Origin of the sequence: Rhizobacter sp. Root1221, assembly GCF_001425785.1 — a bacterium.
GTDB lineage: Bacteria > Pseudomonadota > Gammaproteobacteria > Burkholderiales > Burkholderiaceae_C > Rhizobacter.
Map to the genome: position 1 here is coordinate 56,336 of NZ_LMDI01000024.1, position 48,935 is coordinate 105,270.

41 protein-coding genes and 1 riboswitch (1 of these 42 cut by a window edge) are annotated in these 48,935 nt (G+C 69.3%); of the genes, 17 read left to right on the forward strand and 24 right to left on the reverse strand.

What is annotated here, in order from left to right; translation table 11 throughout:
- On the forward strand, positions 1–1,179 hold the 3' portion of the coding sequence (locus ASC87_RS18230; protein ID WP_082568732.1) for an ABC transporter ATP-binding protein. 762 nt of this gene lie to the left of the window's left edge; only the last 1,179 of its 1,941 coding nucleotides appear in the window; the start codon falls outside the window, past its left edge; its stop codon occupies positions 1,177–1,179.
- 9 nt (positions 1,180–1,188) lie between these two features.
- Positions 1,189–2,850, forward strand: a complete 1,662-nt coding sequence (locus ASC87_RS18235; protein ID WP_056665232.1) for an NAD(P)/FAD-dependent oxidoreductase — start codon at positions 1,189–1,191, stop codon at positions 2,848–2,850.
- Between the two features lie 3 nt (positions 2,851–2,853).
- Here ASC87_RS18235 and ASC87_RS18240 read toward each other — a convergent pair whose 3' ends face one another.
- From ASC87_RS18240 to ASC87_RS18255, 4 genes are all read right to left on the reverse strand, one after another.
- Complete coding sequence (locus tag ASC87_RS18240) at positions 2,854–4,068, reverse strand: MFS transporter (RefSeq protein ID WP_082568725.1); 1,215 nt, start codon at positions 4,066–4,068, stop codon at positions 2,854–2,856.
- A gap of 133 nt (positions 4,069–4,201) precedes the next feature.
- Positions 4,202–4,624 (reverse strand): Rrf2 family transcriptional regulator, encoded by a 423-nt coding sequence (locus ASC87_RS18245; RefSeq protein ID WP_056665234.1) that lies wholly within the window; start codon positions 4,622–4,624, stop codon positions 4,202–4,204.
- A gap of 77 nt (positions 4,625–4,701) precedes the next feature.
- The gene (locus ASC87_RS18250) at positions 4,702–6,174 is read right to left on the reverse strand and encodes a M20 family metallopeptidase (protein WP_056665236.1); all 1,473 of its coding nucleotides are present in this window, start codon (positions 6,172–6,174) and stop codon (positions 4,702–4,704) included.
- Positions 6,175–6,262: 88 nt separating this feature from the next.
- On the reverse strand, positions 6,263–7,450 hold the full coding sequence (locus ASC87_RS18255; protein WP_056665238.1) for an HD-GYP domain-containing protein: 1,188 nt from the start codon (positions 7,448–7,450) through the stop codon (positions 6,263–6,265).
- Between the two features lie 174 nt (positions 7,451–7,624).
- Here ASC87_RS18255 and ASC87_RS18260 point away from each other — a divergent pair, with 174 nt between their 5' ends.
- Positions 7,625–8,416 carry a hypothetical protein gene (locus tag ASC87_RS18260; RefSeq protein ID WP_056665240.1) on the forward strand — a complete coding sequence of 264 codons (792 nt, stop codon included), beginning with the start codon at positions 7,625–7,627 and terminating at the stop codon, positions 8,414–8,416.
- Positions 8,417–9,020: 604 nt separating this feature from the next.
- Here ASC87_RS18260 and ASC87_RS18265 read toward each other — a convergent pair.
- A complete protein-coding gene (locus ASC87_RS18265; RefSeq protein ID WP_056665242.1) occupies positions 9,021–9,857 on the reverse strand; it encodes an alpha/beta hydrolase in 837 nt (278 codons plus the stop codon).
- A gap of 132 nt (positions 9,858–9,989) precedes the next feature.
- On the opposite strand from ASC87_RS18265, the gene ASC87_RS18270 reads away from it, so the two are divergent.
- Complete coding sequence (locus ASC87_RS18270) at positions 9,990–10,601, forward strand: chalcone isomerase family protein (protein WP_056665244.1); 612 nt, start codon at positions 9,990–9,992, stop codon at positions 10,599–10,601.
- A 3-nt stretch (positions 10,602–10,604) separates the two neighbouring features.
- On the opposite strand, the gene metW is transcribed toward ASC87_RS18270, so the two are convergent.
- Together metW and ASC87_RS18280 are read right to left on the reverse strand one after the other, a co-directional pair.
- Positions 10,605–11,189 (reverse strand): methionine biosynthesis protein MetW, encoded by a 585-nt coding sequence (gene metW / locus ASC87_RS18275; protein WP_056665246.1) that lies wholly within the window; start codon positions 11,187–11,189, stop codon positions 10,605–10,607.
- On the reverse strand, positions 11,186–12,319 hold the full coding sequence (locus tag ASC87_RS18280) for a homoserine O-acetyltransferase (protein WP_056665248.1): 1,134 nt from the start codon (positions 12,317–12,319) through the stop codon (positions 11,186–11,188). Before ASC87_RS18280 ends, metW begins: the two co-directional genes overlap by 4 nt.
- 45 nt (positions 12,320–12,364) lie before the next feature.
- Positions 12,365–12,437, reverse strand: a riboswitch (SAM riboswitch).
- Between the two features lie 50 nt (positions 12,438–12,487).
- Between ASC87_RS18280 and ASC87_RS18285 the strand changes: the two genes are divergently transcribed.
- Genes ASC87_RS18285 through ASC87_RS18295 form a run of 3 tightly spaced genes read left to right on the forward strand, consistent with a single transcriptional unit; the run spans position 12,488 to position 15,506 of the window.
- A complete protein-coding gene (locus tag ASC87_RS18285) occupies positions 12,488–13,435 on the forward strand; it encodes an HlyD family secretion protein (protein ID WP_056665250.1) in 948 nt (315 codons plus the stop codon).
- On the forward strand, positions 13,432–14,373 hold the full coding sequence (locus ASC87_RS18290; protein WP_056665253.1) for an ABC transporter ATP-binding protein: 942 nt from the start codon (positions 13,432–13,434) through the stop codon (positions 14,371–14,373). Before ASC87_RS18285 ends, ASC87_RS18290 begins: the two co-directional genes overlap by 4 nt.
- The gene (locus ASC87_RS18295; RefSeq protein ID WP_056665255.1) at positions 14,370–15,506 is read left to right on the forward strand and encodes an ABC transporter permease; all 1,137 of its coding nucleotides are present in this window, start codon (positions 14,370–14,372) and stop codon (positions 15,504–15,506) included. The genes ASC87_RS18290 and ASC87_RS18295 overlap by 4 nt, the downstream gene beginning before the upstream one ends.
- A 1-nt stretch (position 15,507) precedes the next feature.
- Here the strand turns inward: ASC87_RS18295 and ASC87_RS18300 are convergent, their stop codons facing one another.
- The gene (locus ASC87_RS18300) at positions 15,508–18,729 is read right to left on the reverse strand and encodes a glycoside hydrolase family 3 N-terminal domain-containing protein (RefSeq protein WP_082568726.1); all 3,222 of its coding nucleotides are present in this window, start codon (positions 18,727–18,729) and stop codon (positions 15,508–15,510) included.
- A gap of 292 nt (positions 18,730–19,021) precedes the next feature.
- On the opposite strand from ASC87_RS18300, the gene ASC87_RS18305 reads away from it, so the two are divergent.
- On the forward strand, positions 19,022–19,366 hold the full coding sequence (locus ASC87_RS18305; RefSeq protein ID WP_056665256.1) for a PRC-barrel domain-containing protein: 345 nt from the start codon (positions 19,022–19,024) through the stop codon (positions 19,364–19,366).
- Between the two features lie 39 nt (positions 19,367–19,405).
- Here the strand turns inward: ASC87_RS18305 and ASC87_RS18310 are convergent, their stop codons facing one another.
- From ASC87_RS18310 to ASC87_RS18325, 4 genes are all read right to left on the reverse strand, one after another.
- Positions 19,406–22,300 (reverse strand): glycoside hydrolase family 9 protein, encoded by a 2,895-nt coding sequence (locus ASC87_RS18310; protein WP_082568727.1) that lies wholly within the window; start codon positions 22,298–22,300, stop codon positions 19,406–19,408.
- Between the two features lie 23 nt (positions 22,301–22,323).
- Complete coding sequence (locus ASC87_RS18315; protein WP_056665261.1) at positions 22,324–22,896, reverse strand: LemA family protein; 573 nt, start codon at positions 22,894–22,896, stop codon at positions 22,324–22,326.
- A 69-nt stretch (positions 22,897–22,965) separates the two neighbouring features.
- Positions 22,966–26,025: a glycoside hydrolase family 48 protein gene (locus tag ASC87_RS18320; RefSeq protein ID WP_056665263.1), complete on the reverse strand. Its 3,060-nt coding sequence runs from the start codon at positions 26,023–26,025 to the stop codon at positions 22,966–22,968.
- A 578-nt stretch (positions 26,026–26,603) separates the two neighbouring features.
- The gene (locus ASC87_RS18325) at positions 26,604–27,809 is read right to left on the reverse strand and encodes a multidrug effflux MFS transporter (RefSeq protein WP_056665265.1); all 1,206 of its coding nucleotides are present in this window, start codon (positions 27,807–27,809) and stop codon (positions 26,604–26,606) included.
- A gap of 110 nt (positions 27,810–27,919) precedes the next feature.
- On the opposite strand from ASC87_RS18325, the gene ASC87_RS18330 reads away from it, so the two are divergent.
- Both ASC87_RS18330 and ASC87_RS18335 read left to right on the forward strand, forming a co-directional pair.
- On the forward strand, positions 27,920–28,573 hold the full coding sequence (locus ASC87_RS18330; RefSeq protein WP_056665268.1) for a hypothetical protein: 654 nt from the start codon (positions 27,920–27,922) through the stop codon (positions 28,571–28,573).
- A gap of 54 nt (positions 28,574–28,627) precedes the next feature.
- On the forward strand, positions 28,628–29,044 hold the full coding sequence (locus ASC87_RS18335) for a RidA family protein (RefSeq protein WP_056665270.1): 417 nt from the start codon (positions 28,628–28,630) through the stop codon (positions 29,042–29,044).
- On the opposite strand, the gene ASC87_RS18340 is transcribed toward ASC87_RS18335, so the two are convergent.
- Genes ASC87_RS18340 through ASC87_RS18350 form a run of 3 tightly spaced genes read right to left on the reverse strand, consistent with a single transcriptional unit; the run spans position 29,022 to position 30,577 of the window.
- On the reverse strand, positions 29,022–29,417 hold the full coding sequence (locus tag ASC87_RS18340; protein ID WP_056665271.1) for a YkvA family protein: 396 nt from the start codon (positions 29,415–29,417) through the stop codon (positions 29,022–29,024). The genes ASC87_RS18335 and ASC87_RS18340 overlap by 23 nt on opposite strands.
- 10 nt (positions 29,418–29,427) lie before the next feature.
- Positions 29,428–29,823: a DUF3037 domain-containing protein gene (locus ASC87_RS18345; RefSeq protein ID WP_235582203.1), complete on the reverse strand. Its 396-nt coding sequence runs from the start codon at positions 29,821–29,823 to the stop codon at positions 29,428–29,430.
- On the reverse strand, positions 29,798–30,577 hold the full coding sequence (locus ASC87_RS18350) for a HipA family kinase (RefSeq protein ID WP_056665337.1): 780 nt from the start codon (positions 30,575–30,577) through the stop codon (positions 29,798–29,800). Before ASC87_RS18350 ends, ASC87_RS18345 begins: the two co-directional genes overlap by 26 nt.
- An 89-nt stretch (positions 30,578–30,666) precedes the next feature.
- On the opposite strand from ASC87_RS18350, the gene ASC87_RS18355 reads away from it, so the two are divergent.
- Positions 30,667–31,020 carry a hypothetical protein gene (locus ASC87_RS18355; RefSeq protein ID WP_056665273.1) on the forward strand — a complete coding sequence of 118 codons (354 nt, stop codon included), beginning with the start codon at positions 30,667–30,669 and terminating at the stop codon, positions 31,018–31,020.
- Positions 31,021–31,128: 108 nt separating this feature from the next.
- The gene (locus ASC87_RS18360) at positions 31,129–33,699 is read left to right on the forward strand and encodes an EAL domain-containing protein (RefSeq protein ID WP_157604118.1); all 2,571 of its coding nucleotides are present in this window, start codon (positions 31,129–31,131) and stop codon (positions 33,697–33,699) included.
- Positions 33,700–33,761: 62 nt separating this feature from the next.
- On the opposite strand, the gene ASC87_RS18365 is transcribed toward ASC87_RS18360, so the two are convergent.
- The 9 genes from ASC87_RS18365 to ASC87_RS18405 all read right to left on the reverse strand — a co-directional run bounded on the left by ASC87_RS18365 (position 33,762) and on the right by ASC87_RS18405 (position 42,743).
- Positions 33,762–34,463 (reverse strand): family 16 glycosylhydrolase, encoded by a 702-nt coding sequence (locus tag ASC87_RS18365; RefSeq protein ID WP_056665277.1) that lies wholly within the window; start codon positions 34,461–34,463, stop codon positions 33,762–33,764.
- A 104-nt stretch (positions 34,464–34,567) separates the two neighbouring features.
- Entirely contained in the window at positions 34,568–35,281 is a 714-nt protein-coding gene (locus ASC87_RS18370; RefSeq protein ID WP_056665280.1) for a hypothetical protein, read from the reverse strand.
- 93 nt (positions 35,282–35,374) lie between these two features.
- On the reverse strand, positions 35,375–36,175 hold the full coding sequence (locus ASC87_RS18375; RefSeq protein WP_056665282.1) for a hypothetical protein: 801 nt from the start codon (positions 36,173–36,175) through the stop codon (positions 35,375–35,377).
- Between the two features lie 110 nt (positions 36,176–36,285).
- On the reverse strand, positions 36,286–37,260 hold the full coding sequence (locus tag ASC87_RS18380; protein ID WP_082568729.1) for a GyrI-like domain-containing protein: 975 nt from the start codon (positions 37,258–37,260) through the stop codon (positions 36,286–36,288).
- Between the two features lie 31 nt (positions 37,261–37,291).
- Positions 37,292–38,374 (reverse strand): ABC transporter ATP-binding protein, encoded by a 1,083-nt coding sequence (locus ASC87_RS18385; protein ID WP_056665287.1) that lies wholly within the window; start codon positions 38,372–38,374, stop codon positions 37,292–37,294.
- A 36-nt stretch (positions 38,375–38,410) separates the two neighbouring features.
- Positions 38,411–39,313, reverse strand: a complete 903-nt coding sequence (locus ASC87_RS18390; protein WP_235582204.1) for a carbohydrate ABC transporter permease — start codon at positions 39,311–39,313, stop codon at positions 38,411–38,413.
- Between the two features lie 3 nt (positions 39,314–39,316).
- Positions 39,317–40,333 (reverse strand): carbohydrate ABC transporter permease, encoded by a 1,017-nt coding sequence (locus ASC87_RS18395; RefSeq protein WP_200954408.1) that lies wholly within the window; start codon positions 40,331–40,333, stop codon positions 39,317–39,319.
- A 36-nt stretch (positions 40,334–40,369) separates the two neighbouring features.
- Positions 40,370–41,617, reverse strand: a complete 1,248-nt coding sequence (locus tag ASC87_RS18400; protein ID WP_056665342.1) for an extracellular solute-binding protein — start codon at positions 41,615–41,617, stop codon at positions 40,370–40,372.
- A 118-nt stretch (positions 41,618–41,735) separates the two neighbouring features.
- Positions 41,736–42,743, reverse strand: coding sequence for a LacI family DNA-binding transcriptional regulator (locus ASC87_RS18405; RefSeq protein WP_056665291.1), 1,008 nt, complete (start codon positions 42,741–42,743; stop codon positions 41,736–41,738).
- A gap of 205 nt (positions 42,744–42,948) precedes the next feature.
- On the opposite strand from ASC87_RS18405, the gene ASC87_RS18410 reads away from it, so the two are divergent.
- The 5 genes from ASC87_RS18410 to ASC87_RS18430 all read left to right on the forward strand — a co-directional run bounded on the left by ASC87_RS18410 (position 42,949) and on the right by ASC87_RS18430 (position 48,703).
- Positions 42,949–44,346: a GH1 family beta-glucosidase gene (locus ASC87_RS18410; protein ID WP_056665293.1), complete on the forward strand. Its 1,398-nt coding sequence runs from the start codon at positions 42,949–42,951 to the stop codon at positions 44,344–44,346.
- A 1-nt stretch (position 44,347) separates the two neighbouring features.
- Complete coding sequence (locus tag ASC87_RS18415; RefSeq protein ID WP_056665295.1) at positions 44,348–45,631, forward strand: hypothetical protein; 1,284 nt, start codon at positions 44,348–44,350, stop codon at positions 45,629–45,631.
- On the forward strand, positions 45,628–46,692 hold the full coding sequence (locus ASC87_RS18420) for a glycoside hydrolase family 26 protein (protein WP_056665297.1): 1,065 nt from the start codon (positions 45,628–45,630) through the stop codon (positions 46,690–46,692). The genes ASC87_RS18415 and ASC87_RS18420 overlap by 4 nt, the downstream gene beginning before the upstream one ends.
- Before the next feature lie 38 nt (positions 46,693–46,730).
- Positions 46,731–47,411, forward strand: a complete 681-nt coding sequence (locus tag ASC87_RS18425; protein ID WP_157604119.1) for a hypothetical protein — start codon at positions 46,731–46,733, stop codon at positions 47,409–47,411.
- A 95-nt stretch (positions 47,412–47,506) separates the two neighbouring features.
- Positions 47,507–48,703 carry a carbohydrate porin gene (locus tag ASC87_RS18430; RefSeq protein WP_056665302.1) on the forward strand — a complete coding sequence of 399 codons (1,197 nt, stop codon included), beginning with the start codon at positions 47,507–47,509 and terminating at the stop codon, positions 48,701–48,703.
- Positions 48,704–48,935: the final 232 nt, after the last annotated feature.

Sequence of the window (48,935 nt, forward strand, 5' to 3'; positions counted from 1 at the left end):
GGCGCCATCGCGGCCCACATGCGGCTCATCACCCGGTTCATGGCCACGCTGGCCGCGATGAACGCCCTGCTGCTCGTGAGCACCGCGGCCATCGGCATCAGCCTGTGGGCGCGGGGCGAAGTGTCGGCCGGCATCGTGGCCACGGCACTGCCGCTCGCGTGGCAGATCGCCAACGTGGCGGGCTGGGTGAGCTGGGAAGTGACCGGCATCTTCGAGAACATCGGCGTGGTGCAGGAAGGCATGGAAACCATCGCCGTGCCCCACACGCTGACCGACGCCCCCGGCTCGCCGGAACTGGCCGTGCCGAAGGGTGAGATCCGCTTCGAACACCTGACCTTCACCTACGGGCGCACCGACGGCAAGAAGGTGCTCGACGACTTCGACCTCACCGTGCGGCCCGGCGAACGGGTGGGGCTCGTGGGCCGGTCGGGCGCGGGCAAGTCCACCATCGTCAACCTGCTGCTGAGGTTCCACGAGGTGGAGCACGGCTGCATCCGCATCGACGGCCAGAACATCGCGGACGTGACGCAGGAGAGCCTGCGCGGCGCCATCGGCCTCGTGACGCAGGACACCTCGCTGCTGCACCGTTCCATCGCCGCGAACATCGGCTACGGCCGACCCGGTGCCACCGCGGCCGAGATCGAGGCCGCCGCACGCCGCGCGCAGGCGCACGAATTCATCCTCGACCTGCAGGACTGGAAGGACCGCACAGGCTACGACGCCCACGTGGGCGAACGCGGCGTGAAGCTGAGCGGCGGCCAGCGCCAGCGCATCGCCATCGCCCGCGTGGTGCTGAAGGATGCGCCCATCCTGGTGCTGGACGAGGCCACGTCGGCGCTCGACAGCGAGGTGGAACTCGCCATCCAGAACCAGTTGCTCGACCTGATGGAGGGCAAGACGGTGATCGCGATCGCACACCGCCTCTCCACCATCGCGCGCATGGACCGCCTGGTCGTGCTGGACCAGGGCCGCATCGTCGAACAGGGTTCCCACGACGAACTCCTCGCGCGCGGGGGACACTACGCGCTGTTGTGGAAGCACCAGTCGGGCGGTTTCCTGCCGCAGGAGATCACCTCCGACGACCCGGTGCTGACCGACGACACCCCGTGCGACGAGATGCGCGCCGAGGAACAGCCCGAACCGAGCACCAACGATGAATCCCCGAGGCCGAAGGCCTGACCGAGTCCCATGCTGAGAATCACCGAACTGCGCCTGCCCCTCGACCACGCCGACGACGCCCTGCGCCCGGCCATCGTCGAACGGCTGGGCATTGCCGACGCCGGCCTGACCGCCTTCACCGTCTTCAAGCGGGCGTACGACGCGCGCAAGAAAAGCGCGATCGTGCTCACCTACACGGTCGACTGCGAACTCACCGACGAGGCCGGCGTGCTGCTGGCCCACGAGGGCGACCCGCAGGTGCGCACCACGCCCGACACGCGCTACCGCTTCGCCGGCCACGCGCCGGCCCACTTCTTCGCGGGGGAACGCCCCCGCCCGCTCGTGATCGGTTTCGGCCCGTGTGGCATCTTCGCGGCGCTGATCCTCGCGCAGATGGGGCTGCGCCCCATCGTGCTCGAACGCGGCAAGGAAGTGCGCCAACGCACGAAGGACACCTGGGGCCTGTGGCGCCAGGGGGTGCTGAACCCCGAGTCGAACGTGCAGTTCGGTGAAGGCGGCGCCGGCACGTTCTCGGACGGCAAGCTGTGGAGCCAGATCAGCGACCCGCGCCACCTCACCCGCAAGGTGCTGACCGAGTTCGTGAAGGCCGGCGCGCCGGAGGAGATCCTCTTTGTCAGCAAGCCGCACATCGGCACGTTCCGCCTGGTCAGCATGGTGGAGAAGATGCGCGCGGACATCGAGGCGCTGGGCGGCGAGGTCCGCTTCGAACAGCGGGTGACCGACCTGCACGTCGATGCGGGCCAGGTGCGTGGCGTGACCCTGGCGTCGGGCGAGCAGCTGCGGTCGGACCACGTGGTGCTCGCACTGGGCCACAGCGCGCGCGACACGTTCGCGATGTTGCACGCGCGCGGGGTGTACCTGGAGGCCAAGCCGTTCTCGGTGGGCTTTCGCATCGAACACCCGCAGGGTTTGATCGACCGCGCACGGTTCGGCCCCAACGCGGGCAACGAGATCCTCGGCGCGGCCGACTACAAGCTCGTGCACCACGCAAAAAACGGCCGCTCGGTCTACAGCTTCTGCATGTGCCCGGGGGGCACGGTGGTGGCCGCCACGTCGGAAGAAGGCCGCGTGGTCACGAACGGCATGAGCCAGTACTCCCGCAACGAGCGCAACGCCAACGCCGGCATCGTGGTGGGCATCTCACCGCAGGATTACCGCCAGGACGGCCTGGCCGACGGCCCGGTGAACCCGCTCGACGGCATGGCCTTCCAGCGGGTGCTGGAGTCGCGCGCCTTCGAACTGGGCGGTGGCGGCTACCAGGCGCCGGGGCAGCTCGTCGGTGACTTCATCAAGGGCCGCGCGTCGAAGGCCCTCGGGTCGGTGCAACCGTCGTACAAGCCCGGCGTGTTCCTCACCGACCTGGGCCAGCCCGGCCGCAGCAGCCTGCCCGAGTACGCCATCGCGGCCATCCGCGAGGCGCTGCCGGCGTTCGAGCGGCAGATCAAGGGCTTCTCGATGCCGGACGCGGTGCTGACCGGGGTCGAGACCCGCACGTCCTCCCCGCTGCGCATCACCCGCGGCAAGGACAAGCAGAGCCTGAACGTGCGGGGCCTGTACCCCGCCGGAGAAGGCGCGGGGTACGCGGGCGGCATCATGTCCGCCGGCGTGGATGGCATCGAGGTGGCCGAAGCGCTGGGCGCCCATCTGCTGGGCGTGCCGCAGCCCGGGTGACGGTCAGCGCCGCAGGGCCGCGGCGATCACGGCGGCGGCCACCACCGCGAGCACGCTGCCCAGCACCATGGCGCTCGGGATGCCCAGCCCGTCCACCAGGCGACCGCCGAACAGCGCGCCCGAAGCGATCGCCACCTGGAAGCCGGTGACCAGCAGGGCCTGGCCGGCCTCCGGCGCCTCGGGCAGCGACGTCTGCATCCAGGTGGTCAGCGCCACGGGGATGATGCCGAACGCACTGCCCCAGACGAAGGCCACGACCACACCGGCCACCAGGCCGCCGCTGGTCAACGCCGCGAACAACAGCACGGCGGCGATCAGCACCGCGGCCAGCAGCGCCGCACCCTGGGCACTGCGCGTGGCCACCCGGCCGCCCACGAAGGTGCCGAGGAAACCGGATGCGCCATACACCAGCAACAGGCCGGTGACGACCTCCGCGGACAGCCCGAACGTCTGGCCAAGCAGCGGCGTGAGGTAGGTGTAGGCGGCGAAGTGGCCGGCGATCATGAAGAGTGTCACCAGCAGGGCGTTGCGGGCCCCGCGGCTGGCAAACGGCTTCAGCAGGTCACGGGCCTGCGTGGCACGGGCCGGTGGCATCGGCGGCAACAGCCACACCTGCACGGCCAGGACCACCGCAGACAAGACGGCGGCCACGCCGAACACCGCGCGCCAGCCCGCCAGGTTGCCCAGCAACGACCCCGCCGGGACACCGGCCACGGTGGCCACGGACACCCCGGCCAGCACGTACGAGATGGCGCGGGCCTGTTGGGCCGGCGGCACCAGGAACGCGGTGGCGCCCGGCGCGAACGTCCAGAAGCCCCCGACGGACAGGCCCAGGAACACGCGTGCCACGAGCATCGTCGCGAAGTTCGGCGCCAGCGCCGCCAGCACGTTGGAGACCAGCAGCATCACGGTGAGCGCAATCAGCACCGATCGCCTGTCGAGCCGGCCCGATGCCACGATCAGCGCCGGTCCGGCCAGCGCGGCCACCACGCCGGGCATCGTGACCATCAGGCCCGCCAAGCCCTGCGACACCCCAAGCCCGTCGGCGATGGTGGGCAGCAGCCCGATGGGCAGGAATTCGGTGGTCACCGTGGAGAACGACCCCACGGCGATGGACGCCACCGCGAGCCATGCGGACGCACGGACGGCGGGGCTGGTGTGGGCGGGGGCGGTGCCGGCGAGGCCGGCCCGGTCGGCCGTGGTGTCGGCGCTCACCATGCCGTGGCTCCGGTGAACGAGCGCGTGTGGGTGTGTTGGTTCATGGGGACTCCCTGGTGTCTGTGTGTGGGTCGGTACGACAAAAATGTGACGTTTGATATAACAATTTCGAACGTAAAAAAGCGCGGAGAAGTCAGGAGCCAGCCTGCATGCTGGCCAGCACATCGGCCAGCGTCTGCCGGGCGAGGCCCTGCTCGAAGCCGTGCTGGGCCTCGCGCAAGACGTCGTCCATGCAACGTTTCATGTTGCGGCTGACCTTGCATTCCTCGGCCACCGGGTACCCGTGCATGGCACACGTGGCCGGTGCCGCACTGGCCCGGTAGATGTCGAGCAGCGTGATGCCCTCGGGGGCCTTCGCCAGCGTGCAAGCCCCCGTCTTGCCCCGCGTGGTGTGCACGAGACCGGCCTTGGCCAGCTTCGACAGCACGCGGCGCACGAAACTCGCGTCCGCGTTGACGCTGGCCGCCAGCTCGGCCGAGTGCACCGGCTCGCCACGCGCACCCAGTGCCGCCATCACGTGCGCGGCGACAGAGAACTGGACGTTGGCTTGCGACATTCTGTGACTGTAATCGTCACATTAAAACCTTGCGAGCCGCCATGTCATCGCGGCCCGGGGTGGCGGGAGGGGGTGCGCTACACGCGGCCAATCACCTGCGCGACGGCGGCGGTGAGGCGCTTGCCATAGGGCACATGCAGGAACTCGTTCGGCCCGTGGGCATTGCTCTTGGGGCCGAGCACGCCGCACACCATCATCTGCGCCGACGGGAAACACTGCTGCAGCAGGCTCATCAGCGGGATGGTGCCGCCCTGCCCGATGTACCCGCACGGCGCACCGAACTGGTCCATCGAGGCCCGGTTCAACGCGGTCTCGAGCCACGGCGACAGGCTCGGTGCGTTCCAGCCGGTGGCGCCCACGGCCCCCACGCGGCCATCGGCGGCGAAGGTAACCCGGGCGTTGTACGGGGCGTTGTCCTCCAGCAGGGTCTTCAACTGCGCGGCTGCCACGTTGCCGTCGATCAGCGGCGGCAAGCGCAGGCTGAGCTTGAAGGCGGTGAAGGGGCGCAACACGTTGCCGGCGTCCTTCATCGCGGGGAAACCGTCGGCGCCGGTCACGCTCAGCGTGGGACGCCACGTTCGGTTGAGCAGCGCTTCGAGCGGGTCGGTGGTGGTGGGCAGCGTCGGGCCGCCGTCGGCGCCGCAGGCCCACGGGAAACGCTTCCACACCTCGTCACCCAGGATCTGCGCCGTGGCGCGGGCCTGTTCGATGCGGTCGGCGGGGATGGTGCAGTGGAAACTCTCGGGCAGCAGCTGCCCCGTCTTCGAGTCTTCCAGCCGGTCCAGCACGTGGCGCAGGATGCGAAAGCTCGACGGCACGAGGCCGCTCGAATCGCCCGAGTGCACCCCTTCGCTCAGGATCTCCACCTTCAGCGTGCCACTCACCATGCCCCGCAGGCTGGTGGTGAGCCACAGCTGGTCGTAGTTGCCGGCACCGCTGTCCAGGCACACCACGAGGCTCACGTCGCCCAGGCGTTCCTTCAGTGCGTCCACGTACACGGGCAGGTCGAACGAGCCACTTTCCTCGCAGGCTTCGATGAGGCCCACGCAACGCGGCCGGGGCACCCCCTGCGCGTCGAGCGCGAGGATGGCAGCGATGGATGCGTACACCGCATAGCCGTCGTCGGCCCCCCCGCGGCCGTACAGCAGGCCGTTCTCGTACTTGGGCGTCCAGGGGCCGAGGTCGTTGCGCCAACCGTTGAACTCGGGCTGCTTGTCGAGGTGGCCGTACAGCAGCACGGTGTCGGTGCTGCCCGCTTTCGTGGCCGGCACCTCGAAGAAGATCACCGGCGTGCGGCCCTCGATGCGCACCACCTCGAGCTTCAGGCCGGCCACCTTCTTGCCCTCGACCCAGGTGGCGGCGTCGCGCACCACCTTGTCGATGAAGCCGTTTTTCTGCCAGTCGGCATCGAACATGGGGCTTTTCGCGGGGATGGCAATGTAGTTGGTCAGCGCCGGGACGATCTCGTCGTCCCACATCCGGTCGGTGAATGCGGCGATGGCACCGGGCAGGTCGGGGGTTCGCGGAGCGAGGGGGTCGCGTGCGTTCATGGGGCTCTCCTTGTCACCTGCGCGAAGTGTAGAACCGCATCGGGGCCGCATCCTCCCGCGTGGACTTTGGACGGTGTGCGGGCAGCCGTCACATCATCGCGAGGAGATCGGCCACGTTGACCGAGCTGCGCACGTCGGTCGGCTTGACGGTGCCGGTGATGCGATGGGCCGCCTCCGAGGTGTCGCGCAGCTTCGGGATCTTCAGCTCCGCCCCGGCGGCCACGAGGCTCACGGCCTGCGGCTGGCTCGCATGCACGCCGCGGCGCAGCACCATTGCCAGCTCGCCGCTGGCCAGGCTTACGCAGGTGCCGGGCGGGTAGATGCCCAGCACCTTGATGATGGCCGACCCCACTTCGTCGGGCTCGCCATTGGCGCCGAGACAGGCGGCGCGGGCGGCCAGCGTGGCCGGCATGCCGGGGCGGCTGAGCCGCGGGCTGATCTTCGCGAAGAAAACGTCGAGTCGCCGCAGCACGCGGGCCAGGCGGTCGGGCGCGCCCAGGAAGGCGAGCGGCTGGTCACCCGCGCCGTCCCGATGGTGGCGGGCCACCACCTCGATGCACAGCGGGTCGGTGACCCCGGCGGCCTTCAGCTGCTGCGCACTCAACTCGGGGTGCCGGTCGATGCGGATGCGCTGGTCGAGCGACGGCGTGCGCTCGCGCAGCGCCAGCTCGTCCTGCATGGCCGTCATGCTCCAGTTCATGGTCAGCGCGGCCAGCACCAGCGAGCGGATCTCCGCCGCCGTGAGGCCCAGCTGCCTGGCACATAGCGACGAGGCCATCGCACACAGCAGGGCGTGGCGGCTGCTGTAGTGCTCGTAACGGCGCACCGCCCGCTGCAGCATCAGGAACAGCAGCGCGTCCGCGTGTTCGTCCATCAGGTCACGCAGGCGGCCTTCGACGGCCAGCACCCGCGGCAACCATTTGTCATCCGGTGCGGTGTCGAGCAACAGCACGTTGAGCTGGTTCTGCACCAGGCCCAGCTCGGCGATCAGTTCGAGGCGTGGCGGTGCGGCTTCGTCTACCACCACGGGCCTCGTTCCACCGAAGGCATCGTCGAACGCGTCGGCCAGCTCGCGCTCGCGCCGATGGGTCTCGCGCCATTCGGCGCTCTGGTCCTCGTCGGCCATCAGGTCGTGGGCCGTGAGGCGGTCGAGTTGGGTGCCGTCCTGGATGACCGCGTCGCGCGGCATCATCAGTCGGCCTGCGCCGTCGAACAGGTCGAAGGGCAACGAGGCCCCGACCTGCAGGTGCTCGGCCGCAAAGGGAATCAGCTTCATGAACGTCGTGCAATGGAAAAAAGGGCCCACAGGCCGGTGGGGCCCCTTCGCATTAGACCGCAGAGTTCAAGTGCGCTGGATGGGGTGGACCCCGGGGCCGCGAACCGGCACGTCCGACGCCGGTGCACTTTCAACCTGTCACCAGGGTGCCACGGGGCATGGAAGAATGACCCCATGACGATCGACCTGTTGCGGCGCGTTCAAGCCTGGACCGAAGGCGAGTTGTCGCCCGGCGCGACGGACGTCCTGCTCCCGGACTTCCTGGCCACACCCATCTGGTTCCCGGGTGCCCGCCAGCCGGCGGCCACCGCCACCGGCCACGCCGTGCAGCGCCTGCACCTGTTCCCCGGTGAACCGGGAGAACTCCCCACCCTGGCCGTGTGGCTCACCGACCCGGCCACCCAGGTGCCGCCGGTCACCGCCCCCACGCTGCACCAGACAGCGGCGGCGCTGCTGTCGTTCGCGATGAACCAGCGGTTCAACGCCGTGCTCGACCGGGACGGCGAACGCTGCCTGCTCACGTGCGACGACCTCCTGAGCCTGCGGGCCCTGATGGTGCTGCGCCGCCTCGCCGAGGGCCACGTGGTCGAGCCCACGCCGGTGCCCGACCTGTCACGCCTGGTGCCGGCCCTGCTGGGCCACTGTGCCGCCGAACCGTCGGTGCGGCGGGCCTGGCTGGCGGCCATCCAGTCGGCGGCCAGCAACCAGGCCACCGTCATGCTCGACGCCCCGCGGGCCGAGTGGCACCAGGCCGCCGTGGCCCGGGCGCTTGAACCGCTGCTGCCGCCGGGGGTGTCGCTCACCGTGCTGGACGTGCGTGGCGACGCCAACGCCGACGTGCGCCGCGCCATCGCCGCGTTCGAGCCGGTGCATGACACTTCTTCGAAGGCGGGGTGGATGGAGCGGGTGAAGCAGCGGTTCGTGACGCCTGAGGTGCCGGTGATTCGGGTGGATCTGAGGCGCTGAGGCTGTTGCCCCCTTGTGCCCCGGGGCTCCGGTGGAAAATCCCCGTCACTCCGTCACCCGTCACCGCCCCTCGTCACCCCGTCGAACGACGGGGCCCACTCTTCGCTGCGAGCTGCGTTTTCTCGCTGCGCGAGGCCGCGCCGGGTCTCGGCCCGGCAGCCGAGTCCCTTCTTTTTCTGGTGAAAAAGAAGGAACCAAGAAAACACCTCAACACCAGCTTCCCAGACCTTTGCCCAGGCGCTTCGGCTGAGCGGGACTCGCTCGGTGTACGCCGAGGACTCGATGATGCCAGGACGTCTCTCCACGCCCTGACTCCCGGGGTCTGCCTTCCCAGGCACCGCACCACCCGTGCCACTCGCGTCACCCTGGACGGGTCTCCGGCTTGATCATCGGGACGCCCAGGCGCTGCGCACGGAGGCGATGGAACGCGACATCAACCAGTGGCCNGCCAGGACGTCTCTCCACGCCCTGACTCCCGGGGTCTGCCTTCCCAGGCACCGCACCACCCGTGCCACTCGCGTCACCCTGGACGGGTCTCCGGCTTGGTCATCGATACAGCCGGGCACTGCGCAGGCTTGGCCTCGTCGTTCGACGGGACGGCGCCTCAGCGGCTCGCCAGCCAATCGCCCATCACCTGCAGCACCTGTTGCTGTTCCGGCTCGTTGAAGATCTCGTGGTACAGCGCGGGGAACTCCTGCGACGTGACGAGGTGCGACGGCGCCGACGACGCGAACGCCCGGCTGCCGCGGGGGGCCACGCAGCGGTCGGCGCCGGCGTACACCAGCAGCGTGGGGAGGTTCCAGGCGGAGGCCTGGGTGCGGGCGAACTCGCCGCCATTCAGGATGAACGACACGAGCTTCGGCGTGATGCGGTCGTGCACGAGCGGGTCGGCCACGTAGGCGGCCACGACTTTCGGGTCGCGCGACACCCACTCGGGCTTGAGGCCGTTGCCCACCGCGAGGTTGGGCACGAGCCAGCGCATGAGGCGCAACTGGAAACGCTGGCCGATGGTCAGGTCGGCGTCGAGGGCGGGCGATGACAGCACCATCGCGTCGACCGCGTGGAACCAGCGCTCCGGATCGTCCAGGGTGCCTTCCGCCCCATACCGCGCCACGACCAGGCCGCCCATGCTGTGGCCGAACAGCACGATGGGACCCGAGTGCGCAGAACGGGCGGCAGACACCACGCGGGAAAGGTCGTCGAGCAGCGCATCGGGGTCGTTCAACGCACCGCGCGGCCCTTCGCTGCGGCCGTGTCCGCGGTGGTCGTAGGCCACGGCGTGCCAACCCCAGCCATTGAGCGCCTGCACCACATGCGCGTACCGGCCACAGTGTTCGCCCAGGCCGTGCACGAGCACGACGGTGCCGCGCCCCTCACCCGCCGCGGGGCTGTGGTGGACGTGGAGCTTCAGGCCATCGGCCGTCTCGAGGGTGTTCAGCATGGTGGACGAAGTGTAGACAGTGAATATGCCCGTGTCCGCAGGGCTTTTCCGGTTGCGATCCGCACAAACCCTGGCCGACACTTCTGCTCACGGTACGATCGCCGCAGACCACAACAGTTCCCGGAGGAGGCCATGCCCTCGACATCCCCAGCCCGCCTGCCCCGCCAGCTCGCCCGCCACGCCGCCGCCGCGATGGCGCTGGCCGCCGGCCTCTGGGTGGCCGCGGCCCATGCCTCGCCCACCACCACGAAGTTCGAACCCACGGCCGAGGTGCTGGGAACCAAGCTGCAGATGAATGGCGCCGGCACCCGCCGCCGCGGCATCTTCAACGGCTACGACATGGCGCTGTACACCACGCGCAAGGTCACCACGGCCGAGGAACTGCTCGTGCTGCCGGGCCCGAAGAAGCTCCAATTCGTGGCGCTGCGCGACCTGCCGGGCACCGAACTGGGCCGCCTGTTCATCAAGGGCATGGGTGAAAACTCGCCGAAGGAACTGACCCAGAAGCACAGCCTCTCCAGCCTGCGCCTGATCGAGATCTTCTCGGGCCGGCCCAAGGTGGCGCCCGGCGAGTCGTTCGCCATGGAGTTCATCCCCGGCAAGGGCACGCTGTTCTACATCCTCGGCAAGCCGCAGGGGGAACCGGTGGGTGACGCCGAGTTCTTCCAGATGGTGCTGAAGATCTGGGTGGGCCAGGCGCCCGCCGATTCGCTGCTGAAGGAGTCGCTGCTCGGCCGCGAGTGACGTTCAGCCGCGATCGAACTTGAACACCGCCACGCTGGCGCGCAGGTTGGGAAACCGGCGCACGGTGCGGCCGTCCTGGATGCCGAACGACTCGCGCACGTTGAGCCCGTTCTTGCGGGCCAGCACCTCGAAATCGGCGAACGTGCCCACGCGGATGTTCGGGGTGTCGTACCACTGGTAGGGCAACACGCGGGTCACCGGCATGCGGCCGGCGGCGATCTGCAGCCGGTTGGGCCAGTGTGCGAAGTTGGGGAAACTGACGATGCCCACGCGGCCCACCCGCGCCGTTTCACGCAACATGCGCTCGGTGTGGCGCAAGTGCTGCAGGGTGTCGAGCTGCAGCACCACGTCGAAGCTCTGATCGTCGAAGATGGCCAGGCCGTCTTCCAGGTTCAGCTGGATGACGTCCACGCCACGCTGCGTGCAGGCCAGCACGTTGCTGTCGTCGATCTCGATGCCGTAGCCGCTGCACTGGCGGTGGTCGCGCAGGTGCGCCAGCAGTTCGCCGTTGCCACACCCGAGGTCGAGCACGCGCGAGCCCGGAGGCACCAGCTCGGCGATCAATTCCATGTCCTTGCGGTCGCTCATGCGCGGACCTCGTCGGCGATGTTGGCGAAACGCTGGCGCAGCACACCGTGGTAGCGGCTGTCGTCGAGCAGGAAGGCGTCGTGGCCGTGAGGGGCGTCGATCTCGGCGTAGCTGACGGACAAGCGGTTGTCGAGCAGCGCCTTGACGATCTCGCGCGAGCGGGCCGGCGAGAAGCGCCAGTCGGTGCTGAAGCTCACCAGCTGGAACTTGCAGCGCGCGTGGGCGAACGCGGCCGTCAGGCTGCCGGCGTGCTCGCGCGCCGGGTCGAAGTAGTCGAGGGCGCGTGTGATGAGCAGGTAGGTGTTCGCGTCGAAGTACTCGCTGAACTTGTCGCCCTGGTAGCGCAGGTAACTCTCGATCTCGAACTCGATGTCCTGCGTGCTGTAGCCGAGTGCAGCGCCCTTCATGGTGCGGCCGAACTTGGCCTCCATCGAGTCATCGCTCAGGTACGTGATGTGCCCGATCATGCGGGCCACCCGCAAGCCCCGCTTGGGCACCGTGCCGTAGGCGTAGAAGTGGCCGCCGTGGAACTCGGGGTCGGTGACGATGGCGCGGCGGGCCACCTCGTTGAACGCGATGTTCTGGGCCGACAGGTTGGGCGCGGTGGCCACCGCGATGCAGTGACGCAACCGGTCCGGGTACCGCAGCGACCAGCTCAGCGCCTGCATGCCGCCGAGGCTGCCGCCGAGCACCGCGGCCAGCTGCCGGATGCCCAGGCGATCGAACAGGCGGGCCTGCGCATCCACCCAGTCTTCCACCGTGATCACGGGGAAGTGAGCGCCGTAAGGTTGGTCGGTGGCCGGGTCGATCTGCATGGGCCCGGTGGAGCCGAAACACGAGCCGGGGTTGTTGATCCCGATCACGAAGAAGCGGTTGGTGTCGAGCGGTTTGCCCGGGCCCACCAGGTTGTCCCACCAGCCTTCGCTCTTCGGCTGGCCTTCGTAGGTGCCGGCCACGTGGTGCGACGCATTCAGCGCGTGGCACACGAGCACGGCGTTGTCGCACGCGGCGTTCAGCGTGCCGTAGGTTTCGTAGACGAGGGTGTAGTCGCGCAAGACGGCGCCGCTCTTGAGCGGCAGCGGCTCGGCAAAGTGCATCGATTGCGGTTGGACGTGGCCGACAGATCCCATGGATCACCCAGTTGAGACAATCCGGCGCCGCCAAAAGCGGGACACCGGATCGGGGCCACGTCTTTAGCGGAATTTTTAAAGCGCCCGCAAGCCGGAACAAATCAGCGCTGTGTGTCCAGTATACCGATGGACACTTGCCCCGCCCACCCGCGTGCCCAACAATGCAGCATGCCCCGCGCCCTGCTCCTGCTGGCCTGCGCGCTGGCCGCCTGTTCGCCGCGGCCCGACCCGGCATGGTCGGGGTATGCCGAGGGCGAGTACGTGTACGTCGCGGCCACGGCCGGCGGCACGTTGCAGGCCCTCACCACCCGGCGGGGCGACACGGTCGATGCCGGCACCCCGCTCTTTGCGCTGGAAGACACGGCCGAACGGGCCGCCCGCGACGAAGCCGCCGCACGCGCCGACACGGCCCGCGCCCAGGCCCGCAACACCACGCTCGGCCGGCGGTTCGAAGACACCAGCGCGCTGCGCGCGCAACTCGCCCAGGCCCGGGCCCAGGCCACGCTCGCCACGCGCGAGCTGGCCCGCCAGCAGGCGCTGGTGGAAAAGGGGTTCATCTCGCAATCGCGGCTGGACGACGCCCGCACCGCGGTCGAACAAGGCCGCCAGAAGGTGGCCGAACTCACGGCCACGCTGAAGGTGGCGCAGACCCCCGCCCGCGACGACGAGCGCGCCGCCGCGGCCGCCACGGCCCGCGCGGCCGAGGCGTCGCTCGCGCAGGCGCAGTGGCGCGAAGGCCAGCGGCGAGTGGTGGCCCCGGTGAAGGCGCGTGTCGCTGACACGTTCTTCCGCGTGGGCGAGTGGGTGCAACCCGGCCAGCCCGTGGTGTCGTTGCTGCCCCCCGCCAACATCAAGGCACGGTTCTACGTGCCCGAAGGGGAACTCGCGTCGCTGGCCGTGGGGGATGCGGTGACACTGCATTGCGACGGCTGCGCCACGCCCATTGCCGCCCGGGTCGACCGCATCGCCACGGAGGCCGAGTACACCCCGCCGGTCATCTATTCCAACGCCCAGCGCTCGCGCCTCGTGTTCCTCGTCGAAGCCCGCCCCGACGACCCCGTGCGCGCCGGACTGAAACCCGGGCAGCCGCTCGACGTTCGCCGCACCACGCCATGACCGGCCTGGCCATCGACGTGCGCGGCCTCACGAAGCGCTACGGCCCGCGCACGGTGGTCGACCACGTGGACCTGCAGGTGCGCACCGGCCGCATCTGCGGCTTCCTCGGCCCGAACGGCAGCGGCAAGACCACCACGATCCGCATGCTGTGCGGGCTGCTGACCCCCGACGCGGGCGAAGGCACCTGCCTCGGGCTCGACCTGGTGCGGCAGGCGCACGACATCCGCCGGCAGGTGGGCTACATGACGCAGAAGTTCGGCCTCTACGACGACCTGTCGATCCGCCAGAACCTCGATTTCGTGGGCAGGCTCTTCGAGCTGCCACGGCGGCGCGAGGCGGTGGATGCGGCGCTCGAACGCCTGGGCCTCGCGGCCCGGCGCGACCAGCTCGCCGGGTCGCTGTCGGGCGGATGGAAGCAGCGCCTCGCGCTGGCCGCGTGCCTGCTCCACGAACCGCGCCTGCTGCTGCTCGACGAACCCACGGCCGGGGTCGACCCGAAGGCCCGGCGCGACTTCTGGGACGAGATCCACCGGCTCGCGGCCGATGGCATCACGGTGCTGGTGTCCACGCACTACATGGACGAGGCCGAACGCTGCCACGAGCTCGCCTACATCGCGTACGGCAAGGCGCTCGCCCGAGGCACCGCCGACGAGATCGTCCGCGACGCGAAGCTGTCGGTGTGGTCCGTGGCAGGCGACGGCGCCGCGGCCCTGGTCGAACCGCTGAAGGTGGCGGAGGGGGTGCTGAGCGTGGCCGCGTTCGGCAACACGATCCACGTGGCCGGGCAGGACGACGCGGCGCTGTCCGCGGCCATTGCACCGTACCGGTCACAGGGCGGCCTGTCGTGGTCGCGCGCGGAGGCGAACCTCGAGGACGTGTTCATCAGCCTGATCGCCCGCGCCGACGACAACTTCGGCCCGAAGGCGGCCACGCCATGAGCCGCCGCTTCTCCGCCGCCCGCACGCTGGCCATCTTCATCAAGGAGTTCCAGCAGATGTTGCGCGACCGGCTCACGTTCGCGATGGCCATCGGCGTGCCGATCCTGCAACTCGTGCTGTTCGGCTACGCGATCAACACCGATCCGAAAGGGCTGCCCACGGCCCTCGTGTCGTATGACAGCGGGCCCATGGCCCGCACGCTGACGGCGGCGCTGCAGAACACCGGCTACTTCCGCATCGTGGTGCAGAGCCCCAGTGAACACGCGGCCGAGGCCTTGCTGGAGACGGGCGAGGCGCAGTTCATGGTGGTGATCCCGCCCGACTTCTCGCGGCGGCTCGTGCGCGGCGAACGGCCCGCGCTGCTGGTGGCGGTGGATGCCACCGACCCATCGGCGTCGGGCAACGCCATGGCCGCGCTCGCGCAGCTCGGCGGCCAGGCGCTGCGGCACGACCTCACCGGCCCGCTGCAGCCGCTGCAATCCGGCATGCCGCCGTACGAGGTGCGCGTGCACCGCCGCTACAACCCCGAGGGCCTGTCGCGCTACAACATCGTGCCCGGGCTGATCGGCACCATCCTGACGATGACCATGGTGATGCTGACGAGCCTTGCGATGACCCGCGAGCGCGAACGCGGCACGATGGAAAACCTGCTCGCCACGCCGGTTCGGCCCATGGAGGTGATGGTGGGCAAGATCCTGCCGTACGTGGTGATCGGCTACCTGCAGCTCGGCGTGATCCTGGCCGCAGCGTTCCTGCTGTTCGACGTGCCGATGGCCGGCAGTGTCCCGCTGCTGATGGCGATGATCGGGGTGTTCATGCTCGCGAACCTCGGCGTGGGGTTCACATTCTCGACGCTGGCCGCGAACCAGCTGCAGGCCATGCAGATGACGTTCTTCTTTTTCCTGCCGTCGATGCTGCTGTCGGGCTTCATGTTCCCGTTCCGCGGCATGCCCGTGTGGGCCCAGTGGCTCGGCGAGGTGCTGCCACTCACGCATTTCCTGCGCATCGTGCGCGGCATCATGCTCAAGGGAAACGACATGGGCCAGGTCCTTCCGGAACTCTGGCCCATGCTGGCGTTTCTCGCGGTGGCCGGCACCGTCGCGTTGCGGCGCTACCGGCAGACGCTCGATTGACCTACTGCGCCAGCGTCACGTTCGTCACCTCGAACTGCACCCCCTGCTGGTCGTCCCACACCGGGAAGATGCCGAACGGCACCACCACGTTCTCGAGCGTGAAACACGGCGCGTTTTCGGTGGACACCACGTCGGCCAGGTTCAGCACGATGTGGTGCACCTGGCCGTCGGCCGGCGGCTTCACTGCGTCGGGGAGGATGTAGTCGACGTTGCGGCAGCCGTCGCCCGGGCTCTCCACCTTGATGGCCAGGCCCTTCGTGTTGGCGCCGTAGCTGATCACCTTCAGGTCGAACGCCAGCTTGCCTGACGCGAAGTTCGCCAGGTTCAGTGCGGAGCCCTTCAGCGTGAAGGTGCCGTTGCCACCGTCGGCGAGGAAGTTGACGTTGTACCCGCCGGTCACCGCCGTGGCCACCACGTGGGTGCCGTTCGAGATGTACATGTCGGTCTTCAGGTCGCCGTAGGCGCCGGCCGCGTCGAGCAGCGTCACCGACGGACCCGGCAGCGGTTCCACGGCCGCAGGCGGCGGCGGGGCCACGTCGGCACACGCCAGCGTGTCGGCGTCCGCGGCCTGGCCCACCGCCCAGCGCACCCGCGCCACGGTGGCCGAGAACGCCGAGGCGGTCTTCAGCAGGAACGGCGTGTCGATGGTGGTGAAGTCGGCGCCCGCGGCCATGAAACAGGCCAGCGGGATCTTCACCGTCTTTTTCGTGTCGAGCGGCAGGCTGCGCAGCAGCGCGGTCACGTCGGCCTCGCCGCGGCACGGGTACACGCAGTCCACCCGCACCACGGTCGTGCCCACCGGCGCCTGGTGCACCGCGATGTCGAAGGCAAGCACGGCCTTGGCATCGGGGTGCACGTAGCTCTCCAGGTCAGCCGGGCCGGCCGGGTTGCTGCCCGTGCCCACTTGCGCCTTGAACTCGGCGTCACCACCCGCCCACACCAGCTTCTTGGCGTCCTGCTGCACGTTGAGTTGCGACGTCTCGGCGCTCAGGAAACCGTCACTCGTCACGATCCTGGCGTTCAGGTCGTCGCCGAGCTGCACGTGCCAGTTCGGGCCGGAGCCGATCTCGAGCTTGAACTGCGGGTGTTGGCCCGGGTTGAAGATCTCGATCGGTTCGGTGGCTGCCGGGCCTGTGTTGGCGGTCTGGCCGCAGCCGAGGGCCGGCGAGGTCTCGTCGAGGGTGTTGCCCACGGCAGCGCCGGCGGCAGCGTACGACTTGCCCGCACCGAACGCAAACAGCGGCGCGTAGCCGGTGTCACCGCGGTTGACGGTGGTCTGGCAGCCGGTCTTCGGCCACGAGAACGACAGCTTGCCCTGGAAGTCGACGTTCACGGCGCCGTCGGCCTTGCGGAACAGCACGTCGGCCACCCCCTTGCCTTCGGTGCCGGGGAGGAACGCGGCCACGAACGCATCGCTGCGGTTGAGTTCCTTGTTGACCCACAGCGGACGGCCCGACAGCAGCACGGTCACGACCGGCACGCCCTTGCCCGCCACGAGGTCGAGCACGGCCAGGTCGCCGGGGAACCGCTTGGCGTGTTCCAGCGTGCCGGCGCGGCCGATGTCACCGGCGCCTTCCGCGTACGGGGTCTCGCCGATCACGGCGATCACGGCCTTGAATTGCGTCACGTCGATGCCGGCGCCATCGGCCGAGAACGTCACGTTGTCGCTGCCCGCGGCCTCGCGGATGCCGGCGAGGATCGTGTCGGCCACGGGGAAGTCGGCGTTGACGTTGGTGGTGCCCTGCCACGTGAGCGACCAGCCACCGGTCTGGTTGCCCAGGTTGTCGGCGTTGCGGCCCACGACGAGCACTTTCTCGCCGCGCGCGAGAGGCAGCACGCCCGTGTCGTTCTTCAGCAGCACGAGCGACTTGCGCACGGCCTCGCGGGCCAGGTCGCGGTGCACGAGGGCGGCGAGGTCGCCTACCCCCGGCCGGGCCGACGGTTTCACCGCCACGGTCTGGCCGTTCTCGATCTTCATCAGGCCCGAACGCAACTTCACGCGGAGGATGCGGGTCACGGCGTCGTCGATGCGGGCCATCGGGATGTCACCCGCCTGCACCGCGGCGATCGTGTCGGCGATGAACTGCTTCCAGTCGTTGGGCACCATCACGAGGTCGATGCCGGCGTTGATGGCCGGCGGACACGACGTCTTCGTGCAGGTCTTCGTGGCGCCGCCCGCGTCGGTGTACTGCACCTGCGCGATGCCGTCCCAGTCGGACACGATCAGGCCGTCGAAGCCCATCTTGCCCTTCAACACGTCGGTCATCAGGTACTTGTTGCCGTGCATCTTGACGTTGTTGAAGTCCAGCGCCGTGCCGTCCGGGGCCGTGCCCTTGAACGTCCAGCTGTTGAACGACGCCATCACGGTCTGCGCACCGGCGGCCAGCGCGGGGTAGTAGCCCGCGCCATGGATCGCGATCATCTCGTCGATGCTCGCCTTCGTCTCGCCCTGGTCCTTGCCCTGGTCGGTGCCGCCGTCGCCCATGAAGTGCTTGGCGGTGGCCACCACGGTGGGCCGGCCGGACGTGGCGAACGTGCCCTGCAGGCCCGTGGTGTAGCGCCCACCGTAGGCGGCGACGATCGACGGCTCCTCGGAGAAGCCTTCGTACGTGCGGCCCCAGCGGTCGTCACGCACGACGGCCAGCGTGGGCGCGAACGTCCAGTCGATGCCGGTGGCGTGCACCTGCGCGGCCACGGCCTTGCCGATGCGTTCGATCAACTCGGGGTCGTTGGCGGCACCGAGGCCGATGTTGTGCGGGAACAGCGTGGCGCCGTACACGTTGCCATGGCCGTGCACCGCGTCCGTGCCCCAGATCACCGGGATCTTGACGGCCAGGTCGGTGTCCATCGACGCCTGCCAGTAGGCGTCGGCCAGCGTGATCCAGTCGGCCACCGCTGCGCGCTTGTTGTTGCCGGGCCAGGCGCCGCCGCCGTTGAGCACCGAGCCGATGTAGTACTGCGTGACCTCCGCGGGCGTGATGCTGCGGATGTCGGGCTGGGTCATCTGCCCCACCTTCTGCGCGAGGGTCAGGCCGGCCACGAGGGCCTTGACCTGCGCTTCCTGCCCGGCGTCCTGCGCGATGGCGCTCGCCACCTTGGGCCAATCGGCACGGGCGGGGCCCGGGGTGGCAACGTCGTCGCCACCGCCTCCGCAGGCCGCCACACCAACGCCCAGGGCGAACAGTCCCGCGGCCATGCGCGGGATCCGATGCTTTGTTTTCACGGTCGACTCCTTGAGGGAAAAAGGAACGGCGACGCGCGCTCGAGCAACTGCCTCCGCGCCGCAGAAGTGCCATACAGGTCACGTTGGAACCGGTTTCAACGAGCCGCGACTCTACGCCTGACCGTGATTTCTTAACTTGGGATTAACACTGATGAACGCCGCATTACAGCGCCGCCGATCGTCCTACGCCGAGGACCGGGCCATTCCGATGGCACACATGGCGCCGAGGTCCGATAACTGAAAAACGACGGACCGGCATGTCGCCGGCCCGCATTCCGTGAAGGAGACTTCCATGACCGGCAATCCCTGCATCTCTTCGAACAAGGTCGAAGGCACGCCCGTCTACAACCCGGACGGCGACAAGCTCGGCTCGATCGACGACCTCGTGATCGACAAGCAGTCGGGCCACGTCCGCTACGCTGCGTTGGAGTTCGGCGGCTTCCTCGGCATGGGCACCGACCGGTACCCGCTGCCGTGGGACATGCTCACGTACGACACCCGGCTCGACGGCTACGTGGTGCCGCTCGACAAGGCGCGGCTCGAACAGGCGCCGCACTATGAGAGCGAAGACACCCCCGAGTACACGGACGACTACGGCCGCAAGGTGTACGACTACTACGGCGTGCCCTGGCACTGATCGGCACCCTCCCCGCCGCGATGCGGCGGGGAGGGCCGTTCATTTCGCCGTCACCACCGTGACGGCACACGCCTGGCCGGCCACCACGGCGTTGGTGGGCAGCGGACGGGCGCCGCTGTAGGCGATCTGCATCCCGAGGTCTGTGGACCCGTTCGGCGCGATCGTGGCGTTCCACCCAGCCGGCCGCACCGTCACGACCCGGCCCGACGCGGTGACCGTGCTGCTCCAGCTGTTCTGCAGCGTGAAGTCGTTCGACGCGGTCCACGTGATCTGCCAATCCGAGAGCGGCTGCGTGCCGGTGTTCGCCAGGCGCACCGCCAGCACCTGGCCCGCGCCCCAGTCGTTGGTGGCGTCGATGGTCAGTGCGCAGGCCGTGGGGGTCACCGCTTGCGGCGTGGCCGACACGGGCAACGACACCGCGCTGCCGATGCTGTTGCGCGCGGTGACCTGGTACCAGTACGTGGTGCCGTTCACGAGGCCCGTGTCGGTGAACCCCGTGGTGGTCAAACCGGGGGCAGCCGTGGCGTACGGCCCGTTGCTGGTGGCCGCGCGCGCCACGTCGTACGCCGTCGCATTGGCCGCGGCCGGCCAGCTCAGCGTGACCGCCGCGTTGCCCCCCGTGGCCACGGGCACCGGCGTGGCCGGCAGGGCCGCGCCGGTCTTGGCCGACACCGCGCTGCTCGCGGCGCCCTCCCCGCCAGCGTTCGTGGCCACGACGACGTAGTGGTACGTCGTGTTGGCCGCGAGGCCCGTGTCGGTGTACGTGTTCGACGACGGGTTCGCCACCGCGGTGAAGCTGCCGGCCGCGCCCGTGGCGGAGCGCTTGACCACGTACCCCGTGGCGTTGGCCACCGCGGTCCACGACAGGCTCACGCTCGACGTGCCGCCGGTGGCGGTGAGGCCCTGCGGTGCGGCGGGCGGTTCCACCGGCGTGCCGCCGCAGGCCGCGGGTTCGTTGCCGAACACTTTCTGGCCGTTGCTGTAGACCGGGATCGCCAGCGTCTTGACCGTGCCCGACGCCGACAGGCCCGCGTACGACGGGTCGTTCGCGGGGGACCAGTACGCGGTGCCCGACGGCGCCGAGAACCGGAACTGGATCTCCTTGTGGTGGGCCGACTGGCCGCCGGGGTAGATGTCGGTGCCGGTGAAATCGGCGATCGCGTAGTAGATGTTCGTGGTGCCGCAGCGGAACGGCCCGGTGGCCTGGCCGCCCTGGCTGAAGTTCGTGCTCAACGTGATGGCCGACGCGGGCTGGCCCGCGGCGATCACCTCGGTCAGGTCCACGTAGTAGCGGAACGACAGCTTGTCGCCATGGCGCGCGGGCCAGCCCGAGCGGTTGTTCAGCCACGCCTTGATTTCGGTGTAGTTCGGTCCCGCGCTGTTGACCCCGGCCTCGACGAAGATCTCGTCCTCGGTGGGCACCTCCTTCACCGGGAACCCGTCGAGTGGCACACCGCCCGGGTACAGCTCGTTCATCTTCGCGAGCACACCGGTGATCGAGGCGTTGTAGTCGGTGGCCACCTCGTTGGTCGTGAAATTGCCGATGTCATCCTCGTACGCGTCGTTCGAGCCCGGCCCACCCACCAGCGCGCCGAACAGCGTGTGGCGGTGTTCCACCGGCGTGGCCTGGCTGTCGAGCCACGAGCCGTGTGACGTGCGGTGGTGCGGGTGTTTCGGCGGGTTCGTGCCAAAGCCGATCAGGTAGCTGCTGTTGCGCGGGTTGTCGCCGAGCGCGTAGTGCAACTGGCGCGTGGCGAAGTCGCGGTAGCGCTGCTGTTTCGCGGGGTCGGTGACGATGTCGGCGTACACGAGCGCGAGGAAGGATTCGTTCATGGCGTAACGCAAGGCGCCCCACTGCTGCAGCCACGCGAGGCCGCCCGGTGTGTAGGTCACCCGTTCGCCATTGGTGGTGCCGGTGGTCCAGTAGTCGAGGTTGCGCTCGATGGCCTGCACGTACTGCGCCTTGCCGGTGGCCTCCGCCAGCATCACGTAGACGCCGTAGTGCTTGCTGTCCCAGTCGTGCGTCCACTTGTACGGCAGCAGGCCCGTCTGGCCTTCCGCGCCGAAGCCGCTGGTGGTGTTGACGAAGGATTCGGCCTTCTGCAGGTAGGCCGCGTCGCCGGTGGCCCGGTGCAGCCAAGCGGCACCCCAGGCCAGCTCGTCGACGTAGCCGGACCACGAGTTGTAGTACGCCGCCGCGTCGGTCACGCAGTCGGAGTACTTGCCGCGCACGGTGTCGGCAAACGTGTACAGCTGCTTCGCATGGGCCAGCAGCGTGGCCGCGTAGGCGGGGTCGGTGGGTTTGAACACCATCGACGCCGCGGCCATCGCGGCCGCCGTTTCAGCCGCCACCTCGGAGCCGCCGCAGGTGGCGCTGATCTTGTAGCTGGGGGCGGCCAGCGGGTACACCTCGACGGGGCCCCACCAGCTGTGATCGGTGCCGCCGTTGCCCACCTGCACGTACAGCTCGTTCGGTGCGGTGTGCGCCCGCAGGAAGTAGTCGTTGACGAACCGCAGGTTGTTCAACAGCGCGGCGTGCTGGCCCGCGGCCTTGTAGCCGGCCTCGAACTTCAGCGCGCCCCACGCCAGCTGGGTGGCGGTGAACGCCATCGGGAAGCCGAACTTCACGTGGTCACCCGCGTCGTACCAGCCGCCGGTGAGGTCGTGGCCCACGTCGGCGCCGTCGGTGAGCCGCGAGTCGCCGCGCCAGCTGACACGGTTCCAGCTGGGCAACGGCCCCGACTGCTGCGCCTCGTAGAAGAAGATCGACTTCTGCAACGCTTCCGCGTAGTTGTACTTGGGTGCCAACACGGCGGCGAGGGCCACGCGGGCGGGTGCCGCGGCGGTGTCGGCCGGTGGCGAGTCGCCCCCGCCGCACGCGGTGACCAACGCCACCACGCAGGCGGCCCACCATGAGGTTCGAATCGGTTTCATCGACAGCTCCTTGAAGCATCCGTTCAGAGCTGGGACGGCACGGGACCGAAACCCAGCAGGCGCGCCGTGACGGCGCTCGGGAACGCGGCGGCGGTCGCGTTGTATGCGGCCGCCGCACGCTGGTAACGCGCGCGGGCCGCGGCCAACCGCTCCTCCGCCTGCGTCAACGATTGGCGCAGCGCGCCCACCGCGGCGTCGTCCCGCAGCCCGGGCACGGCCTGCGCGGCCACGACCAGCCGGAACAATGCCCCGGTGAGTTCACCTTGCGCTTGTCTGAACGCATCGACGGCACGCGGGTCGCCGATCAGTTCGGGTACCGCGGCCAGCGTGTCGGCGCGGGCCAGGGCCCCGCGCGCGTCCTCGACGACCTGCGGGTCGACCCCGGGCGAGGCACGCGCCGCGGCGATCGCACCGCCCGCAGGCCCGGACCGGGCGCGGTACAACTGGGCGATCTCGCCCCATGCGGCGGCACTTTCGGTGCGTTGCTGGCCAAGGTCGCGGTAGCCGCAACCGGGGGTGGCCAGCGCCGCGGCCAGCATCGCCGCGAGGGCGATGTAGCGCGCGGGCCGGGCCGTTCTTGTGGTGATGAGGCTCATGCCATGTCTCCTTCCATTCCCGCTCCATCGCGGGCGGCCCGGGCCAGGGAGCCCGGACCGCCCGCCATGTCACTTGACGACCACCGTGCAGTTGAGGCCTTCCCACGTGAGGTTCACGGGGAGCGGTTTCGCGCCGCTGTAGCCGAGCTGCATGCCGAAGTCGATGCTGCTGTTGGGCGGCACCGTGGCATTCCACGCGGCCGGCGTGGCGACGAAGTTCCGGCCGGTGGCGGCCACCGTCGCGCCCCACGAGTTCGACATCGTCACGTCGTTCGACGCGGTCCACGTGAGGCGCCAGCCGTTGATGGCGGTCGCGCTCGTGTTCTGCAACACGATCCGCGGCACCTGGCCCGCGCCCCAGTCGTTGGTGGTGTCGAAGTCCACCGTGCAGCCCGTGGTGACCACGTCGTTGTCCTGCTCGGTGGCCGCCACGGTGACGGCGGTGGCCGTCGCGGCCGACACCGTGAACGTCGCCGCGCCGTTGGTGCTGTCGGCGTCCTCGGCCGCGCCCACCGTCACCGCCTGCGTGGTGTTCCAGTTCGCTGGCGTGAAGGTCAGCGTCGCACCGGCACTGACGGCCAGGTCGGTGTCACCCGACGTGCGGGCCACCGTGACCGTGACGTTCGCCGTGGGCGCCGCACCCAGCCTCACCTGGAAGCTGCGTGTACCGCCCTCGGGCACCGCGAGCGGCGAGCCGGTGACCACGAGCGTGACGGGCACGACCACGTCGTTGTCGACCTCGGTGGCCGTCACGTTCGCGGTGACAAGCCCCGTGCCCGTCAACGCGAACGCGGCGCTGCCATTGACCTGGTCGGCGTCCTCGGCTGCCGCGAAGGTCAGCGCCTGCGGCACGTTGTGGTTGGATGGCGTGAACGTCAGCGTGGTGGCCCCTGCGGTCAGGCTCGTGTCGGCCCCCGCGGCCCGGGCGACGGTGACCGCGACGTTGGCCGTGGGGGCGCTCGACAGCGTCACCTGCACGCTGGCCGAACCGCCTTCCGGCACGCTGACCGCCGGCGCGCTCACCACGATGGCCGGCGTCACCGGGCCCGTGTCGCCGAGCAGGTTCGCGTAGTCGTTGAGGGCCATCGCGACGTCGGCCTGCGCCCAGAAGCGGTGGTACACCCAGTCCGGCGACGCCCCACCCACCAGGTAGGCTTGCAGCTTCGGCCACTGCGGGTCTTGCTGGTACTTGGGCCGCTGGCTCAGGAAGGTGGTGTTGGCGTCGATGGTGGCACCTTGTGCGTTGACGCCCGTCCAGCCCGGTGGCACGTACACGCCGGAGCCGGTGGCCGGATCGAAGGCGTCGTCGAACCGCAGGTAGTCGGCGCGCTTCTCGGCGATGGCCACCCCCTTCGGGGTCTGGAAGTTCGCCCACAGGCGATCGAGCAGCTCCTTCGCCAACGTCTTCGCGGCCGCGTTGTTCGACTTCGCGGCGTAGTGGATCAGCGTGCGGGCGAACGCGGCGGTGGTGCCCACGTCGGTCGTCGAGTCCACCACGGTGACGTGCAGGCCCGTGTTGGCGCCGGGTGACGCGGCGTTCCACGTGTCGGGCTGGCCGCTCCACTTCAGCGTGCTCGGGATCGCATACGTGCCGTCGGCCTTCAGCGTGGTGTTGGCCGAGGCCCATGCCACCCACTTGTCGAGCACCGCCTTGGCCCGGGCGTCCCCGCTCGCGTAGTAGTACTCGGCCACACGGTGCATCGACCACACCTGCATGCCGAACCACTCGGCCGACCCAGGGTCGTGGTAGACCGGGTTGGTCTCGAAGAACATGCCGTAGAACGTGGACGTGCCGGCCGGCGGTGTGCCGTAGCTCCCGCCCCAGCTGTTCGTGGCACCGCCGGCAATGGCGCCTTCGCTCGATTGCAGCCAGCGGTAGAACTCCAGCTGGCGCGTGAGGCTCTTGTCCCAGTCGCCGGCGGCGGTAGGCGAGCCCGGCTTGAACTCGGCCTGGGTGGACAAGGTCCACGCCGCCATCGGGTTCTGGTAGCCGAAGTGGTTGTGGCTGGAACCGATGCGCCAGGCCCAGCCCGCGCTCGCGTCGGTGGCCCCACCCCACGCGTAGTACCAGCTCATCAGGTAGTGCTGGTTGTCGCGGTAGCCGTTCGCATCCGGCGTGCCCGATCCGCCGGGACACGCGGAGAGGCCCACGCAATTGCCCACCTTCTTGAAGTACTTGTCGAACATGGCGTACCGCAGGTAGTCGCCCATCTTCGCGGCCTTGGTCACGAGGCCCGCGACCTCTGCGCCCTTGCCCTGCGCCTTGGCCCACACGGAGGCCCAGTAGATCGCCTGCACGGCGCGGGCATCGGCATCGGGCGCGTTCGTGTAGCGCCACTGGCGGGCATAGCTGCCGTCGTTGATGAACAGGCTCAGGAACCCCTGCGTGCCACCGGTGCGGCCCCACTTGAAGGTTTCGCACGACGGGTGCGGCACCGTCTCCCACACCGATTCCTGCGGGCCACGCTGGAAGGTGTTGATGTACGCGGGCCGCGTGGTGCCGTCACCGCACTTGCCGTAGCCGTACCAGTTGTCCACGTCGATCAGCCAGTGCATGCCGTAGATGTCGCGGGTGCCGTAGGCCGCGAACAGTTCGCCGGCGATCGGGTCCTGCCCCACGGGCACGCCGCTGTCGATGCGTTGCGGGTAGTTCTGCGGCAGCGGCGCCTCGCCGGCGTAGGTGGCGGGTTTGGCGGCGTTGTAGAAGCTGTTGGTCGTCTGGTCGGTGGTGCCCGGGATGATGTACTTCTCCATGTTGGCCCACGCGGCGTTGAGCGGCGCCCAATCCCCGGTGACCCGCCCGTACTGCGCTTCGAGCCAGATCCAGAAGCTGTACGCCTCCGACGTGGTCTCGTGCCCGTAGTCAGGCGCCTCGACCATCAGCGTCTCGACGGAGTGATACGGCACCCCTTCGGCGCTGAAGTAGCCGTTGGCCGGGTCCTTGATCTTGTTGTACTGGGTGAGGAACCGCTGCGTGTAGACCGCATCGGCCGCCGCCGCCGGGGCGCCGGTCAAGGCCACCGCGGCGCCGATGGCCGACAGCGCCAGCAGCCGGCGCACGGTGCGGGCCGCCCATCGGCGGGCGCGGCGCGGCAGACGCCGCAGGGAGGGGGTCGGGAAGGATGTCATGTCGATGTCTCCTCGGTAGGGTCGCGGAAGAAGCGCTCACCGGGTCCGGCAACGCTTCAGGCGCCGTCGGCCGCACCTCGCGGGGATCGAGCCCCGCGGGGATGCGGCAACGGCAGTGGGGCGTGGTCCCGGAGTCGGGCGGTGGAAGCCCGTCGAGTCCACGAGGCGTGCGGATCGGGTCGGTGAAGCCGGCCGCGGTCCGCGCGGCATCAGGGCGGGCCCGGTGGGCCCGCGGTGCGATCAGCCGGGCGGCTGCGCCGACGTGGCCGGCTCGAAACTGAAAACGTTTTCACAACAGGGCAAGACACGATGCCGAGGACTTGCGGTGCGCCGCCCTTCGGCATTCATGGCCGCAGGCAGCGGGTGGGCGATTCGGCGAACGGAAACCGGGGTCGTTCTCATGTCGCGTCTCCTGGTGTGTCGGTGACACCGCTTTGCTTTTGAAAGCGTTTTCAGCGACGCCAGTGTCGTTGTCCGGCGCCGATGCCGGCACTGTCAGACCTTACATCCGGGCAAACACCGCCCCGCTTCGGCGTGTATTGACTGGCAGGCGTTCCCGGCCAGGCGCCCGTGGATGATCAGCCACTGACCTGCGGCACCGGGCTGCGAAAGCCCGCGAGGGTCAGCTGCGTGAAGCCCATCGCGACCATCGCGCAGAACGTGATGCCCGCCACCATCGGGAACGCGGTGCCGTCGAGGAACAGGCCGGTGAAGCCCATCACGATGGCGCCCGTCACGAGTTGCAGCGTGCCCATCAGCGCCGACGCCACACCGGCGATTTCGCCGTGGTCCTCGAGCGCCAGCACCGACGTGGCGGGGATCACGAGGCCGAGGAAGCCGAACCCGGCGAAGAGCAGCGCGGCGAGCACGTCGAGGCGATCCACGCCCGCGGTGAACACCACGAGCAGCAACACCATCGTGGCCGTGAACCCCACCACCGCGCCCCGCACGGTGCGGTGCAGGCCGAACCGCTGCGCGAACCAGCCGGTGAGCTGCGACGCCCCGATGAACGACACCGCGTTGATCGAGAAGGCGACGCTGTACTGGCGCGGCGACAGCCCGTAGTGGTTGATCATCACGAACGACGAGTTCGCGAGGAACACGAAGAAGCTCGCCATGCCGAAGGCCCCGATGAACGTGAGGCCGAGGAAGTGGCGGTCGCGCATCAGGCGGCCGTAGGCGCTCACCGAACCGCGCCACGTGCTGGCCGCGCGGTCGGCAGCCGGGCGGGTTTCATCGAGCACGAACACCAGCAGCGCGAGCCCGGCAACCCCCGCGCCGGTGACCAACCAGAAGATGCCGCGCCAGCCGGCCGCGTCCACCACCAAGCTGCCCACCAGCGGGGCGAGGATGGGCGACACGCTGAACACGAGCATCAGCAGTGACATCAGGCGTGCCGCATCGTTGCCGGTGTGCACGTCGCGCACCACGGCACGCGGGATGGTCATGGCGGCGCCGGCACCGAGACCCTGCACGAAACGAAACACCACGAGCGTGTGGATGTTGGGCGCCAGCGCACAGCCGACGCTGGCGAGCGTGAACAGCACGAGCCCGAAAAGAAGCGGGGCCTTGCGGCCGAACAGGTCGGAGGCGGGGCCGTACGCCAGCTGGCTCACCGACACGGCAGCAAAAAACGCGGTGAGGCTCAGCTGCACGGCGCCGACGTCGGCGCCGAGGCTGTTGCCGATGGCGGGCAGCGCCGGCAGGTACATGTCGATGGCGAACGGACCGATGGCCGACAGCAGGCCGAGCACCAGCGCCAGGCGCAGGAAGGGAGAGATCATGGGGGTGGCATTCAGGACGGGCGGCCAGCATCATGCCGGAGCGGCGCGCGGCCTGCGCGCCCGGGGCTGTTTGCCCGACCGTGACCCCGATTGCATCGACAGGACCCCCCATGACACGCCGTTGCCTCGCCATCGCCTTGCTCGCCAGCGTGCCCGCCATGCCGGCGGCCGCCATCGCCGTCCACGGCGCCTTCACCGGGGTGGCCCATGTGTCGCCCCAGGCCATGGGGCGCAGCGCCGGCGGTGATGTGCCGGTGACAGGCACCTTCGCGCTGGAGATCCCCACCGCGCCCTGGGGCGAGGGGTCGGGCGTGGCGCCCCCGTCCGCCCGCATCGTGTTCGACCTCGGCGGCGAGCGGTTCTCGTTCCTGGCCGGCCCCGACCAGGTGGATGCGCCCGGTGTCGTGTCCATCGCCGACGACCCGCTGCAATCGGTGTCGTTCCTCACGAGCTACCAGCCCCGCTTCGATGGGGCCATCCTGACCTTCGGTTCCCTCGACCACCGGCTGTTCGACCCGTCGGACTTCAGCACCCTCGCGATCGACGGTCGCACGGTGTCGTGGATGAGCGCGTCGTTTGCCTCGTCGCCTGCGGCGCTGGCCGCATCGATCGACGTGCTGTCATTCCAGTTCGGGGCCGTGGCGCCCCCGGTGGACGAACCGGCGTCATGGGCGCTGATGCTGGCCGGCATGGCCGCGCTGGCGGTGCGGCGCACCCGCTCGACGGCCCCGGTGGCCGTGGGGGAATCTGCGCGAACCGGTTGACCTCAACCGGGCTTGAGGTCGCACAGTGGGCTCGTCTCCACTGCCAACCACCCCATGTCTCACCTCACCTTCATCAACCCGCCCGGCCTCTACAACCCCACCGCCAACGGCTACTCGCACGTGGCCGTGGTGCAAGGTTCCCCACGGTGGGTGTTCATCGCGGGCCAGGGCGGCGAACTCGCCGACGGGTCGCTGCCCGCCGAGTTCGCCGACCAGGTGGACCAGGCGCTCGACAACCTCGTCACGGCCCTGGCCGCGGCGGGTGCCACGTTGCACGACGTGATCAAGTTCACCGTGCTCGTGGTGGACCACACCGAAGACCGGCTCGCGGTGCTGAGCCGCGCCCTGCGCGAGCGGTTCGAAGGCCGGCCGGCGCCCGCGTGCACGCTGATCCCTGTGCCGCGGCTGGCGCTTGACGGCATGGCCATCGAGATCGAGGCCACGGCCGTCAGCCGAACCACGGCCGGATGACCCACCACAGGCCCACGCCTGCGGCCAACCACAGCGCCACGACCAGCACCATGCCCACGCGGCTCGTGGGCCGGGCCCCGCGCGCGGCCATCCAGGCCGCCGCACGGGCGCGGCAATCCACGCGCACGGACTCGGGCAACCAGCGGATGGCCAGCCAGATCAGGGCCGGCAGCAGGATCACGTCGTCGAGGTACCCGAGCACCGGGATGAAATCCGGGATCAGGTCGATGGGGCTCAAGGCGTAGGCCACCACCAGCACCGCGAGGGCCTTGGTGTACCAGGGGGTGTCCGGGTGGCGGGCGGCGAACCACAACGTCACCGCGTCGGCCTTGAGCGCCTTCGCCCAGCGTCTCAGTCGCGCCGCGATGGCCATGGCGAGGCGCTCACCCGGCCACGCGCACCATGCGGTCGAACAGCTTGTCGAGCGCCAGGGCCAGGTCAGGGCACCGGCCCGTGTGCACCGGCGACACCTGCAGGCTGCTGCTGCGCGGGGCCACGAGCCAGTCGAACCGCTCGCGCGGCGACAGGTGCCGCAACGGGCCCGCGCCATCGCCCCCTGCGCAGATGGCAGGGATGCTCTCGAGGGCGGCGCGGATGTCGTGCGGATCGACGCCGGGCGCCAGCGCGGCAAACCGCGCGGCGTCGAACTCGACGCGGGCCTGCAGGTAACCCGCCGTCTTGCACGACACGATCACACCGGCGTTGATGAACTCGCCGCGCTCGACCCGTGGCACGACCCGCACGATGGCGTAGTCATACGTGTGCAGCGGCGTGGGCACGGAGGGCCTCCTCGGCAAAGGCGCGCGGCGCGGCAAGCCGGCGCTGGAAATACTGGACGAAGGCCCGGCGGTGGGCCGCCGGATCGGGGAACGGCGAATCGTGGTGCAACCAGGTGTCGGGGATGGTGTCGACGATGGCCTCCAGCGTGGCCGTGGTGAGCAGCGCCGGCGCCTGGGCGTCCACGTCGGACAGGCGCGCGGCAAAGGGCAGCAGCACGTGGTCCTTGATGAGGGCGAAGGGTTTCGCGGCCATCTGAAGCGGGTCGCCCCACTGGTGCTGGAAGTACAGCGACGCGCCGTGGTCGATCAGCCACAGCCGGCGGTGCCACATCAGCAGGTTGGCGTTGCGCGGCGTGCGGTCGAGGTTGGTCACGAACCCGTCGAACCAGACGATGCGCGAGGCCAGGTCGGCATCGGGCCGGTCGGACAGCGGGTCGAACGTGACCGAGCCGGGCAGGTAGTCGAGCGCCAGGTTCAGTCCGCCGCTCGCGCGGATGAGTTCCTGGATCTCGGGGTCGGGTTCGGTGCGGGCCAGTTCGGCATCGAGTTCCATGAACACGATCTCGGGCACCGGCAGGCCCAGCGCCCGGCCGATCTCGCCGGCCAGCAGCTCGGCGATCAACGCCTTGGGGCCCTGCCCCGCGCCGCGGAACTTGAGCACATAGAGGCCATCGTCGTCGGCTTCGACGATGGCGGGCAACGAACCGCCCTCGCGCAGCGGCGTGACGTAGCGGGTGGCGTGGAGGGTGCGCATCGAGCCGTCATTCTCGCCGATGTCCTCGCGGCGGCGCGGGACAATCGTCGTGCCTATCATGGCCGCCCATCGCATTCCTCCGCGCTCACGTGAACAGCAGCACCCAACGCCTCGAACACTGGGAAGCCGACGCCGGCGACACCGGTGTGGCCCACCTCGACATCCCGCCTCACGCCCAACGCGACCGCACGTTCGAGGTGTGGGCCGACTGCGCGGTGCGCGCCGTGCCCGGCCACGACGCCCCCTGGCACGAGATGCGCCTGTTGCTCAACGGTGCGCAGCAGTGGGTGCGCCGCGTGCCCACCCACCCCGAAGGCCCCGATTCGCTCGACTACCGCGTGCGCTGCAAGGTGCCGCTCGGGGAGCCGCTGCGCATCACGGTGACCACCGAGGTCCACGGCGCACGCCGGCTGTCCCTGCGGGTCGTGGCCGACGAGGAGTGAACCCGCCTGGCGGCCATCGGGCCCGTCCGTCAACCCGCGCGCAACATTTGTGACGTTGTGGGCAATGCCCGCGCGCCCGGGCTCCCTGCCAGCCGGGAGAATCCTGCGGTGCCCCAGCCCCCCCTTTTTTCCCTCTCCCCCCCGACCCCACCCGACCCGTCCGTGGCCGGCGCGATGCTCGACGCGCTGCCCGGCCGGGTGTGCCTGATCGATGGCGACGGATTGCTGCGCCACACGAACCGGGCCTGGCGCGCGGCCGCCGGGGTGTCGTGGGGCGTGGAGGGCAGCCGCTTCGCCGACCACTGCCCGGACCCTGCCCTCGCCGCGCGCCTGCAGGCGCTGATGCTGGCGCCGCAGGGCAACGTGTCCACGTGCATCAGCCCGATGCCGGGTGTGCGTGTCATGGCGCGCGCCAGCCGCTTCCGCCACGGGGACATCGACGGGGTGCTGCTGATCCTCGACGACGTGGACGCGCTCGACACCGGCGACGAGGCCCTCGCGCGGTTCCGTGCCGCGATGGAAACCACGTCCGACGCCATCTACCTGGTGGACCGCGCCACCATGCGGTTCATCGACGTCAACGACGCCGCCTGCCGCCTGCGCCAGTGCACGCGTGCGGAGCTGATGGCCATGGGCCCCGCCCGCGCGCTGCTGACCGACCGCAGCGGCCTCGAAGCGGTCTACGACGGTGTGATCGCCGCGGGCGAAGCGGTGGAACCCGTCGAATGGACCCACGGCCGCGACGATGGCGAACGCGTCTACGCCGAGATCCGCCGCCGCGCATTGCGCACGACAGACGGCTGGGTGATCGTGACCATCTCGCGCGACATCACCGCGCGCAAGAACGCTGAAAACGGCGTGCGCCGGGCCGCACGCCAGCAGGGCCTCATCGCGGGCTTCGGGCAGACGGCCCTGGCCACGCCCCGCATCGACACGCTGTTCCAGCGTGCCGCCGCCGTGGCCGCCGAAGGGCTGCACATCGAGTTCGCCGAGGTGAGCCAGCGCCTGCCGGACGGCGGCGCGCTGGTGCTGGCGGCCAGTGCCGGGTTCGACGACGGGTACGTGGGCCACCCGATGGCCGGTGAAGGCCGGCTCACGCAGAGCGCCCAGGTGATGCGTGCCAACGCCCCGGTGGTGGTGACGGATCATCCCGGTGAACTGCCCGGTGCGTGTGCGCTGCTGCAGCGCCACCACGTGCGCAGCGGCATGGGGGTGCCCATCCCGGGCCCGTTGGGGCCACGCGGTGTGCTCGGTGTGTACTCGCCGCGGGCCTGGCGGTTCAACGGCGACAGCGTGCACTTCCTGGAGAGCGTGGCCAACACGCTGGCCACCGCGATCGACCGCATCGAGGCCGAGAGCCGGCTGGTCCAGCTCTCCCAGTTCGACATGTTGACCGGCCTGCCGAACCGCGGCCTCGTGCTCGACCGCCTGTCGCAGGCGCTTGCCCACGCGCAGCGGCACGACTGGCGGGTGGACGTGATGTTCCTGAACCTCGACCGGTTCAAGATGGTCAACGACACGCTCGGGCACGCGATGGGTGACGCGCTGCTCGCGCAGGCCGCGCAACGCCTCAAGGCGTGCGCCCGCGCGAGCGACACGGTAGGCCGCCTGGGCGGTGACGAGTTCGCCATCGTGCTGCCCAAGCCCGACGACGCCGCGACCGTCGCCAAGCGGGTGATGGCCGCCCTGGCCGAGCCGTTCGAGCTCGCCGGCCAAGCCGTGCATGTGTCGGCGAGCATCGGCATTGGCGTGTTCCCGAACGACGGGCATGACGCCGACACGCTGCTCAAGAATGCCGGCACCGCGATGAACCAGGCGAAGCAGCGTGGCCGCAACCACCACGTCTTCTACCTGCCGCAGATGAACGACCAGGCGGGCGAACGGCTGCGCCTGGAAAACCAGCTGCGGTACGCGCTCGAACGCAACGAGTTCCTGCTGCACTACCAGCCCAAGGTCAACGTCGCGAGCGGCGAGATCACCGGTTTCGAGGCGCTGCTGCGCTGGCAGCACCCGGAACGGGGCATGGTGCCGCCGCTCGAGTTCATCGCGACCCTCGAGGACACCGGCATGATCGTGCCGGTGGGCGAATGGGTGCTGCGCACCGTGTGCCGGCAACTCGCCCGCTGGAAGGCCGACGGCCTGGCGTTGAAACCGGTGGCCATCAACCTGTCGGCCCGCCAGTTCCAGGACAAGGGGCTCGACGAGGTGGTGCGCACCATCGTGGCCGAAGAAGGCGGCGACCCGTCGATGCTCGAGTTCGAGCTGACCGAGTCGATGCTGATGGCCGACGCGGACGCCGCCGCGCGCACGCTGTCGGCGCTGAAGACCTACGGCATCCGCCTGTCGGTGGACGACTTCGGCACCGGTTACTCGAGCCTGTCGTACCTGAAGCGTTTCCCGCTCGACGCGTTGAAGATCGACCGCAGTTTCATGCGCGACGTGACCACCGACCACAACGACGCGTCCATCGCGCTCGCCATCATCCGCCTGGCGCACAGCCTGCGGCTCGACGTGGTGGCCGAGGGCGTGGAGACGGCCGACCAGCTGCAGTTCCTGCGGTCGCACGACTGCGACCAGATGCAGGGCTACTTCTTCTCGAAACCGCTGCCGGTGGCCGACTGCACACGGGTGCTGTCCGAGGACAGGCGGCTCCAGGGCGCATCAGCCCTGGCCGCATGAGAGGTCACCGACAGGCCCATGGCCCGTCATGACCCCCTCCACGCCGCAGGCCCACTGACCCGTCAGTCGGTCACCCTCACCCAGTCGTAATAGGCCGGGCCACTGCCGCCGTTGTACGTGCCGACGAACCCCACCGCGTTCGGCGTGTTGTTGCCCACCCAGTGGTTGAGCATCAGCCGCATCGGGGCGGAGATGGACGTGTTCACGCGCCGGAACTCCTGCTCCTGCCCGGCATCGTTCACGTGGAAGAAGCGCACGAACGTGGGCCGCCATTCGAAGCCGATGGTGCGCCAGCCTGTGGCGATGGAGAACTGCTGGAGGTTCTGCCGCCCGCCGGTCCACACGTTGGTGTGCAAGGTGCGGCCGCCGCGGATGAACTCGAGGTCGATCTCGAAGTGGTTGCCGGTGCCCGCCGTGCCGGTGTAGAGGAAAAAGGAGCTGTTGCCCCCTTCGATGGTGCCGGGTTGCAGGCGCGTCACGAACTTGCCGTACTGGAAGCTCTGCCACGTGCGTACTTCGCCGCACTTCACGTTGGACCGGTTCGAACTGTTCACGTTCAGCTGCAGGCCACCCCAGCCGGTGCGCCACACCTCGCTGTACGCGAAGGTGCATCCGAAAATGTCGCCGTTGGCCCAGTTGGCCGTCTCCCAACTGCCGCCGGGCCCGCCGGTGCCGTCGAATCCCTCGAAGAAATTGGCGGCGTGGGCGGCCGCGCCGCAGACCGTGGCAAGCGCCGCGACGGCGCCCAGGATGAGCTTGTTCATCGTGTGTCTTTCCTCATGTGGTGGTGCGAACACACGGCCGCACCGTGCGGCCGCGTGGAGACGAGGGCTGTGTCCGCCCTTTCGCCAGCCCTCCCCGCGGATGATCAGTTGCTGAACGAGACGCGGCCGACGCTCAGGTCGTGGGCGCCTGCCGACACGGCGCTGTTGATCACGTCGACCGAGAACACACCTGCCTTGACGGCAGCGACCGCACTGCCGGCGCCGTTGCAGTACTCGGGCAACGGGAAGCTCGTGCTGTCGAGGTCGATGACCACTTCGGATTGCGTGGAGTTCACCAGCGCCTGCGCGGTGGCCGTGCAGCCGTCGGCCGCCACCGGGTTCGGCTGCAGCTTGATCGTCAGCGTGGCGTCGGTGCTCGACTTGAGCTCGATGCGCAGCTTGCCGAACGAGGAGGCATTGAACGGCGTGATCGGTGCCGTGCCGGTGTTGTTAGGCGCATACAGGCGCAGGGCCGCGCCGGCAAAGGCCTGCGCACCGGTCAGCGACGTCGCGAACGTGACGGCGCCGGCCGCGAACGACACCGCCCCCAGCGTCTGCTCGTTCGATTTCTCGGCGAACGCATACGTTTCGACCTTGCCGACTTCGCTCGTGTCGGTACTGTTCATCGGCGTGGCGAACGGTGTGCTGGTCGCGGGTGCCGGAGCCGGAGCCGGTGGCGTGCCGGCGGGCGGTGCGGACACCGGCGGCGTGGCCGTGGGGGTGGTTTCGTCGTCGCCGCTGCCGCAGGCCGTCAACGCGACGGCAGCGAACAGGGCCAGCAGGCCGGCCTGGGTGGCCTTGTGGATCGGGTGTTTCACGGGAACTCCGGTGCGAGTGAGGGTGTCTCATAGTGGCGATGCCTCACCCGCCCCGCAGTGGCCGGCTTGCTTTCCGGCTAGCGGATCTTGCGATCAGTAGCACATCATCAGGCCGAGCCGGTTGCGCTCGCACACGACGTGGCGCCCCGGCGCTGCCGCGGCCACGGGCTTGGGCGACTCAACCGCCTTCCTGGGTGCCTCCGGGGCCTTCGCGGGGCGCTGCCGGACGGGGGCCGACGCGGCTTGCACCGCCTCGCCGACAGGCGCGGAAGTCGTCCGCTGCGCCACCAGCTCGATGCGGCCCACGCGCAACACGTACGGACGAGCCGACGGTTCGTTGACGGTCACTTCGACGTGGGTCAGCGCCGCCAGCGTCTGCACGACGGAGGCACCCTGCTCGCCGCAGTAGGTCTCCGGCGAAAACGCATCGAGCGGGATCACGTAGTCCTGCGGCTCGGCCGTCACGCGCTGCATCATCACCGGGTAACAACCCGCGGCCTGGATGCGGCGGTCGGGGCCCTTCAGGCGGATGCGCAGCACCTGTGGCGTGGCCGCGGCCAGCCGGATGCGCATCTGGCGCGCCGCGGAGGCATCCACCGGGTGTGCCAACGGGTTGGCGGCCACGTCCATGCCCAGCGTGAGCCAGCGGCTTCCTGACGCGTCACCGAGCCGGCCCGTGACCTGCAGCAGGCCGTCCGACACGGACAGCGATTCGAACCGCGCGTCGCCGGGTTTCTCGGACATCGCGATCGGGTTCACCGGCGCCCCAGCCGACGTGGTGGCAGGGGCCACGAAGTCGGCCCAGCGGAGGTCGGCGCCGAACGCGAAGGAGGCCGACAGGGTCACGAGGCACGAGGCCCCGGCAACGCGCAGCGCGCGGAACAACAAGGGCATGGGGTCGCTCGGCAGTGGGACATGGACGCCGTTTGTACCCACCCCATCGCGCCGTGTCCTGACCGGTCTTGCGAAGCGTCGCTGACCGCCCGCCGTGGCGGGCCGTTCCGTCAACCGGGTCGCACACGGACCGGCATGCGCAACGCGCAGTCGACCCAGTCATCGCCCGGGGTCGAGACCTGGCGGTCGTACCGCTCGAAGAACTGGCCCTCGCCGAGCGCGTAGGGTGACTGAGGCAACCACCCGTTGAGCAGTGCATCCCACCCGCGCCCGATGTGGCGCGCAGGCCCGGTGTAGTGCAACGAGGCATACAGGCCTGCCGGCACGGTGCGGCGCAGCGGTCGCAGGCCCGGGTCGACCCAACCCGGAGGCACCTGGACGCAGGCGTCGAGCCGGCAGTGCGCCGGCGCCGTGATGGCGGGGTCGTCGACCCCCATCGACAACAGCGGTTGGCCGGTGACGTCCAGCGCCTCGGCCCACGCCAGGAACCGGGTCCACAGCGGCTTGGCCGACACCGCGTAGTCGCCCCGCTCCCGCAGGTACAGCACCTCGATCGCCTCGTGGCGCTTGACGTCGATGCGGAACGGCGCGCCGGCCCAGCCATCGTTGGCGGACACCCGCCAGTTCACCCAGCCCCCATGGCGCCATTGCGTGGGTGTCATGCCGAAGTGATCGCGGAACGCCCGGGCGAACGCCTCCGACGACGCGAAGCCGCAGCCGAGCGACACGTCGGTCACCCGCTCGTCGCGGCAGTGGCGCAACCGGCCCGCGGCCGTTTCCAGCCGCCGCCGCCGCACGAACTCCTTGACGGTTTCGCCAGTCCACGCATGGAACAGGCGATGGAAATGAAACGGCGAGATCGCAGCGCGTCCGGCCAGGCAGTCGAGGCTCAGGTCACCCGCCAGGTTCAGGTCGACGAAGTCGAGCACCTGCTCCATTCGGCGGATGTGGTGGGCATGCAGCACCGGGCCGTCAGCACGGCGTGCCGGAGGTCCGATGGGCATGTCCGCGCCGACCAGCGTGGCCAGGCAAGGTACGGCGAGCGCCGCGTGAGGGGCCCCAACCGGTACGGCAATGGGATTCATGGATGTCCTCGGTGACGGGCCCGCCAGGGCCTCAGCGTGTGTTGACCGCGCGGCCCTCGCCGTCGAACAGGTGGCAGTTGTCTGCCTCGGGCCTCAGCCACACGGTGTCACCTGCCGCCAGGGGCCGGCCGCCACTCGCGAGCTTGATGGCAGCGGGTTCGGCGTGCCCTGCGACCCGCGCGTACGCAACGTCGCAATCGCCCAGGTGTTCCACCTGGTCCACCGTGGCACGGATCCCGTTGCCGTGTTCGCCCAGGGAGAAGTGTTCCGGCCGCACCCCGAGCGTCAGCTCGCCGTGCGGCAGGCCGCTGCCCGCCACGCGCACGTAGCCCGCGTCGCCAAAGTTCAGCACCACACCGTCGCTGTCTGCGCGAGCCTGCGCCTTCAGGAAGCTCATCTTCGGCGAGCCCAGGAACCCCGCGACAAAACGGCTGTCCGGGGAACGGTACAGGTCGATGGGACGCCCCACCTGCTCGATGCGGCCGGCGTTGAACACGGCGATGCGGGTGCCGAGTGTCATGGCCTCGACCTGGTCGTGGGTGACGTAGATCATCGTGGTGCCCAGCTCGCGGTGCAGCTTGGCGAGCTCCATGCGCATCTGCACCCGCAACGACGCGTCGAGGTTCGACAGCGGTTCGTCGAAGAGGAACACCTTGGGCTGGCGCACGATGGCGCGGCCGATGGCCACGCGCTGCCGCTGGCCGCCGGACAGCTCCTTGGGCTTGCGCTGCAGCAGCGGCACGATCTGCAGCACCTCGGCGGCCCTCATCACCGCGGCCTCGATCTGCGGCTTGGCGAGCTTGCTGAACTTGAGCGCGAAGCCCATGTTCTCGGCCACCGTCATGTGCGGGTACAGCGCGTAGCTCTGGAACACCATGGCCACGCCGCGCTGCACCGGCGGCAGGTCTTGCGCTTCCTGGCCGCCGATGACGATGCGGCCGTCGGTGAGGTCCTCGAGGCCGGCGATGGCCCGCAGGAGGGTCGTCTTGCCGCAGCCGGACGGGCCCACGAACACCATGAACTCGCCGGACTCGACCTCGAGGTCGATCCCGTGGAGCACGGTGGGTCCGTTGCCATACTGCTTGACAACGTGCTGGAGTGAAACATCGGTCATGGTGGATTTTGGATTCCGTGAAGCGGGAGAAGGCTCTCAGCCCTTGACTGCGCCGGCGGTGAGGCCTTCGATGAGGCGCCGCGAATAGAGGATGAACAGCACGAGCAGCGGCAGCACCGTGATGGCCGAGCCCGCGCTGATGGCGCCCCATGGCGTTTGGCCGGTGCCCTGCAGCGAACGCAGCACGAGCGGTGCGGTGAACATGTCGACGTCGCTCATCACCAGCAGCGCGCCCACGAAGTTGTTGTACGCGCCGATGAACGTGACGAGCCCGAGCGTGCCCATCGCCGGCCCGATCAGCGGCAGCACCACGCGCCAGTAGATGCCGAACTCGCCGCACCCGTCCATGCGCGCGGACTCCACCAGTTCGCGCGGCACGGCCGAGCCGATGTACTGCCGCATGAGGAACACGCCAAACGCGGAACAGGCCCCCGGCACGATCAGCGCGCGCGTGGTGTTGAGCCAGTCGAGTTCCTTCATCAGCAGCACGAACGGGATCATCCCGACGAATGCGGGCAGCAGCATCGTGGCCATCAAGCCGCCGAACAGCATCTGCTTGCCCGGGAACTCGTACATCGCGAACCCGTAGCCGCCCAGCGAGCAGAAGAACAGGTTGAGTGCCGTGGCCGCCCCGGCGATCCACAACGACAGCATCAGGCTGCGCCAGAAATGCGGCCGCTCGGCGACCAGCGCCTTCAGGTTGTCGAGGAAGGCGTCGCCGAACCACAGCGGTGGTGGCACCGAGAGGATGTCGGTGTTCGTGTGCGTGGCGAACACGAACATGAAGTAGAACGGCACCAGCATGATCACGGCGCCGAACAGCACCAAGGCGTAGGGCACCCAGGCCACCGGCCGGCGCAGCACCTTGGCCGCACGGCGCTGGAAGGGCGTCGGCAAGGCGATGGCGGTCGACGCCATCGAGGGGGATGACGAGAGCATGGTTCAGTCCTTCTTGCCGAGGTAGCGGTTGTTGAGCCACGTCAGCGCGGCGATCACCATGAACATGAGCCAGGCCACGGCCGAGGCGGTGCCGAAGTCACCGTCGGTGAGGCCGACCTTGTACATCTGCATGGCCACGGTCTCGGCCACCTGGCCCACGCCACCGGACCCGCCGGTGAGGATGAACGGCTCCTCGAACAGCTGCAGGTTGCCGATGATGGTGAGCGTCACCGCGAACAGGATCATCGGGCGCAACATGGGCAGCGTGATGTAGCGGAACTGCTGCCACAGCCCGGCACCGTCGATGGTGGCGGCTTCGTACAGGTCCTTCGGGATGGTCTGCAGCGCGGAGAGGTACAGCACCGTGTTCCAGCCCACGAAGCGCCACCAGATGATGAAGGCCACGATGGGCCGGGTGTACTCCGGGCGGCCCCAGTCGATGTTCTCCGCCGGGAACAGCCAGGCGAGCAGCTTCACGCCGCCCACCTCGGCATGGGCCAGGCCGGTGAGCACCTGGTTGACCACGCCGAAGTCACGCGAGAACAGCGACGAGAACACGAGCGTGATGGCCACCGTGTTGGTGATGTAGGGCAGGAAGTACATCGCGATGGCCGGGTTGCGCGCCCGGCGGAACTTCATGTGGATGAAGTACGCAAGCGGGATCGCGATCAGGTGCTGCGGCAACCCCGACACCACCCCGAGCCAGAACGTGTTGTAGAGCGCACGCCAGAAGTCGAGGCCGTGCAGCTCCGCCCAGAATGCCCCGCTGAAGAACTGCGGCCACGGCAGCGCATCGAGCTGCAGCACGAACGCGTAGTTGCCCAACCCCTCCCACTTCATGCCCGCGACACCCGCCGACAACTCCCAGCGGAAGAAGGACGCGTAGGCGGAGAACAGCAGCGGGAACAAGCCGAACGACACGAAGAGCACGAAGAACGGCGCCACGAAGACATAAGGCATGTAGTGCCATGGCTTCAGGCCGCGGCGCCGCCGCGCCGCAGGAGAGGAAAGAGCGGGCATGGGAGAACGGGGCATCGGGGAACGAACGGCAGGTCTTTAGCGGCGCACGCGGCGCTCGATGGCTTTCTTCGCATCAGCCAGCGCCTGCGGCACGGCCTTGTCCTGTTCGAGCACCTTGTCGAACTCGGCGGCCACGACCTCGGCGGCGATGGGGTCGTAGCGGTCCACCGCGGTGGCGGGAATCGCCGAAGCGGCGACCTTCCACTGCTTGCGCGCGGCCTGCCCGCCGAGGAACGGCATCGGTTGGTCGACGAACGCATCGTTGGTGGCGTCGATCAACGCCGGGAAGGCGTCGAGTTCACGGAACGCGGCCAGTTGCACTTCCTTGTTCGTGGTCATGAACTTGATGAAGTCCCACGCGGCGGGCTTGTTCTTCGCGCCCTTCGGGATCGCGTAGAACGAACCGCCCCACGAGGCGCTGACCCCGCCCGGCAGGCCGGCCGCGCGCCACTGGCCCGCGGTCTCGGGCGCGATCCAGTTCTTCAGGTGGCCGGCGAGCCAGGCGCCCATCATCTCGGAGGCGACGGTGCCGCGCTTGAACCCTTCGCTCCATTCGTTGCTCCATGCACCGACCTTGGCGTCGATGCCGGCGGCGCGGGCGAGCTTGGCGGTTTCGAACGCGCGCACGAACCGCGGTGAATCGACGAGCACCTTGCCCTTGTCGTCGAAGTAGATGCCCTCGCCGTTCTTGAGGCCGGAGCGCAGGATGATGTCCTTGATGGTGGCGGCGTTCGGTACCAGGTACGCCCCGGTCTTGGCCTTCAGCGTCTTGCCGGCGTCGATGTACGAGTCCCACGACTTGGTCAGCTGGGCTTCGGTGATGCCGGCCTTGTCCATCAGGTCCTTGCGGTAGAACAGGGCGCCGGGGCCGATGTCGGCCGGTACGGCGGCGAAGATGCCGCCGCGGCTCGTGGCCTGGGCGCTTGCGAACGGGAAGAACTTCGGCCTGAGCGCCCCCGCGTCGTACGGCGGCTTCGACAGGTCCTCGACGCCACCACCCTCGGCCATCTTCGCCACGAAGCCGATCTCGATGCCCATCACGTCGGGCAGGTTCGCGCCGGTGGCCAGGGCCGTCGTCATCGCGTTGTGGTGGTCACCGTAGCCGAGCGACACGAGCTTGATCTCCACGTCGGGCCGCACCTTCTTGTAGAGCGGAATGGCCGCCAGCACGGACCGGTCGAGGTCCTTGAACGACGCCACGGTCAACACCGTGGTTTCGGCCTGCGCGCCCACCGCCGCTGATGCCAACAGACCCGCGAAACCCACTTTCGAGATGAAACCCACGTCTTGCTCCTTGAAAGGACTGAACACTGCCTCGCATGACAGAGTTCATGCAAGCGCTTGCAGCAAAGTCTAATCGGGGCGTTCGCGGGGGTGTGTGAGTAGGAACCCTAGACCGGCGTCAGGCCGGCAGCGCGCGTGTGGATTCCCGCACGATCAGCTCCAGCCGGGCCAGTGCGGACCGCGGCGGCTGGCGCCCCTCGATCAGCGCGACGACGGCGTTCGCGGCCTCCCGGCCGAGTTCGCGCAGCGGCTGGCGCACCGACGTGAGCGGCGGGATGCAGTACGACGAGTGCGGCAGGTCGTCGTAGCCCACCAGCGAGATGTCGCGCGGAATGACGATGCCGCGCCGGTGCATGGCGAGCATCGCGCCGTAGGCCGAGTCGTCGTTGGCCGCGAACACCCCGGTGAACGGACGCCCGCGATCGAGCAGGATGTTCATCGCGGTCACCCCGCCCGGCTCGACGTAGTTGCCGGACGCGACCAGCTGGTCGTCGAACGGGATGCCGGCCTGCGCGAGGGTGTCGCAGTAGCCGCGCAGGCGTTCGTCGGCGTCGAGCCGGCTGGGCGGGCCACTGATGAACGCGATGCGCTTGTGGCCGAGCTCGACCAGGTGGCGCACCGCACGGCAGGCGCCGTCGTAGTGGTCGAAGCCGAGCGAGTGCACCTGCTCCAGCGCGCTGTGGCGGCCCATCAGCACCATCGGCACGCCATTGGCGTGGCGTGCCATCACGCTGTCTTCGAGGCCGCCCATGATCAGCACGACCCCGTCGACACCGCGCCCCATCAGTGACGTCAGGCGGCGGGCCTCGTCGGCCGGATCCCAGTGGCCGCTCACGAAGATGGCTTCGTAGTTGTGGCCGATGAGCCCGTCCTCCACGCCGCGCATGGCCTCGTTGAAGAACGAGCTGAGGATTTCCTGCGTCATGACACCGACGGTCATGGTGCGGCCCTTGGCCAGCCCCCGGGCCACCAGGTTCGGGCGGTAGTTCAGCTGATCGATGCTGCTGTCGATGGCCGCCTTCTTGTCGGGCGACACCGGGTGCGTGCCGCTGAGGTAGCGGGAAACCGTGCTGGTCGACACGCCGGCCAGGCGCGCGACCGCTTCCAGGGTGACGTTGGAGGCCATGGGCGGTGAGGATGGGAAAAGGGAAGCGCCAGATGATAGCGCCTGTCATCGCCCCGCCGGAAGAACGCGGCGCCAGCCCCACACGCCGCTCCTCGATAACCCTCGGTTGAGGCGGGATCCGCAAGTTCGGCTAGGCAGCCTCCTTGCAAGCGCTTGCACAGCCCGATAAGGTGACGCCATTCCTTCCAGATCGCAGCCCGTCATCATGAGTTCCTTGCCCATCCGATTCCCCGCCGATTTCCTCTGGGGATCCGCCACGTCCGCCTACCAGATCGAGGGCGCCGCGGCCACCGACGGCCGCACCCCCAGCATCTGGGACACGTTCGCCAGGACGCCGGGCTGCGTGGAAGGCGGCGACACCGGCGACGTCGCCTGCGACTCGTACCACCGCGTCGAGGAGGACGTGGCCCTGCTCAAGCAGATGGGCGCACGCGTGTACCGGTTCTCGATCTCGTGGTCGCGCGTGATGCCCGAAGGGCGGGGCGCCACGAACCCCGCCGGCATCGCCTACTACCGCCGGTTGATCGCGCTGCTGCACGAGGCCGGCATCGCGCCGATGGTGACGCTGTACCACTGGGACCTGCCGCAGTGCCTGCACGACGAGGGCGGCTGGCTCAACCGGCAGACCGCCCACGACTTCGCCGCCTACGCCAACCGGATGTTCGAGGTGTTCGGCGAGACCGTGCCCTACTGGTTCACCATCAACGAACCGTGGTGTGTGTCGTTCCTGTCGCACGCCATGGGCCACCACGCCCCCGGCGCACGCGACCTGCAGCAGGCCCTCACCGTGGCACACCACACGCTGCTCGCCCACGGCCTCGCGGTCAAGGCGTTCCGCCAGCGCCAGCTGGGCGGCAAGATCGGCATCGCCCCGAACGTCGACTGGCGCGAGCCGTTCTCCCAGCACCCGGACGACGTGGCAGCCAGCGAACGCGGGCTCGACTGGTTCAACCGCTGGTTCCTCGACCCGCTGTACCACGGCCGCTACCCGGAAGCGCTGCAGGCGCACTACGCGCGCCTGGGCGCCCACGTGCCGGTGCAGGACGGTGACATGGCACTCATCTCGATGCCCACCGACATGCTGGGCATCAACTTCTACACGGGCAGCTACGCCATGGCCCGGCACACACCGGTCGCGCTCCCCGAGCAGCCCGACGCAATGGCCAAGATCGACGCGGTGCTGGACCTCGCCACGGTCAACGTGCCCGGGTTCGCCAAGACCGACATCGGCTGGGACATCTTCCCCGAGGCCTTCTACAAGGTGCTGCTGTGGCTGCGCGACGAATACGGCAACCCGCCGGTGTTCATCACCGAAAACGGCGCATGTGACAACACCGGCCCGTCCGACGATGGCCAGGTGCATGACGCGGTGCGCGTGGCGTACTACCATCGGCACGTGATCGCGCTGAACCGGGCTCTGCGTTCGGGCTGCGACCTGCGCGGGTACACCGCATGGTCGCTGATCGACAACTTCGAATGGGCCTTCGGCTACGGCAAGCGGTTCGGCCTCGTGCACGTCGATTTCACGACGCTCGCACGCACGCCGAAGGACAGCTTCCGCTGGTTGCAGCGCCTGATCGCCGATGGCGGCTGCGAGGCCTGACATGAAGACATCCCTGGTGATGTGGGCCGCGGCGCTGCTCGCGGCGGCGCTGCCGGCGCAGGCGGACGTCACGGTCCGGGTCGACCCCGCCGCCGTCGGCGCCCCGTTGCCGCGGGCGGTGTTGCGCGGCTTCAACTTTGGCAACTGGATGGCCGTGGCCGACCACGAGGCCGCGCTGGCCGAAGTGCCGGCCGGGGCGTTGCGCTTCCCCGGCGGCAACGTGGGCGACGACCAGGACATGGACGAAGCCACGCTCGACACGTTCGCAAGCCTGCTGACGCTGGTGCGTGGCAAGCCTGAACTGATGATCCAGACGCGGGTGTTCGAAGGCCGTGTGGACCGGCCCGCCGCCAACCAGCCGGAAGATGCCGCCCGTGCGGTGCGCCTCGCCCGTGAGCGGGGCCTGGTGGTGCCCTACTGGGAGATCGGCAACGAGCCCGACCTGTACGCCACCGTGCGCGGTGACCCGCGCTGGAACGCCGACCGCTACTGCGACGTCTTCCGCGCGCAGGCGGCGGCCATCCGCCGCGAGGACCCCAAGGCCCTCGTGGCCGGACCCGGCACGTCGGCCGCCGAACCTGGCGCCACCGCCTTCGTGAAGGCATTCGTCAAACGCTGCGGCGACGTGGTGGACCTGCTCACCTGGCACGTGTACCCGACCGGCGGCGACGGCACCGAGGCCGATGCGCTCGCGTCGGTGTCGCAGGTGGACACGCTGCTGCGCGACTACACCGCGCTGTGGAAGAGCCCGGCGACGAACCCGCTCGGCTACCAGCGGCCCATGCGGTATGGCGTGACCGAATACGGTCTGTCATGGCGCACCGACCGGCCGCGTTTCCTCGCCGACCAGACCAACGCGCTGTGGTCGGTGGAAGCAGCGCTGCGCATGGCGCAGGGTGGCATCACGTTGGCGCACTACTTCGCCTACCAGGGCACCGGGTACCACGGGCTGCTCGATGCCGGCGGTGTGCCCCGCCCGACCCACTACGCCTTCCGCCTGCTCGGCGACCTGAGCGGGCGCTTCGTGCCGGCCCGCTCCGACGACCCCCTGGTGTGGGCGCATGCGGCGCGTGATGGCGGCCGCCTGGGCGTGATCCTCATCAACACCCATGCCGAACCCCGCGCGGTGCGACTCGACGCTGGCGCTGCCCGCGTCACCCAGGTGCGCTGGTTCAACGAGGCCATCGCCGAGGCGGAAGACCCCGTCGCCGAACTCGCGCCCGGATCCCTGCTGACCCTGCCGGCTCGCGCCATGGCCTTCATCTCGTTGGAACTTGCTCCATGACCCCGAACCTCCCCAGCGATCCCACCCGCCGCCAGCTGCTCGCCGGCGGTGCCGCCACCGCACTGGCCCTGGCCCTTCCGCTCGGCGCCTGTGCCGGCGGCGGCTCGGGCGCCCCGAATGCCGAGGACGTCTTGTCCCTGCCCGTTCGCGTCGACACGAACACCAGCGCCCAGCAAGGCGTGTTCTTCGGCCTGTTCAAGGAAGCGGCGCTGACCGAGGTGGTGGCCGACTGCCAGAACGACTACCGCATCAAGCCCGCCTCGGCGATGTGGTTCACGCGCTTCGGTTCGCCCTTCCCCGAGTCCGCGATCCGCTACCTGGCACAACAGGGCATCGCCGCGCAGGTCACGTGGGAACCCTGGGCCGAGCGCAACGAGGCCATCCCGTTGGCAGACATCGTGGCCGGCAAGTGGGACGCCTACCTCGCCGAGTACGGTGCCGCCGCGGCAGCGCTCGACCTGCCGTTCATGCTGCGCTGGGGCCATGAGTTCAACGGCGACTGGTACCCGTGGTGCACCGTGCGCCAGGGCCAGTCCACCGACCTGTACGTGAAGGCCTACCGGCGTGTGGTGGAACGGATGCGCGCGGCCGGCGCCAGGAAGGTGCAGTGGGTCTGGTGTTTCAACAATGAGAGCACTCCTGCCGGCGCCTGGAACGCCCCGAAGCTCGCCTGGCCGGGCGACGACGTGGTCGACTGGGTGGGCATCGACGGCTACAACTTCGGCACGAGCCAGTCGTGGTCGCGGTGGACCCCGTTCCGCGATGTGTTCGGGAATGCGCTGGCCGCCGCTGCCGACATCGCGCCCAGGAAACCCGTGATCCTCGCCGAGATGGCGTCGTCGGAGAACGGCGGGGACAAGGCCGCGTGGATCACGCAGATGTTTGCCGACCTGGCCACGCTGCCCCAGGTGCGCGCCTTCACCTGGTTCGACCTGATGAAGGAAACGAGCTGGGCCATCACCTCGAGCGAGGCCGCCTGGGCGGCGATGGCCAAGGGCCTGCGCGGCGACTACATCCGCGGCAACGGCGCCGCACTGCTTTCCATCGCCAGCCCGCGTTGAGCGGACCGGTGCCCCTCCCCCTCGACCGAAGTCTTCCCATGAACCACCTTCTTCGCCCGATGCGACTCCTCGCCCTGCCCGGGGCCGTTGCCATGTGCCTGGGTGCCTGCGCGCTGGCCCCGACGGCCGTGGCACCAACGCCTGCGGCTGCCACGCCCGCACCTGCTCCGTCGGCGCCCGCGGCCAAGCCATTCGCCACGTTCACCAACGCGGCCACCACCGTCCAGGGTGGGACGTTCGACGGATTCGACTACGCCGAAAAGGCAGGGGACGCCGGCCTGCTTGCCGTCACCCCGGCCGCTGGCGCGGTGCGGGTCACCGGCTTCATCGGCACGGCCAAGGGCAGCACGTGGGCCGGCATCGGCCTGACGGTGCAAGGCGCACCGTCAGGCGCCCAGGACCTCAGCCGATACACGGCCGTGCGGGTCTCGCTCGCATCCGCGTCGGCCAAGACCCTGCGTGTCCGTCTCGTGGGCACCGACGCCGCCACGTTGGCCAGCGGCTGCTACCCGGTGTTCATGCAGGCCGTGACACCGCAGCTGCGTGACTACGACATCCCGATGGCGGCCTTTGCGCCCGAAGGCCACTGCGGCAGCAACGCCCGCACCACCGCGGCCACGCTGCCGGCAGTAGTGGCCATCGAGGTGGCCGATCCCACGGTGGCCGCGCAACGCCGCGACGTCGACTTCCAGGTCGGAGCGATCTCGCTCCCGCGCTGACCCCTCCCGCTTCTTTCCAACCGGACCGGCATCAGGCGAGCCGGCCCGGAGGCCCTTGTTCGCCTGTCGCTTTCCCCGTCCTACAGGATTTCCCCTTGAAACCCACCTCCCTCTCCCTCGCCGCGGCCCTCCTGGTCGCAGGCACCGGCGCCACCGCCGCCACCCTCGAGTACTCCGGCTACATGCGGGCCGGCATCGGCATCAACGCGCGGGGCGGCACGCAGGTCTGCTACGGCCTGCCGGGCGCCGACACCAAATGGCGCCTGGGCAACGAATGCGACTACACCATCGAGCCCACCTTCAACGCCAAGCTCGGATCGTTCGAAGGATCCGACTGGAACGTGCTCGTGATGCCGGGGATCTACCGCGCATGGGGTGACAGTTCGGAACTGGGCACGAGCGAACTGATCGCCCGCTTCGGCCAGGTCTACACCTACGGCAACCGCATCGCCGCGCTGGGTGGTGGCAAGGCGTGGGCAGGCCGCCGCTTCTACAACCGCCTGCAGACCGGCATCAACGACCAGTTCCTCGAAAAGAACGACGGTGACGGCGCCGGGCTCGAGGACATCAACGTCGGCTTCGGCAAGGTCAGCGCAGCTGTCATGCTCAACCCGCAGAACGCGGCCACGAACAACCGCCTGTCGATCCCGCTGCGGCTCACGAACGTCAAGACGTTGCCCAATGGCGAACTGTCGGTGTACGCCACCGCATCCACGCAGGTGAAGTCGCGCAACCGCGTGACGCAGGCGCTGGCCGCCGACGAGTCCGACGGCATGGCGCTGGGCATCTACCAGACGATCGGCGGCACGCTCGGCGGCGAGACGCTGCTGGGGGTCAAGTACGACCGCCAGGGTGAAGTGCGCAACAGCCGGGTGGTCGCGCAACAAAGCGGTTCGATCACCAAGTCGACCCGCTTCGACCTGCTCGGCGAATACCGCGTGGCCACGAACGCCGCCGGCCAGGACAGCACCTGGACCGCCCTCGGCGGCCGCACCGACACCCACATCACCGGCCCCTTCCGCGTGCTGGCCGAGCTGGGCTCCGACCGCGTGAAACCCGACGGGGCCGCGGCCCGTTCGATGACCAAGTTCACGCTGGCCGGCGCCATCTCGGCCGGTGCGGATGCGTGGTCGCGCCCCACCATCCGCCTCTTTGTCACCCATGCCGTGTGGAACGACGCCGCGCGCCAGGTGCTGAACCAGACCTGGGGAAGCGGCGAACGCCTGCAGCAGGTCTATGGCGACAAGCGTTCCGGCACGAGCGTGGGGGTGCAGACCGAAGCGTGGTGGTGATCCCTTGCGCGCGCGGCGCGGAACCGCGGCGCTCGCGCACTGCTGTCCCGGGGTGAATCCCCGTCGCCCCGTCACCCCGTCACCCCGACGGACGTCGGGGCCCACTCTTCGCTGTGGGTGGCGTTTTCTCTCTGGCGAGGCCGCGCCGGGTCTCGGCCCGGCAGCCGAGTTACCTTTCTGGTCGCGCGGTGTGTGTCAAGGTAGTTGTCGCATCCGCCGTCAAGCTGCTTGC

Bases quoted from the DNA above. Each gene is read 5' to 3' on its own strand.
- ASC87_RS18390 (WP_235582204.1), bottom strand. From the start codon at position 39,313: ATGCTCTCGTCATCCCCCTCGATGGCGTCGACCGCCATCGCCTTGCCG.
- ASC87_RS18255 (WP_056665238.1), bottom strand. From the start codon at position 7,450: ATGAAGCTGATTCCCTTTGCGGCCGAGCACCTGCAGGTCGGGGCCTCG.
- ASC87_RS18405 (WP_056665291.1), bottom strand. From the start codon at position 42,743: ATGGCCTCCAACGTCACCCTGGAAGCGGTCGCGCGCCTGGCCGGCGTG.
- ASC87_RS18235 (WP_056665232.1), top strand. From the start codon at position 1,189: ATGCTGAGAATCACCGAACTGCGCCTGCCCCTCGACCACGCCGACGAC.
- ASC87_RS18330 (WP_056665268.1), top strand. From the start codon at position 27,920: ATGACACGCCGTTGCCTCGCCATCGCCTTGCTCGCCAGCGTGCCCGCC.
- ASC87_RS18295 (WP_056665255.1), top strand. From the start codon at position 14,370: ATGAGCCGCCGCTTCTCCGCCGCCCGCACGCTGGCCATCTTCATCAAG.
- ASC87_RS18315 (WP_056665261.1), bottom strand. From the start codon at position 22,896: ATGAGCCTCATCACCACAAGAACGGCCCGGCCCGCGCGCTACATCGCC.
- ASC87_RS18325 (WP_056665265.1), bottom strand. From the start codon at position 27,809: ATGATCTCTCCCTTCCTGCGCCTGGCGCTGGTGCTCGGCCTGCTGTCG.
- ASC87_RS18380 (WP_082568729.1), bottom strand. From the start codon at position 37,260: ATGAATCCCATTGCCGTACCGGTTGGGGCCCCTCACGCGGCGCTCGCC.
- ASC87_RS18425 (WP_157604119.1), top strand. From the start codon at position 46,731: ATGAACCACCTTCTTCGCCCGATGCGACTCCTCGCCCTGCCCGGGGCC.
- ASC87_RS18415 (WP_056665295.1), top strand. From the start codon at position 44,348: ATGAAGACATCCCTGGTGATGTGGGCCGCGGCGCTGCTCGCGGCGGCG.
- ASC87_RS18385 (WP_056665287.1), bottom strand. From the start codon at position 38,374: ATGACCGATGTTTCACTCCAGCACGTTGTCAAGCAGTATGGCAACGGA.
- ASC87_RS18350 (WP_056665337.1), bottom strand. From the start codon at position 30,577: ATGCGCACCCTCCACGCCACCCGCTACGTCACGCCGCTGCGCGAGGGC.
- metW (WP_056665246.1), bottom strand. From the start codon at position 11,189: ATGAGCGACCGCAAGGACATGGAATTGATCGCCGAGCTGGTGCCTCCG.
- ASC87_RS18245 (WP_056665234.1), bottom strand. From the start codon at position 4,624: ATGTCGCAAGCCAACGTCCAGTTCTCTGTCGCCGCGCACGTGATGGCG.
- ASC87_RS18305 (WP_056665256.1), top strand. From the start codon at position 19,022: ATGACCGGCAATCCCTGCATCTCTTCGAACAAGGTCGAAGGCACGCCC.
- ASC87_RS18240 (WP_082568725.1), bottom strand. From the start codon at position 4,068: ATGGTGAGCGCCGACACCACGGCCGACCGGGCCGGCCTCGCCGGCACC.
- ASC87_RS18395 (WP_200954408.1), bottom strand. From the start codon at position 40,333: ATGCCCGCTCTTTCCTCTCCTGCGGCGCGGCGGCGCCGCGGCCTGAAG.
- ASC87_RS18365 (WP_056665277.1), bottom strand. From the start codon at position 34,463: ATGAACAAGCTCATCCTGGGCGCCGTCGCGGCGCTTGCCACGGTCTGC.
- ASC87_RS18320 (WP_056665263.1), bottom strand. From the start codon at position 26,025: ATGACATCCTTCCCGACCCCCTCCCTGCGGCGTCTGCCGCGCCGCGCC.
- ASC87_RS18340 (WP_056665271.1), bottom strand. From the start codon at position 29,417: ATGGCCATCGCGGCGCGACTGAGACGCTGGGCGAAGGCGCTCAAGGCC.
- ASC87_RS18375 (WP_056665282.1), bottom strand. From the start codon at position 36,175: ATGCCCTTGTTGTTCCGCGCGCTGCGCGTTGCCGGGGCCTCGTGCCTC.
- ASC87_RS18270 (WP_056665244.1), top strand. From the start codon at position 9,990: ATGCCCTCGACATCCCCAGCCCGCCTGCCCCGCCAGCTCGCCCGCCAC.
- ASC87_RS18260 (WP_056665240.1), top strand. From the start codon at position 7,625: ATGACGATCGACCTGTTGCGGCGCGTTCAAGCCTGGACCGAAGGCGAG.
- ASC87_RS18420 (WP_056665297.1), top strand. From the start codon at position 45,628: ATGACCCCGAACCTCCCCAGCGATCCCACCCGCCGCCAGCTGCTCGCC.
- ASC87_RS18250 (WP_056665236.1), bottom strand. From the start codon at position 6,174: ATGAACGCACGCGACCCCCTCGCTCCGCGAACCCCCGACCTGCCCGGT.
- ASC87_RS18265 (WP_056665242.1), bottom strand. From the start codon at position 9,857: ATGCTGAACACCCTCGAGACGGCCGATGGCCTGAAGCTCCACGTCCAC.
- ASC87_RS18410 (WP_056665293.1), top strand. From the start codon at position 42,949: ATGAGTTCCTTGCCCATCCGATTCCCCGCCGATTTCCTCTGGGGATCC.
- ASC87_RS18310 (WP_082568727.1), bottom strand. From the start codon at position 22,300: ATGAAACCGATTCGAACCTCATGGTGGGCCGCCTGCGTGGTGGCGTTG.
- ASC87_RS18285 (WP_056665250.1), top strand. From the start codon at position 12,488: ATGCCCCGCGCCCTGCTCCTGCTGGCCTGCGCGCTGGCCGCCTGTTCG.
- ASC87_RS18280 (WP_056665248.1), bottom strand. From the start codon at position 12,319: ATGGGATCTGTCGGCCACGTCCAACCGCAATCGATGCACTTTGCCGAG.
- ASC87_RS18335 (WP_056665270.1), top strand. From the start codon at position 28,628: ATGTCTCACCTCACCTTCATCAACCCGCCCGGCCTCTACAACCCCACC.
- ASC87_RS18290 (WP_056665253.1), top strand. From the start codon at position 13,432: ATGACCGGCCTGGCCATCGACGTGCGCGGCCTCACGAAGCGCTACGGC.